General features: G+C 74.2%; 43 protein-coding genes and 1 other RNA gene (1 of these 44 only partly in view). 21 read left to right on the top strand and 23 right to left on the bottom strand.

Annotated elements, in window-relative coordinates; translation table 11 throughout:
• From ACLJT4_RS31605 to ACLJT4_RS31615, 3 genes are all read right to left on the bottom strand, one after another.
• Positions 1–201, bottom strand: partial view of a carbohydrate ABC transporter permease gene (locus ACLJT4_RS31605; protein WP_411127515.1) — the start only. Its footprint begins 735 nt before the window's first position; the window shows 201 of its 936 coding nt (coding positions 1–201); its start codon is at positions 199–201; its stop codon lies off the left edge, out of view.
• Positions 198–1,532: an ABC transporter substrate-binding protein gene (locus tag ACLJT4_RS31610; RefSeq protein WP_411127517.1), complete on the bottom strand. Its 1,335-nt coding sequence runs from the start codon at positions 1,530–1,532 to the stop codon at positions 198–200. The genes ACLJT4_RS31605 and ACLJT4_RS31610 overlap by 4 nt, the downstream gene beginning before the upstream one ends.
• 282 nt (positions 1,533–1,814) lie before the next feature.
• Entirely contained in the window at positions 1,815–2,483 is a 669-nt protein-coding gene (locus ACLJT4_RS31615; protein WP_411127597.1) for a FadR/GntR family transcriptional regulator, read from the bottom strand.
• 186 nt (positions 2,484–2,669) lie between these two features.
• Here ACLJT4_RS31615 and ACLJT4_RS31620 point away from each other — a divergent pair, with 186 nt between their 5' ends.
• The gene (locus tag ACLJT4_RS31620; protein ID WP_411127519.1) at positions 2,670–3,629 is read left to right on the top strand and encodes a dihydrodipicolinate synthase family protein; all 960 of its coding nucleotides are present in this window, start codon (positions 2,670–2,672) and stop codon (positions 3,627–3,629) included.
• Positions 3,630–3,735: 106 nt separating this feature from the next.
• Entirely contained in the window at positions 3,736–4,380 is a 645-nt protein-coding gene (locus ACLJT4_RS31625) for a hypothetical protein (RefSeq protein WP_411127521.1), read from the top strand.
• An 18-nt stretch (positions 4,381–4,398) separates the two neighbouring features.
• Here the strand turns inward: ACLJT4_RS31625 and ACLJT4_RS31630 are convergent, their stop codons facing one another.
• Complete coding sequence (locus ACLJT4_RS31630) at positions 4,399–4,647, bottom strand: hypothetical protein (protein WP_411127523.1); 249 nt, start codon at positions 4,645–4,647, stop codon at positions 4,399–4,401.
• Positions 4,648–4,715: 68 nt separating this feature from the next.
• Here ACLJT4_RS31630 and map point away from each other — a divergent pair, with 68 nt between their 5' ends.
• From map to ACLJT4_RS31645, 3 genes are all read left to right on the top strand, one after another.
• Positions 4,716–5,573 (top strand): type I methionyl aminopeptidase, encoded by an 858-nt coding sequence (gene map, locus ACLJT4_RS31635; protein WP_411127525.1) that lies wholly within the window; start codon positions 4,716–4,718, stop codon positions 5,571–5,573.
• Positions 5,574–5,732: 159 nt separating this feature from the next.
• Positions 5,733–6,398 carry a heme oxygenase (biliverdin-producing) gene (locus ACLJT4_RS31640; protein ID WP_411127527.1) on the top strand — a complete coding sequence of 222 codons (666 nt, stop codon included), beginning with the start codon at positions 5,733–5,735 and terminating at the stop codon, positions 6,396–6,398.
• Positions 6,399–6,663: 265 nt separating this feature from the next.
• Entirely contained in the window at positions 6,664–7,653 is a 990-nt protein-coding gene (locus ACLJT4_RS31645) for a hypothetical protein (RefSeq protein WP_411127529.1), read from the top strand.
• A 39-nt stretch (positions 7,654–7,692) separates the two neighbouring features.
• On the opposite strand, the gene ACLJT4_RS31650 is transcribed toward ACLJT4_RS31645, so the two are convergent.
• Together ACLJT4_RS31650 and ACLJT4_RS31655 are read right to left on the bottom strand one after the other, a co-directional pair.
• Positions 7,693–8,433 carry a bifunctional DNA primase/polymerase gene (locus tag ACLJT4_RS31650; RefSeq protein ID WP_411127531.1) on the bottom strand — a complete coding sequence of 247 codons (741 nt, stop codon included), beginning with the start codon at positions 8,431–8,433 and terminating at the stop codon, positions 7,693–7,695.
• A 143-nt stretch (positions 8,434–8,576) separates the two neighbouring features.
• Positions 8,577–9,176, bottom strand: a complete 600-nt coding sequence (locus ACLJT4_RS31655; protein WP_411127533.1) for a TetR/AcrR family transcriptional regulator — start codon at positions 9,174–9,176, stop codon at positions 8,577–8,579.
• Between the two features lie 169 nt (positions 9,177–9,345).
• Between ACLJT4_RS31655 and ACLJT4_RS31660 the strand changes: the two genes are divergently transcribed.
• Complete coding sequence (locus ACLJT4_RS31660) at positions 9,346–9,528, top strand: DUF6243 family protein (RefSeq protein ID WP_411127535.1); 183 nt, start codon at positions 9,346–9,348, stop codon at positions 9,526–9,528.
• Positions 9,529–9,608: 80 nt separating this feature from the next.
• On the opposite strand, the gene ACLJT4_RS31665 is transcribed toward ACLJT4_RS31660, so the two are convergent.
• The 3 genes from ACLJT4_RS31665 to ACLJT4_RS31675 form a co-directional block, all read right to left on the bottom strand.
• The gene (locus ACLJT4_RS31665; protein ID WP_411127537.1) at positions 9,609–10,562 is read right to left on the bottom strand and encodes a small ribosomal subunit Rsm22 family protein; all 954 of its coding nucleotides are present in this window, start codon (positions 10,560–10,562) and stop codon (positions 9,609–9,611) included.
• A gap of 52 nt (positions 10,563–10,614) precedes the next feature.
• Entirely contained in the window at positions 10,615–11,685 is a 1,071-nt protein-coding gene (locus ACLJT4_RS31670) for a serine hydrolase domain-containing protein (protein WP_411127539.1), read from the bottom strand.
• Positions 11,686–11,771: 86 nt separating this feature from the next.
• The gene (locus ACLJT4_RS31675) at positions 11,772–13,124 is read right to left on the bottom strand and encodes a Bcr/CflA family multidrug efflux MFS transporter (RefSeq protein WP_411127541.1); all 1,353 of its coding nucleotides are present in this window, start codon (positions 13,122–13,124) and stop codon (positions 11,772–11,774) included.
• Positions 13,125–13,426: 302 nt separating this feature from the next.
• Here ACLJT4_RS31675 and ACLJT4_RS31680 point away from each other — a divergent pair, with 302 nt between their 5' ends.
• A complete protein-coding gene (locus tag ACLJT4_RS31680) occupies positions 13,427–14,314 on the top strand; it encodes an SDR family oxidoreductase (RefSeq protein WP_232817306.1) in 888 nt (295 codons plus the stop codon).
• A gap of 55 nt (positions 14,315–14,369) precedes the next feature.
• Positions 14,370–15,287: a PhzF family phenazine biosynthesis protein gene (locus ACLJT4_RS31685; protein WP_411127543.1), complete on the top strand. Its 918-nt coding sequence runs from the start codon at positions 14,370–14,372 to the stop codon at positions 15,285–15,287.
• Between the two features lie 28 nt (positions 15,288–15,315).
• Here the strand turns inward: ACLJT4_RS31685 and ACLJT4_RS31690 are convergent, their stop codons facing one another.
• The 3 genes from ACLJT4_RS31690 to rnpB form a co-directional block, all read right to left on the bottom strand.
• Positions 15,316–15,696 (bottom strand): hypothetical protein, encoded by a 381-nt coding sequence (locus tag ACLJT4_RS31690; protein WP_411127545.1) that lies wholly within the window; start codon positions 15,694–15,696, stop codon positions 15,316–15,318.
• 332 nt (positions 15,697–16,028) lie between these two features.
• Positions 16,029–16,553, bottom strand: a complete 525-nt coding sequence (locus ACLJT4_RS31695) for a hypothetical protein (protein WP_233659818.1) — start codon at positions 16,551–16,553, stop codon at positions 16,029–16,031.
• A 446-nt stretch (positions 16,554–16,999) separates the two neighbouring features.
• An RNA gene (rnpB, locus tag ACLJT4_RS31700) (RNase P RNA component class A) lies at positions 17,000–17,401 on the bottom strand.
• 77 nt (positions 17,402–17,478) lie between these two features.
• On the opposite strand from rnpB, the gene ACLJT4_RS31705 reads away from it, so the two are divergent.
• Both ACLJT4_RS31705 and ACLJT4_RS31710 read left to right on the top strand, forming a co-directional pair.
• Positions 17,479–18,285 (top strand): MerR family transcriptional regulator, encoded by an 807-nt coding sequence (locus ACLJT4_RS31705; protein ID WP_411127547.1) that lies wholly within the window; start codon positions 17,479–17,481, stop codon positions 18,283–18,285.
• Positions 18,282–18,965, top strand: a complete 684-nt coding sequence (locus ACLJT4_RS31710; protein WP_411127549.1) for a hypothetical protein — start codon at positions 18,282–18,284, stop codon at positions 18,963–18,965. Before ACLJT4_RS31705 ends, ACLJT4_RS31710 begins: the two co-directional genes overlap by 4 nt.
• Here the strand turns inward: ACLJT4_RS31710 and ACLJT4_RS31715 are convergent.
• Positions 18,952–20,436: an RNB domain-containing ribonuclease gene (locus tag ACLJT4_RS31715; RefSeq protein WP_411127551.1), complete on the bottom strand. Its 1,485-nt coding sequence runs from the start codon at positions 20,434–20,436 to the stop codon at positions 18,952–18,954. The two genes, ACLJT4_RS31710 and ACLJT4_RS31715, sit on opposite strands and share 14 nt — an antisense overlap.
• 136 nt (positions 20,437–20,572) lie before the next feature.
• Between ACLJT4_RS31715 and yaaA the strand changes: the two genes are divergently transcribed.
• Together yaaA and eda are read left to right on the top strand one after the other, a co-directional pair.
• A complete protein-coding gene (gene yaaA, locus ACLJT4_RS31720; RefSeq protein WP_411127553.1) occupies positions 20,573–21,370 on the top strand; it encodes a peroxide stress protein YaaA in 798 nt (265 codons plus the stop codon).
• A 91-nt stretch (positions 21,371–21,461) separates the two neighbouring features.
• Complete coding sequence (gene eda, locus ACLJT4_RS31725; protein WP_411127555.1) at positions 21,462–22,127, top strand: bifunctional 4-hydroxy-2-oxoglutarate aldolase/2-dehydro-3-deoxy-phosphogluconate aldolase; 666 nt, start codon at positions 21,462–21,464, stop codon at positions 22,125–22,127.
• A gap of 56 nt (positions 22,128–22,183) precedes the next feature.
• Here eda and ACLJT4_RS31730 read toward each other — a convergent pair whose 3' ends face one another.
• The 4 genes from ACLJT4_RS31730 to ACLJT4_RS31745 all read right to left on the bottom strand — a co-directional run bounded on the left by ACLJT4_RS31730 (position 22,184) and on the right by ACLJT4_RS31745 (position 26,158).
• Positions 22,184–23,377 carry a bifunctional RNase H/acid phosphatase gene (locus ACLJT4_RS31730; RefSeq protein WP_411127557.1) on the bottom strand — a complete coding sequence of 398 codons (1,194 nt, stop codon included), beginning with the start codon at positions 23,375–23,377 and terminating at the stop codon, positions 22,184–22,186.
• 3 nt (positions 23,378–23,380) lie between these two features.
• Complete coding sequence (locus ACLJT4_RS31735) at positions 23,381–24,124, bottom strand: zinc ribbon domain-containing protein (protein WP_198602956.1); 744 nt, start codon at positions 24,122–24,124, stop codon at positions 23,381–23,383.
• The gene (locus ACLJT4_RS31740; RefSeq protein ID WP_411127559.1) at positions 24,121–25,008 is read right to left on the bottom strand and encodes a Nif3-like dinuclear metal center hexameric protein; all 888 of its coding nucleotides are present in this window, start codon (positions 25,006–25,008) and stop codon (positions 24,121–24,123) included. The genes ACLJT4_RS31735 and ACLJT4_RS31740 overlap by 4 nt, the downstream gene beginning before the upstream one ends.
• Before the next feature lie 121 nt (positions 25,009–25,129).
• Positions 25,130–26,158, bottom strand: a complete 1,029-nt coding sequence (locus tag ACLJT4_RS31745) for an ABC transporter substrate-binding protein (protein ID WP_411127561.1) — start codon at positions 26,156–26,158, stop codon at positions 25,130–25,132.
• Positions 26,159–26,387: 229 nt separating this feature from the next.
• On the opposite strand from ACLJT4_RS31745, the gene ACLJT4_RS31750 reads away from it, so the two are divergent.
• Positions 26,388–27,974: a hypothetical protein gene (locus ACLJT4_RS31750; protein ID WP_411127563.1), complete on the top strand. Its 1,587-nt coding sequence runs from the start codon at positions 26,388–26,390 to the stop codon at positions 27,972–27,974.
• An 8-nt stretch (positions 27,975–27,982) separates the two neighbouring features.
• A complete protein-coding gene (locus ACLJT4_RS31755) occupies positions 27,983–28,153 on the top strand; it encodes a hypothetical protein (protein ID WP_411127565.1) in 171 nt (56 codons plus the stop codon).
• 100 nt (positions 28,154–28,253) lie between these two features.
• Here the strand turns inward: ACLJT4_RS31755 and ACLJT4_RS31760 are convergent, their stop codons facing one another.
• The 3 genes from ACLJT4_RS31760 to ACLJT4_RS31770 form a co-directional block, all read right to left on the bottom strand.
• The gene (locus tag ACLJT4_RS31760) at positions 28,254–29,195 is read right to left on the bottom strand and encodes a 3-oxoacyl-ACP reductase (protein WP_411127567.1); all 942 of its coding nucleotides are present in this window, start codon (positions 29,193–29,195) and stop codon (positions 28,254–28,256) included.
• Between the two features lie 62 nt (positions 29,196–29,257).
• Positions 29,258–30,343, bottom strand: a complete 1,086-nt coding sequence (locus ACLJT4_RS31765) for a Zn-dependent alcohol dehydrogenase (RefSeq protein WP_411127569.1) — start codon at positions 30,341–30,343, stop codon at positions 29,258–29,260.
• Between the two features lie 66 nt (positions 30,344–30,409).
• Positions 30,410–31,303 (bottom strand): MaoC/PaaZ C-terminal domain-containing protein, encoded by an 894-nt coding sequence (locus ACLJT4_RS31770; RefSeq protein WP_275464911.1) that lies wholly within the window; start codon positions 31,301–31,303, stop codon positions 30,410–30,412.
• Between the two features lie 393 nt (positions 31,304–31,696).
• On the opposite strand from ACLJT4_RS31770, the gene ACLJT4_RS31775 reads away from it, so the two are divergent.
• Complete coding sequence (locus ACLJT4_RS31775; RefSeq protein ID WP_411127571.1) at positions 31,697–32,953, top strand: histidine kinase; 1,257 nt, start codon at positions 31,697–31,699, stop codon at positions 32,951–32,953.
• Positions 32,950–33,555, top strand: coding sequence for a response regulator transcription factor (locus tag ACLJT4_RS31780; RefSeq protein WP_037634595.1), 606 nt, complete (start codon positions 32,950–32,952; stop codon positions 33,553–33,555). Before ACLJT4_RS31775 ends, ACLJT4_RS31780 begins: the two co-directional genes overlap by 4 nt.
• 39 nt (positions 33,556–33,594) lie before the next feature.
• Here ACLJT4_RS31780 and ACLJT4_RS31785 read toward each other — a convergent pair whose 3' ends face one another.
• From ACLJT4_RS31785 to ACLJT4_RS31795, 3 genes are all read right to left on the bottom strand, one after another.
• Entirely contained in the window at positions 33,595–35,040 is a 1,446-nt protein-coding gene (locus tag ACLJT4_RS31785; protein ID WP_411127573.1) for an MFS transporter, read from the bottom strand.
• A gap of 201 nt (positions 35,041–35,241) precedes the next feature.
• Positions 35,242–36,435: a thiolase C-terminal domain-containing protein gene (locus ACLJT4_RS31790; protein WP_411127575.1), complete on the bottom strand. Its 1,194-nt coding sequence runs from the start codon at positions 36,433–36,435 to the stop codon at positions 35,242–35,244.
• 75 nt (positions 36,436–36,510) lie between these two features.
• Positions 36,511–38,697, bottom strand: a complete 2,187-nt coding sequence (locus ACLJT4_RS31795) for an acyl-CoA dehydrogenase (protein WP_411127577.1) — start codon at positions 38,695–38,697, stop codon at positions 36,511–36,513.
• A gap of 522 nt (positions 38,698–39,219) precedes the next feature.
• Between ACLJT4_RS31795 and ACLJT4_RS31800 the strand changes: the two genes are divergently transcribed.
• From ACLJT4_RS31800 to ACLJT4_RS31820, 5 genes are all read left to right on the top strand, one after another.
• A complete protein-coding gene (locus ACLJT4_RS31800; protein WP_411127579.1) occupies positions 39,220–39,879 on the top strand; it encodes a class I SAM-dependent methyltransferase in 660 nt (219 codons plus the stop codon).
• 19 nt (positions 39,880–39,898) lie between these two features.
• Positions 39,899–40,792 carry an N-acetylmuramoyl-L-alanine amidase gene (locus ACLJT4_RS31805; protein ID WP_411127581.1) on the top strand — a complete coding sequence of 298 codons (894 nt, stop codon included), beginning with the start codon at positions 39,899–39,901 and terminating at the stop codon, positions 40,790–40,792.
• Between the two features lie 191 nt (positions 40,793–40,983).
• The gene (locus ACLJT4_RS31810) at positions 40,984–41,811 is read left to right on the top strand and encodes a hypothetical protein (protein ID WP_411127583.1); all 828 of its coding nucleotides are present in this window, start codon (positions 40,984–40,986) and stop codon (positions 41,809–41,811) included.
• Positions 41,812–41,983: 172 nt separating this feature from the next.
• Entirely contained in the window at positions 41,984–42,994 is a 1,011-nt protein-coding gene (locus ACLJT4_RS31815; RefSeq protein ID WP_411127585.1) for an LLM class F420-dependent oxidoreductase, read from the top strand.
• A gap of 490 nt (positions 42,995–43,484) precedes the next feature.
• A complete protein-coding gene (locus ACLJT4_RS31820; protein ID WP_411127587.1) occupies positions 43,485–44,321 on the top strand; it encodes a maleylpyruvate isomerase family mycothiol-dependent enzyme in 837 nt (278 codons plus the stop codon).
• Positions 44,322–44,420: the final 99 nt, after the last annotated feature.

Raw genomic sequence — 44,420 nt, forward strand, 5'->3', positions numbered from 1 at the left:
GACGTCGTGCTCGGTGCCGAGGCCGAGCGGCCCGGTGCGTGCGGTGCGCCGCAGGCTGGTCCACACCGCGTAGCAGACCGGGGCGAGGTAGCAGAGGACGAAGAGGGCGAGGAACGGCAGGACGAATCCGGCCGCGGCCCGGGCGTTGCGGGCGCCGGGCCGCCCGGTCCGGCGCGGGCGTCGCGCGGCGGTCGCGCTCATGTGCCGCTCTCCGCCTTGAGCCCCTTGTCCCGCAGGTCGGCGACGGTCTGGCGCTGCACCTGCGTCAGCACCGAACGGAACGAGGTGTCGCCGGCGAGCGCGTCGGTGAAGGCGTCGCCGAGCCGCTGGAAGAGGGTGTCCACGCCCGGCCCCCACTGCCAGTCGGTGTCCACGTGCGCGCCGGCGTCGGCGAAGACCCGGCTGTAGGGCTGGCCGCCGAAGAAGTCCTTGTCCGCGTCGAGGGCGCTGGTGGCGTAGCCCGCCTTGGCGCTGGGGAAGCCGTAGCCGCCCTGGAGGAGCAGGGCGATGGACCGCGGGTCGGTGTTGAGCCAGAGCGCGAAGTCCAGGGCGTCCCTGGGGTAGCTCGCCTTGGCGAAGACGGCGGTGGTGGAGCCGCCCCAGTTCGCGTACGCCCGGCCGCCGGGCTGCCACTGGGGCAGCGGGGCGGCCCGCCACTTGCCCTTGGTGCCGGGCGCGTTGCCGGCCAGCAGGGCGTCGCCCCAACTGGCGCCCACCCAGGCCGGGATGGCGCCGGTCTGGATGTCCTTGTACCAGGCGTCCCGGCGGTCCGGGACGGTCTTGACGAGCTTGCGCCGCACCAGCCCCTCCCAGTAGTCGGCGACCCGGCGGGTGGGGGCGTCGTCGAGGTGCACGACCCAGGTGTCGCCGCGGGTGGTGTACCACTTGGCGCCGGCCTGCCAGGCCAGTCCGGCGAAGCGGTTGCCGTTGGTCGGGGCGAAGGTCTCGATCCAGGCGCCGTGCCGACGGACCTCCTTGGCGGCGGCCTCGTACGCGTCCCAGGTGCGCGGCACCGGGATGCCCCACCGGTCGAAGAGGTCCTGCCGGACGAACAGCCCCATCGGGCCGCTGGCCTGCGGGATGGCGTAGATCCCGGAGCCGAAGACGGACTGCCGCCACTGCCAGGCGAAGAACGCGTCGCGGTGCCGGGCGGCGCCGAGCGGGGCGAGGTCGCGCAGCCCGCCGTCCAGCAGGAAGCTGGGGATCACCGGGAACTCGATCTGGCCCAGGTCCGGCGGGTTGCCGGCCTTGATGGCGGCGTGCATCTTCGCGTACTGCTCGCCGTTGACCGCCGACACCTTCTCGACCCTGACCTGGACCTCGGGGTGGTCGCGGTTCCACAGGTCCACGGGCCGGTCGATGCCGGGCACCCAGGACCAGAAGGTGAGGGTGATCCTCTGGCCCTTCTTCCGTTCCCTGGGGGCGCCGTCGTCGGCGCTGCCGCAGCCGGCGAGCGCGAGGCCGGCGGCGGCCGCCCCGCCGAGGACCGTTCTCCGGCGGACGCCGCCGCGGGGGGTGTCTGCAGGGGTCATGCCGGCTCCTTGAGGGGGATGCGGGGCCGCCGACGGCGGGGGTGCCGGGCGGGGCACAGGTGACGAGTGGGTGATGCTCGCTCTCCCTCCCCCACAGCCGAGCCAGGACGTAGGACGTCCCTTGTCCTGCGGACGATAAGAAGGCTCCAACTGGCCGTCAAGGCACGGCACATGACCGTTTTTCGTGTCGGCAACGGCACCACCGACACGGCATGAAATCCCGGTGAACGCGACGATCACGACAAAACCGGCGAGGCGTGCGACCACCTCCGGGCGCCGGGGCTACGCGGTCAACCGCCGCCGGATCCCGTCGAAGTGCCGGTGCATCGCCGCCACCGCACGCTCCCCGTCGCCCGCCTCCAACGCGTCGACGATCTCCGCGTGCTGACGGTACGTCACCTCCGGGTCCGGTCGGACGTCGGCGAGGTCCTCACGGACCCGGCGCAGCGCCGCCCAGAACGCGTCCAGCACCTCGCTCAGCAGGTGGTTGCCGAGCGACCGGTACAGCGCGAGATGGAAGGCCCGGTCGGTGGCGCTGAGCACCTCCCCGGCGCGCGCCTCCTCCGCCATCCGCTGGACCAGCGCCCTGAGCACCGCGAGGTCCTCGGCCGGCAGGCCGCGCGCCACGGTGCCGATCAGCCCCGCCTCCAGGGCCTCCCGGACCTCCATCAGCTCGTACAGGCTGGGCTCGCCCCGCTGGTGGCGGACCGCGGCCCGGAAGGCGACGCCCTCGACGAACGGCTCCAGGGTGAGCGCGCCGACGTAGGTGCCGAAGCCGTGCCGGATCTCGACGATCCGCATGGCCTGGAGCGCCTTGAGCGCCTCCCGCACCGAATTGCGGCTGACGTCGAGCATGGCCACCAGTTCGGTCTCCGTGGGCAACGGATCACCCGACGTCAGCCCGCGGTCCAGGATCAACTGCTTGATCCGCGCCTGGACGTCCTCGGACATCGTGCCTCGCGCCAACCTCATCGCCCTCTTCCCTCTCCCGCACCCCATGCGCCGCACGCCACGGCCCCGTTCGGACCCCACCGGGGCGGAATCCTTGACCGGGCACCCGCGCGCATGCCTATTGTGACCGCGATATCGGACATCCCATGTCTGATGTGCCAGCTCAGCGCCGCCCTTGGAGCCCCCATGGCCCTCACCGTCCCGCTGCACGGCGTCATCCCCCCGGTCTGCACCCCCCTCGACCCGCACGGCGAGGTCGACACCGCCTCCCTCACCCGCCTGGTCTGCCACCTCCTCGACGCCGGCGTCCACGGCCTGTTCGCCCTGGGGTCCTCGGGCGAGGCCGCCTACCTGACCAATCATCAGCGTGCCACCGTCCTGGAGACGGTGGTCACCGCCGCCGCCGGCCGGGTGCCGGTCCTGGCCGGGGTGATCGACACCACCACCGCGCGCGTCCTGGAGCACGCCCGGACCGCCACCGCGCTCGGCGCCGACGCCCTGGTCGCCACCGCCCCCTTCTACACCCGCACCCACCCCCGCGAGATCGCCGCCCACTTCCGGCATCTGCGCACCGCCACCCGCCGCCCGCTGATCGCCTACGACATCCCGGTGTCGGTGCCCAGCAAGCTCTCCCCCGCACTGGTCCGCGAACTGGCCGAAGAGGGCACCCTGGTCGGACTCAAGGACTCCAGCGGCGACGACGGCGCGCTGCGGCGCCTGCTGGTCGCCCTCGGCGGCCGGTCCGCCCGGCGCACCGGCCCGGCGCCCGACTTCGCCGTCCTCACCGGCTCCGAACTGACCGCCGACGCCGCACTGTTGGCGGGCGCGGACGGCATCGTCCCGGGCCTGGGCAACGTCGACCCGGCGGGCTACGTCCGGCTCTACGACGCCGCCCGCGCCGGCGACTGGCCCCGCGCGGCCGCCGAACAGGAGCGGCTGGTCGCCCTCTTCGACCTCACCGACACCGGCCCGGAGAGCGAGATGGGCCGCAGCTCCTCCGCCCTCGGCGGTTTCAAGGCCGCCCTCGCGCTGCTGGGCGTGATCGACCACCGGGCCACCGCCCTTCCCCAGCTCCCGTTGGGCGAGAAGTCGCTCGCGGAGGTGGGACGCCGGCTGGCCGAGGCCGGCCTGCGCCCCACCGACTGAGCCACCGACCGGGCCGCCCCGTCACCCCGCCGACGACCGCCCCGTACGGGTGACACGCCCCGCACCCGCCCCCACCGGGCCGGCCGGTGCGGCACGATGCCGCGCCATGGATGCCGTACGCGTCGCGCTGCTGCGCGAGGTCCTCGCCGGGACCGAGTGGATCGAGGCCACCCGTCGCTTCGCCGGTTCACTGCGGACCGCCGTCGCCCCGCACGGCGGCGGGCTGCTGCTGGTCGGCAGCGCCGGCTACGAGCCCTGGCACCTGGCCGCCCACCTGGACGACGAGGCCGCCTGGTCCGGTCTGCCGGAGCTGTCGCCGACGCTGGTCCGCCACCGGGTACCCGCCGGGGCCCCGGCGCACCTCGCGGTCGGGCCGGGGCGGCTGGCGGCGGCCGGGCGCGGCGCGACGCTGCTGGTGGTGACGCCGGAACGGCCGGACGCCGGGCTGCTGGAGCGGGTGCACGACGCGCGACGCAACGGCGCCACGGTCCTCGCCCTGGACTCCGGCGACCGCGACCTGCACGCCCTGGCCCACGACGCGCTGACCACCGTCCCGCCGCTCCCGGAGGGCGCCGCGCCGCCCCCGGGCCTCCCGGACACCGCCGACCTCGACCTCGACACCGTCCAGCACCTGGTCAGCGCGGCCGCCGGCGAGAACGGCCGACCCGCACCGCGCCGGCACCGCCGGTTCCGCGACCGCCTGGCCCGCATCGCCGAGGGACTGGCGACCCCGCCGCCCCCGCGCTGGTGACCCGGCCGGCGCCGCCGGCTACGCGCCGTCGCCGTCCCCCGGGCCGCCCTTGCCGCCCTTGCCCATGTCGTGCCACTTGGGGTCGGTCTCCCACTCCAGGTTGCGCTCGCGGGCGGTGTCCATCGCGTGCGCGGCCTCCTCACGGGTGGCGTACGGGCCGAACCGGTCGGCGGCCCGGCACTCGGGCCCTTCCTCGACCGTCCCGTGCTTGAGGCAGTAGAACCACTCGCCCGGCTTGCCGACCGTCCGCCGTTTGAACAGTGCCATTGCCGCCTCCTGTGCTTGGCTCCCGTTGCCACCATCCTGCCCGACGGCCCGCGGATACACTCGCTGGCATGTCTGGCCAGTCGCTTCTTGTCCCCGGGGAGATCTCTCCCACCCGCCCCGTTCCCACCTCGATCCCGCGCCCCGAGTACGTCGGCAAGGACAGCCCGACCCCGTACACCGGGCCCGAGGTGCAGGACGCCGAAACCATCGAGCGGATGCGGATCGCCGGCCGGATCGCCGCCCAGGCGATGGCGGAGGCCGCCAAGCACATCGCGCCCGGCGTGACCACCGACGAACTCGACCGGGTCGCCCACGAGTTCATGTGCGACCACGGCGCCTACCCCTCCACGCTCGGCTACCGCGGCTTCCCCAAGTCCCTGTGCTCCTCGCTCAACGAGGTCATCTGCCACGGCATCCCCGACTCGACCGTCCTCAAGGACGGCGACATCGTGAACCTCGACGTGACCGCGTACATCCACGGCGTGCACGGCGACAACAACGCCACGTACCTGTGCGGTGACGTCGACGAGGAGTCGCGGCTGCTGGTGGAGCGCACCCGGGAGGCGCTCAACCGCGCGATCAAGGCCGTCAAGCCGGGCCGCCAGATCAACATCATCGGCCGGGTCATCGAGTCCTACGCCAAGCGCTTCGGCTACGGCGTGGTCCGCGACTTCACCGGCCACGGGATCAACTCGTCGTTCCACTCCGGCCTGATCGTCCCGCACTACGACAGCCCGCACCACACCACCGAGATCAAGCCCGGCATGACGTTCACGATCGAGCCGATGCTGACGCTGGGCTCGTACGCGTACGACATGTGGGAGGACGGCTGGACCGTGGTCACCAAGGACCGCAAGCGGACCGCGCAGTTCGAGCACACGCTGGTGGTCACGGAGACCGGGACCGAGATCCTTACGCTGCCCTGATCGGAACCGGCGTAGCGTTTTTACCGACAGGTTGTCGGGAACAGGTTGACCAGGGCGCGCCCTGCGTAGTTAGGTAACCCTAACCTGACGGTTGCGTGCATCCGTCGGCCTGTTCCCGCCACCCCCCTGTCCGCGCTCGCCGGCCCCCGGAGGTCCGCCTTGGAAGCGTCCAGCCCGACCCCGTCCTTCTCGACGGCCATCCGCACCGCCTCCCACGAGCAGCACACCGAGGCGGAGAACTCCGCGTTCATGAGCCACCTGCTGGGCGGCAAGCTCGGCGTCGCCGCCTACCGGCGCTACACCGAACAGCTGTGGTTCGTCTACCGCGCCCTGGAGGACGTCCCCCAGGACCTCGCCACGGACCCGGTCACGGGCCCCTTCCTCCGCCCGGAGCTGGCCCGCACCGAGGAGTTGGAGCGCGACCTCGCCCACCTCGGCGGCCCCGACTGGCGCACCGATCTGGCACCCCTGCCGGCCACCGCCGCGTACGCCGAGCGGATAGCCGCCTGCGCCCGCGACTGGCCGGCCGGCTACCTCGCCCACCACTACACCCGCTACCTCGGCGACCTCTCCGGCGGCCAGATCATCCGCGGCACCGCCGAGAAGACCTGGGGCTTCGCGCGCAAGGGCGACGGCGTCCGCTTCTACGTCTTCGAGGCCATCGGCAACCCCGCCGCCTTCAAGCGCGAGTACCGCGAACTCCTCGACGCCCTGCCCGTCGACGACCTGGAGAAGCAGCGCGTCATCGACGAGTGCAAGCGCGCCTTCGCCCTCAACAGCGCCGTCTTCCGGGAGTTGGGCGACGAGTTCCCGCTCAGCGCCTGAGCCACCGCGCCCGCCCGCATCTGACGAGGGGCCGCCCACCGCCGAGGGGCGGCCCCTGCGCACGCCCAGGACCGGTCCGCGGCCGCACACACCACACCGCACACCGCACAAGCCCACAACTCGGGCCGGCCCAGGGCCGCGGCGGAAAACAATCGTCACCCCGACCCGACCGCCCGCCCTCGGCCACCGGGTATGGTTGCCGCCGAATCGTGCCACCCCGGCGGCCTCCCGTCCGCCCCGGTCGCCCCGAAGGAGCCCGAGCCCCATGACACGCAGGTCGCCGTTCCGGGTGCCCGCCACACTGACGTCGGCCGCGGCGGCGCTGGTGGTGTTGAGCGGATGCATGACGGTGCACGGCGAGCGCGAGGTGCTGCCCGCGGTGTCGCAGGCCGACGCCGCCAGGGCGCTCACGCACTTCACCGACGGCTTCAACAAGGCCAACCGCACGCTGGACGCGGCGAAGAACACCGCGTTCGAGTCCGGTGCGCTGCTCGCCATCGACCAGGCGGGGATAAAGGCCGCGCACGGCGTCCGCCCCGACGGCAACCCGAACTTCACCCCGCTCGCGTTCACCGACGCCCACTTCACGGTGCCCCAGCAGAAGGGTTGGCCGAAGTTCTTCGTCGCGGACGCCCTCAGCAACCGCCGGGACCGGAGCGGCGAGAACACCCGCTGGTTCCTGGCGTTCAGCCGGAACGGCGTCCACGAGAAGTGGCGGGCCTCCTACCTCGCGACGTTCCCCGGCAACAACGCCCCGGAGTTGAAGGTCACCGACGGCTACGCGGAAGCGGTGCCGTCGGACGGTTCGTCAGGGCTCGCCCTCGCCCCGGGGCAGCTGAGCACGGCGTACGCGGACTACCTCAACACCGGCAAGGGCGACGCGTTCGCGCCCGGCCAGGAGACCGACCGGCTGCGGGCCTGGCGGGCCAGCCAGACCAACCAGCCGGGGGCCCGGATCCAGTGGCAGGACCAGGCGTCGGAGCTGCCGCCGATCGCGCTGCGCACGACGGACGGCGGGGCACTGGTCTTCTTCTCGACCGTCTACCACCAGCAGAAGACGGTCTCCAAGGGCCTGATGATCACCGTGCCGCCGGAGCTGCGCGGGATCATGGAGGGGCCGACGACGAAGAACACCACGCGGATGGCGTTCACGACGGTGTCGGGCCAGACGGTGCTGGTCCCCGCGAAGAGCGCCGGCGGCAAGATCAAGGTGCTGGACCGCATCGAGGCGAAGACGTCCGCCAAGGCGTTGTGACCGGCGCCGGCGGCCCGGCCGATCGGCCGGGCGGCGGCGTCAGCGCCCGATCGGCCAGGCCGCCGTCTCGTGGTCCGGCTCGCGGCCGATGAACTCGGCGCAGGCGTCGGTGAGCGTCTCCAGCAGCGTCAGCGGGTCCGGCAGCGGGAGCTCGGGGCCGCGCAGCCAGGTCACCGCGGGCTGGTCACCCAGGAGGGCGGACGGCGGCAGCAGGACGTAGCTGCCGCGGCAGTGCCAGCGCAGACCGGGGTGCTCGTCGAGGGTCTCGGGGTGGCAGTCCAGCTCGCACGGCCACCACTCGTCCTCGTCGTCGGGGGTGCCGCGGGTGGCCGTGAAGAAGAGCATCCGGCCGTCGCCGATGCCGGCGCCGCTGAGGCTGACCGGGCCGACGTCGATGCCGGCCGCGTCCAGCCGGCCGAGGGCGCTGCGGCCGGCCTCGACGGGGACGTCGAGGACGTCGTGCGCCATGCCGGTGGCGGTGATGAAGTTGGCCTGCGGGAGGGTGCGGACCCAGGCGGCGACCTTGTCGCGGTCGGTGGTGGCGACGGTCTGCCAGCCGAAGGAGATGGGGTGGCGGCCCGGGGTGGGACAGCCGATGCGCTCGCAGGAACAGCCGTAGCCGGCCGGGTGGGCGGCGGGGGCGACCGGGAAGCCCGCGTCGACCGCCGCCATCAGCAGGTCCTCGCGGCCGCCCGCGGCCGCCGATCCCGTGTCCGTATCGCTGCCCGATCCGTTCCTCGGCCGGCGCAGCCACTGGGAGAACCTGCTCTTGCGTTCCATCAATCCCCTCACTTCGAGCGGTGGTCTGGGGTCAATGCTGCCACCATCCTGGGCCCCAGGTGACCGGTGTGCGGATCCGGGGTGAACGCGGTACGGGCGAACAGGGGCATTTCACGCCATCACCGGCCGACCCTCCCCGACGGTCAGGCGCGCGGGCGCAGACCTCGCAGCACCTGGTCGACGAGGGTGTCGACGAAGGCGTGGCTGAGCTCTCCGGTGCGCATGAGCCAGCGCTGTGAGAAGGGACTCAGGAGCATCTCGGCGCCGATGCGGACGTCGATGTCCGGATCCAGCTCCCCCGTCTCCTGGGCGGCGCGGAGCCGGTCGACGTAGACACGGATGCCGGGCTCCATGAGGCGGCCGACGAAGGTGCGGGAGAGCTCCTCGTCGTTGGCGCCGGCCGCCGCGAGGGCCCGGTAGGGGGCCTGCCAGGCGGCGTCGTTGAACTCGTCGGCGGTGGCGCGCAGGACGGTCTTGAGGTCGGCGGCGAGGTCGCCGGTGTCGGGGAGCCCCTCCTGGTCGTACTCCTCGACGACGGAGCCGAAGGCGTCCAGGAGGACGGCGGCCTTGGAGGGCCACCAACGGTAGATGGTCTGCTTGCCGACGCCGGCGCGGGCGGCGATGCCTTCGATGGTGAGCTTGTCGTAGCCGACCTCGCCGACGAGGGCGAGGGCCGCGTCGAAGATCGCCCGGCGGGAGCGTTCGCTGCGGCGGGAGGTGTCGGGGGCTGGTTTGTTGGCCATGGTCGGGAGTCTAACGAGCAAGAGGCGAGACGTATCGTCTTGACAAGACGGATCGTCTCGCTTGAGGATGGGGCCGTCATTGAGCGAGACGAGTCGTCTCGCCGAGGGGTGGGGCGCGACGCGCTCGGGCCCGCGCCGCTCACCGGTCACGCAGGAAGGAACCCACCTCATGAGCAAGGGAAGTGCCGGCGGAATGCTCGGTGTCGGGGGCACCCGCAGCAACCTCTCGCGGAGTGCGCTGCGCGGCGCCGCCGCGAACGGACGCGGGAAGGGCGCGGCGGACGCACAGGATCCGCAGGAACGGCGCCGCGCGCTCCTGGAGAAAATGCGCCAACGGAGCCGGAGCGCCTGACCCCGCTCCCCGGGGCGGCGGGCGGCGGCCCGTCGCCCCGGGGGCCTGGCTCAGTACGGCCTGGCTCAGTACGGCCTGGCTCAGTGCGGCCAGGCGTCGCCCCAGGCCGCGTCGCGGGCCTCGCGGTAGGCGGCGCCGTGCCGCTTGGTGACGGTCTCCCGTCGCAGGGCGTCGTCCGCGGTGCACAGGTCCAACAGCACCTGGCCCTTGCGGATCTGCGGCTTGCGGACGACCCGGGCCGCGGCCGGGCCGGCCGGCAGGCGGGTGGCGGCGACGTAGCTGAACTTCTCGTCCTCGTAGGCCAGGGACCCGCCCTTGACCTGGCGGTGCAGGGAGGACCGGCTGACCCGGGCCGAGAAGTGGCACCAGTCCTCACCCGGGACGATCGGGCAGGCGGCGCTGTGCGGGCACGGCGCGACGATCCGCAGCCCGGCGGCGACCAGTTGCTCGCGGGCCTCGCGGATCCGCAGGTAGCCCTCCGGGGTGCCCGGTTCGATCAGGACGACGGCCCGGGCGCCGGCCGCCGCGGACACCACCGCGCGACGGTCCTCCGGGCGCAACTCGCCCAGCACGTAGGAGACGGTGACCAGGTCGGTGTCGTCGGGGAGCACGAGGCCGTCGCCCAGGGCCTGGCGGCGCCAGGTGACGTCCGGCAGGATCCCGGCGGCCAGTTCGCGGCCGAGGTCCAGCGCCGGCTGCGCCCAGTCCAGGACCGTGCTGCGCGGGCCGTCCCAGGTCGCGGCGGTGGCCCAGGTGGCGGCGCCGGTGCCGCCGCCGACGTCGACGTGGGTGGCCGGGGACCAGTCGGGGACGCGGGCGGCGAAGGCGGCGAGCGCGGCCCGCACCGCCTCGAAGGTGGCCGGCATCCGGTACGCGGCGTACGCGGCGACGTCGCCGCGGTCCCGGAGCACCGGGGCGTCGGTGGGGGTGCGGCCCCGGTAGTTGGCGATCAGCCGCTCGACGGCCTGCGCGGCCTGCTTGGGCGGCAGGCCGTCGAGCAGGCCCGCCAGGGCGGTGCGCAGTTCATCGTGCATTCAAGAGAGTTTACGGGGGTCCCGACCCGGTCCGGTCAGGGCCGGAACGGGGTCAGGGCCGGCCCGGCGGATCCGCGTGGGCCACCGCGCGCGCCAGGTGGGTGGCCGCCGCGGCCCGCGGTGCGCTGCCGCCCGCCCGGCGCCGGGGGTGGACGGTGTTGGCGAGCAGCACCAGGAAGGTGTCGGTGGCCCGGTCCAGGACCAGGCTGGTGCCGGTGAACCCGGTGTGGCCGGCGGCGCCCCGGCCGGCCAGCTCGCCCATGAAGTACGGCTGGTCGACGGCGAAGCCGAGGCCGGGCGGGTCCAACAGGGCGGCGACCGAGGCCGGGTCGAGGATCCGGGCGGTGCCGTACGCGCCGCCGTTGAGCAGCGTGCGGCACAGCACGGCCAGGTCCTGGGCGGTGGAGAAGAGCCCCGCGTGGCCGGCGACGCCCCCCAGAGCCCAGGCGTTCTCGTCGTGCACCTCGCCGCGCAGCAGCCCCCGGTCGGCCTTGGCCCACGGGCGCCGCTGGTCCTCGGTGGCGGCCACGCCCTGCGGCGCCAGCGGCCCGTAGCAGGTGCTGCCCAGCCCCAGCGGCCCGGTGATGCCGGCGCGGACCAGGGCGTCCAGGGGACGTCCGGTGAGCCGTTCCAGCAGGAGCTGGAGGGCGACGGGGTTGAGGTCGGAGTAGCAGTGCGCGCCGTGCGGGCCGCCGGTGGGGGCGGCGGCCTCGGCCCACAGCAGCGCCAGTTGGTCGGCCCGGTCGGCATGCGCGTGGAAGGGCAGCTCGGGGGCGAGGCCGGAGGTGTGCCGGAGCAGGTCGCGGACGGTGACGCCGGGGGCGAACGCCGGCAGGTGGGCGGCCACCGGGGCGTCCAGGGCGAGCCGCCCGCGCTCGACCTGCTGGACGGTGACGACGGCGGTGAAGAGTTTGGTGAGGGAGGCGAGGTCGAAGACGGTGCCGACCCGCATCGGCTCCCACCGGTCGCGGGGCAGGTCCAGGCCCCGGTCGCGTTCGGGGTCGTGGGCGCGGTAGCGCACCGCCCAGCCGGCGGCCGCCTCGACGGCGACCACCGGGCCCCGGCCGGCCAGCACCACCGCGCCGGGGCACCACGGGGCCCGGCCCTCCGTCAGCGCGCGCACGCCGCTGACCAGCCGTTCCGTCCAGGCGGGGTGCAGTCCCGCCGCGGCCGGCGTGCCGGGCTTCAGTCTCGGGGCGTTCGGTGCGTTCAGAGCCCAGTCCTCTCGCCTGCGGTGCGTTCCTCCTTACGCTGCCACGGACGACACATTCCCAGGAAGCTCACGAGCGCGAGAACGGCGCACGACAGTTGGACGACGGCCATCGGTACAGCCGTCCGCTCCCCCGCGATGCCCACCAGCGGCGAGGCCACCGCGCCGAGCAGGAACGTCGAGGTGCCCAGCAGCGCGGAGGCGGAACCCGCCGCGTGCGGGGTGCGCAGCAGCGCCAGGGTGTTGGTGCTCGGCATGACCAGGCCCATCGCGGACATCAGCACGAACAGCCCGGCGGCCACCGGCACCAGCCCGACCGTGCCGAAGATCCCGGACGACAGCAGCAACAGGGCCGCACCGGCCAGCGCGACCAGCACCAGGCCGACGCCGAGCACCTTGTCCAGGCCGACCCGGCCGACCAGCACCTTGCCGTTGATCTGGCCGACGGCGACCAGCCCGACGGAGTTGAGGCCGAAGAGCAGGCTGAAGGTCTGCGGGGACGCGCCGTAGATCTCCTGGATGACGAACGGCGAGGCGGAGATGTAGGCGAAGAGCGCGGCGAAGGCGAACGCGCCGACCAGGAGGTAGCCGGAGAAGACCCGGTCGGCGACGAGGTCGCGCATGGTGCGCAGGGCCGTGCCGAGGCCGCCGGGCTGCCGGCGCTCCGGCGCCAGGGTCTCGTCCAGCCGCCACCAGACCAGCAGGGTGAGCAGCAGGCCGACCACGGTGAGCACCACGAAGACCCCGCGCCAGTCCGTGACCCGCAGGATCTGGCCGCCGATGAGCGGCGCCACCACCGGCGCCACCCCGGAGATCAGCATCAGCGTGGCGAAGAAGCGGGCCATCGCCACCCCGTCGTACAGGTCGCGCACCACCGCCCGCGCGATGACGATGCCGGCCGCGCCCGCCAGCCCCTGGAGCAGGCGGAAGGCGATGAGGACCTCGGCGTTAGTGGCGAACGCGCACAGGGCGGTGGCCAGCACGTAGACGACCATGCCGACGAGCAGCGGGCGGCGGCGGCCCCACTTGTCGCTCATCGGGCCGACGATCATCTGGCCCAGGGCCATGCCCGCGAGGCAGGTGGTGAGGGTGAGTTGGACGGTGGCGGCCGGGCTGTTCAGCGCGGCGGTGACCTGCGGCAGGGCCGGCAGGTACATGTCCATGGACAGCGGCGGGACGGCGGTCAGGCCACCGAGGACGAGGGTGACGAGCAGGCTGGTGCGGCGGGACTTCGGCGGTACGGCCGGCGCCACCGGGGCGGTGGGCGCGTCCCGCCCGGGTATCGCGGGTGTCACGGACTGTCCGGGGGTGTCGTCCCGGGTCTCGGCGGCGGGGGCCCCGGACTCTGTCATGAGCGTCTCCATGGATCAGTGATGGCGGCACCATGGTGGCACGCGGCGGTCGCCCGTCGGGGCGCGCGGACCCGGTCCTTTGGTCCTACGTCCGGCGCCGGGCCCGGACGCCCGCCGACCACGCCCAGCCCGGCGGGCCGGCCGCCAACTGCCGTCCGGCCCGGGGCTCCTGGCGGCACCGCCCAGGTGACGACCGGTTCGCGCCCGGTTCCCGCCCGGTCCGCCGCTACCCTGCCGGCATGGCATATGACGCAGAGCGGGTAGGGGCGACACCGGAGGCACCGGTGGCGCGGGCGACGCCGGTGGCACGGGCCGGGCAGGTGGGCGGCACCGCGACCGCGGCCCGGCCGACGCTGCCCGCGCCCTCCTCGCGGGGCCGGTCCCCGCGGACCGCGCCGACGCCGCAGGAGGCGCGGGAGGACGGCGCGGCCGGCCGGAGGGTGGCCCTGGTCACCGGCGCGGGTTCGGGCATCGGCCGGGCGGTCGCCCTGGCCCTGGTCGCCGACCACTGGACGGTGGTCCTGGCCGGACGGCGCCCCGACGCACTGGAGGAGACCGCCCGGCAGGTGGGGTACGCGGGCATCGAGGGCCCCGCGGTGCTGCCCGTACCGACCGACGTCACCCGCCCCGACGAGGTCGACGCCCTCTTCACCACGATCCGCGACCGGTTCGGCCGGCTGGACCTGCTCTTCAACAACGCGGGGGCCTTCGGGCCGCCGGTCCCGCTGGAGGAACTCAGCTACGCCGACTGGCGGGCGGTGGTCGACGTCAACCTCAACGGCGCCTTCCTGTGCGCGCAGGCCGCGTTCCGGACGATGCGGGCCCAGGAACCGCAGGGCGGCCGCATCATCAACAACGGCTCCATCTCCGCCCACGTGCCGCGGCCGCACTCGATCGCCTACACGGCCACCAAGCACGCCATGACGGGGCTGACCAAGTCGCTGTCCCTGGACGGTCGTCCGTACCGCATCGCGTGCGGTCAGATCGACATCGGCAACGCGGCCACCGAGATGACCGGCCGGATGCAGACCGGGATCCTCCAGGCCAACGGCCGCACCGAGGTCGAACCGGTGATGGACGCGGCGGACGTCGCCCGTACGGTCGTGCACATGGCGGCGCTCCCGCTGGAGGCCAACGTGCAGTTCGCGACGGTGATGGCGACCGCCATGCCGTACATCGGGCGGGGTTGACGCACCGCTGCGCCGCCCGGGAATAGCCGGGCGGCCGCCGGAAGTTCCCCGGTGCATGACACTCGACACCACCGCCGGGGACACCGCCCGCACGTCGGAGATCCGCACGCCGGAGATCCTCCGCTACACCGCGTTCTCCGCCGACCCCGCGGGCGGCAACCCGGCCGGCGTCGTCCTGGACGCCACCGGCCTGGACGACGCCGCGCAGCTCGCCGTCGCCGCCGAACTCGGCTACTCCGAGACCGCGTTCCTCACCGCGCCGCCCGAGGGACTGGGCGAGCCGGGCCGGGCGTTCACCATCCGCTTCTTCAGCCCGCTCGCCGAGGTCGCCTTCTGCGGCCACGCCACGGTCGCCACCGCGGTCGCCCTGGCCGAGCGACAGGGCCCCGGCGACCTGGTCTTCGCCACCCAGGCCGGCCCGGTCCCGGTCACCGTCACCCAGCAGGACGGCGCGCTGCGAGCCACCCTCACCAGCGTCGAGCCGCGCGTCGAGCCGATCTCCCCGGCCGACCTCGACGAGGCGCTGGCCGCACTGGACTGGCCGGCCGCCGACCTCGACCCGGCGCTGCCGCCGCGGATCGCCTACGCCGGCGCCCGCCACCTGGTCCTCGGCGCCGCCACCCGCGCCCGACTGGCCAAGCTCGACTACGACTTCGACCGGCTGGCCGCCCTGATGCACCGCCTGGACCTGACGACGCTCCAGCTGGTCTGGCGGGAGGGCGACAGCGTCTTCCACGTCCGCGACCCGTTCCCGGTCGGCGGCGTCGTGGAGGACCCGGCGACCGGCGCCGCGGCCGCAGCCTTCGGCGCGTACACCCGCGCCCTGGGCCTGGTCACCGCCCCGGCGACGCTCACCCTGCACCAGGGACACGACCTGGGGCGCCCCGGCCTGCTGACGGTCGACCTGCGCTCCGGCGACCCGCGCTCGCACGTCAGCGGGACCGCCACCCGGATCGCGGCGAGCGACGCCTGAAGCGGCGTGGGAGGGCGCCGGGCGCGCGTCAGCCGGCGCCCGGCGCCTCCCGGCCCGGCGCACAGACGGCACCGTGCGGCGCGCAGGACACCATGACCACACCCTGACCGGCGCCCCCGGTCGACCGGACGGTCGCACCGCCCTCCCGGTGGTCCGCCCCGAAGGTGTCGTCCCGCCACCCGAGCAGCGCCGACGCCACCACCACGATCAGCACCAGCACCGCGAAGAGCAGCAACGGCCGGGCCCGGGCCAGCCGGCGACGGATCCGCCGGGTGCGCACCCCGGCCCCGCGGTCCGCCCCACGGGTCCCCGCGGCCGTCCCGCGGCCCGCCGTCGCAGGGCGGTGCCACCCCAGCGCCCGCGCGATCCGTCTCTTCCAATACACCAGCCGGTAGTAGTGCTTCAGCACCTCGCCGCCCCCTCGTGTGACTGCCCGGCAAAGTCCCGAGGGTACTGCCCGACGACGACAGCGGCCCCGCGCCGGTCGCGCGACGGGCGTCCGGACATTCCTGACTCCTCCCGATCCTCCGGGAGCGGCGCAACGGTAGCCCGCGCCGCATCCGCCACCGTATTCCCCGAAGTGACGAGTTTGCGACGGTGGCCCGGGCGGCATCCCGCCCGCCGCACGTCCGCCCGCCCCCCGGACACCGCAAGGGCCCCGCTCCGACCCCCTGAGCAGGCGGGGGTGGAGCGGGGCCCTTGCGGCACCCGTACGACGCGGACGCCGACGGGTGACCGCCGTCAGCCCAGACCGGGCAGGCCCTGCACCGGCAGCTGGCCCGCGGCCGGCGCACCCTTCGTCGGCAGCGCGCCGGTCACCGCCTTCCCGGACAGCGCGTCCGTCAGCGCCGCGGTCGGCGCCGCGTCGGTCAGGCCCTTCCCGGCCCGCCCGTCGGCCGGCAGGCCACCGAGCAGCCCGCCGTCGGCGGTGGCCGCCTGCGCCGTCTCGCCCAGCAGCTCCCCGGCCGCACCGGAGGTCGCCCCGGCCGCCTGCGCCGCCGGCGGCGTCACCTTCGCCGCGGCCCGGCCGAGCGCCTGGGTCTCCGCGGGCACCACCTTGTTGACGACCTTGTCCTGGGCCCCGCCGGCGACCTGTGTCGCCTGCTGCGCGGCGCCGCCCACCGTGGTCCCCAGGCTGCCGGGGTCCACGTTGCTCAGCCCGCCCAGGTCGGGGGTCTTCGGTCCGTCGGCGGCGTGGGCGCCGGCGGCCGACCCCAGCGTCATCGCGGCCGCGGCCATGCCCACTGCCGTCAGAACTCGTCGCATCAAGGCTCCTCGATGAATGGAGATGTGCTTGTGTGATGAGAACGATGAGCTACGCGGCCGGACACGCCCGACCGCCGCCCACACGGCGCGGAGACCGCCCAAGGGGCGGACGCACCGCACCGCACGCCGGTCCCGACCCAACACACCAGACCGGGCGCCCGGTGGCCAGCCTTGTTCGCCGCAGCCGGGAACTCTGCGACCGAGCTTTGGCGGAGATGATCAGGTAGCCCGCTGCCTTCATCGGCGTGGTGTGGCTACGTGTCGGACCAGCTCTGTGTCGGACCAGCTCTCGGGTGCTGATGGCCGCCACAGGATCGCCACAGGACACCCTGAAACACCCGAGAGCACCTACAAACAGTAAACGGACGATTACCGCTTCAGTGTGCGGCAAAAGACCCTCTGGCCAGGCAATTCGCCTGCCCAGAGGGTCAGTGCTAGCTAGTTGACGGACGAGTCGGCCTGTACGCCGGGTTCTGTCTCCGGGCGACCTTGCGGTCGGCCGGGAGGCGGCCATCCATCTAGGGCTGCCGTTGCCGGCAGCCTCGTGCGGTCTACCCGCGGACTCGGGCGGGCAGCCCTCGATCGTCCGCGCAGGGCCATCAGCCGATGGCCCCTCTTGACCTTGCTCCGGGTGGGGTTTACCTAGCTGCCCAGGTCACCCTGGGCACTGGTGGTCTCTTACACCACCGTTTCACCCTTACCCGGGCCGTGCGGCCCGGGCGGTTTGCTTTCTGTGGCACTGTCCCGCGGGTCACCCCGGGTGGGCGTTACCCACCACCCTGCCCTGTGGAGCCCGGACGTTCCTCGGGAGGATCTTGCGATCCCCACGCGACCGCCCGGCCGGCTCGTCCGCCGTGCCGACCATGCTACCTGGCGGATTCCGGCGGCTTGACCTTGACGTTGCGACAACGTTTCTACTGGGGCCATGCGCATCGGGGAACTCGCCGGGATCGCCGGCGTCAGCACGCGGACCGTTCGCCACTACCACCACCTGGGACTCCTGCCCGAGCCGGAACGCCGGGCCAACGGGTACCGGGAGTACGGGCTGCGGGACGCGGTGGCGCTGGCCCGGGTGCGGCGGCTGACGGAGCTGGGGCTCGGGCTGGAGGAGGTTCGGGACGTGCTGGCCGACGACGCCGGCCGGGAGCTGCGGGAGGTGCTGGCGGAGCTGGACGAGGATCTGGCGCGGCAGGAGGCGGCGATCCGGGCCCGGCGGGCGCGGTTGGCGGAGGTGCTGCGGCGCAGCGAGGAGCCGGGTGGGCTGCCGCAGGAGGGCCCGGTGTCGGAGCAACTGGCCGGACTGTTCGCGGAGATGGCGCGGACGTCGGCGACGCTGCCGGGGCCGGAGCCGGCGATGGCGGTGCGGGAGCGGGAGGTGCTGGCCCTGTTGGACGCGTCGGGCGACGGTCGGGCGCAGGGGGCGATGGCGGCGGCGCTGCGGGAGATGTTCGTGGAGCCGGGGTCGATGGAGCGGGCGTACGCGGCGTACGGGCTGCTGGACGAGTTGGCGGGGGCGGCGGTGGACGATCCGCGGGTGGAAGCGGCCGCGCGGGCGCTGGTGGGGTGCATTCCGGAGGAGGTCGTGGCGGCCATCGCCGCCGGCGCCGGGCCTGTGACGGGGGCGGCGCCGGGGGCGGAGGTCTGGGCGGACCTGATGTTGGCGGAGTTGGCTCCGGCGCAGGCGGCGGCGATGCGGCTGGCGATGCGGATGATCGGGGAGGGGAAGCGGTGAACTCGGTGGGCGGGCCCCGGTTCGGGGAGCGGGTGGGGCGGCTGCTGCGGCACGAGGGGCGATGGCTGGCGAGCCTGGTGTGGTGGGTGGCGCGGCGCCGGGTGGGGGTGCCGGAGGGGGCGCGGGCCCTGCCGTACGCGGGGGCGCAGGCGGCGCTGATGTACGGGCTGACGTTCGTGTTCGTGGTGGAGACGGTCGGGGTGAGCCTGTTGCTGCGGGACCAACCGGGCCTGCACGCGGTGGCGCTGGTGGCCGACGTCTACACCGTGCTGATGGTGCTGGGGAGCCAGGCCGCGGCGGTGACCCGGCCGCATGTGCTGGGCGCGGAGGACCTGCTGGTGCGCGGCGGTGCGCGGATGGAGGTGCGGATTCCGCTGGCGTCGATCGCCTCGGTCCGCTACGACCTGCGGTCCCGGCAGGACGCCAGGAGCGGTGCGGACGGCGAACAGGGGGACGGCGGGCCGCTGGAGTTGGCGATCGCCGGGCAGACCTCGGTGACGGTGGAGCTGGCCGAGCCGGTGGTTGTGGTGTGGCTGCTGGGGCGCCGGGAGACGGTGCGCACGGTCCGCTTCCATGCGGATGACGCGCGGGGCGCGGTGGGTGCGGTGCGGGGCGCGGTGGATGCCGTGCGGGCGGCGCGGTCCGCGGCGGAGCGCGGGGAGCCGGTCACGCCGGGGTGAAGAGGACCGGTTCGCGGCCCGGTTCGGCGCCGGCCAGGCGGACCCGGATGCGGTGGCCGAGGGGCAGTGCGGGGCCGCCGGAGGTGGCTTCGACGGGGCCGATGACGGCCGGTTCGCAGAGGTGGACGGTGCCCCGGGTGGGGTCGTCGTCGTGCCGGTCGACGACCAGGGCGTCGAAGGTCTCGCCGACCCGGTCGCGCAGCAGGGCCGCCTCGACGAGGTCGACGCAGGCCCGTTCGACCTGGTTGGCGCGCTGGGTGCCGGTCTCCATCTCGTGCGGGAGGGCGGGGAGGGCGGCGCGGACCCAGCCGGGCGGGGCGTGGCCGGCCGCCGCGGCCAGGCACAGCTCGGAGGTGTAGCGGTCGACGAGCCGGCGCAGCGGCGCGGTGGCGTGCGCGTACGGGGCGGCGACCGCACCGTGCACGACGCTGCTGGTCGGCGGGGAGGTGCCGTCGAACACCGTGTAGCCGGCGCCGCGGAGCAGCGAGGTGCACTCCTGGAGGAACGCGGCGTGGCCGGCCCGGCGCGGGTCCAGGGTGCGGATCAGCGCCGCGTACGACGTGTGGTGGGGCCAGTCGACGCCGAGGGCCTGGGCGGTGAGGCGGAGCCGGGCGACCGAGCCGTCCGGGGCGGAGGGCAGGGTGCGCAGGATGCCGGTGCCGGCGGCCAGCATCAGTTCGGCCGCGGCCATGCCGGTGAGCAGGGAGATCTGGGCGTTCCAGGCGGCGGCCGGGAGTGCGGCGCGGTAGGCGAGGGTGTAGGAGCCGTCGCGTTCGACGATCTCCTGCTCGGGGACGTTGAGGGAGATCGCGCCGCGGGCCGTCTCCCGTTCCTCGCGGAGCAGCCCGATCTCGCGGAGCAGGGCGAGCGGCTCCTCGGCGGTGCCGTCGTCGAGGACCCGTTGGACGCCGGCGTAGTCGAGGCGGGCGCGGGAGCGGACCAGGGCGCGGCGGACGGTGGTGCGGGCCGGTGCGCCGTCGGCGTCGAGGTCGAAGCGCCACAGGACGGCCGGGCGGTCCTGGTCGGGCAGCAGGCTGGCGGCGCCCTCGCTGAGCACGGTGGGGTGCAGCGGGACCCGCTCGTCGGGGAAGTAGAGGGTGGCCACCCGGTGGTGCGCCTCGGCGTCGAGGGCGCCGCCCGGGGTGACGAAGGAGGCGACGTCGGCGATGGCGTAGTGGACGCGGTAGCCGCCCTGGGGGCCGCGGGCGAGGAACATCGCCTGGTCCAGGTCCTGGGCGCCGGGCGGGTCGAGGGTGAACAGGGGCAGGTCGGTGGCGTCGTCCAGGGTGTGCTCGGTGACCACCTCGCCGTCGCCGGCCGGGATGCGCGGGGCCCGGGCGGCGCTCTCCGCCTCGGCCTGCGCGGTGGGCGGGAAGTGGTCGGGGACCTCCAGCCGCACCCGCAGTTCGTGCAGGGCGGCCCGGAGGGGGGCCTCCGCTGCGTCGGTCACACGGATATGGCGACGGGGCATGAAATCGAGCGTATGTCCGCCGGGAGCGGTTGGCGCGGCGTACGGGAGTCGGGCGGGCGCCGGCCCGGGGCGGCGGGGCTTCTAAGCTTTCGACGGGGCCGCACCCCCGCCCGTACCGCCGTGAAGGAGATACACCGTGCTCGTGCTGTTGCCGCCGTCCGAGGGGAAGGCCGCGGGAGGGAGCGGGAAGCCGCTGGATCTGGAGACGCTGTCGCTGCCGGGGCTGACCGCGGCGCGGGCGGAGGTCCTGGCGGAGCTCGTCGAGCTGTGCGCGGCCGACGCGGCCAAGGCCCAGGAGGTGCTGGGCCTGAGCGAGGGCCTGAAGGGCGAGGTCGCCAAGAACGCGGGGCTGCGCACCGCGGGCGCCCGGCCGGCCGGGGAGATCTACACCGGGGTGCTCTACGACGCCCTCGGGCTGGCCTCCCTGGACGCGGCGGCGCGCGAGCGGGCCGAGCGGTCGCTGCTGGTCTTCTCGGGGCTCTGGGGCGCCGTACGGATCGGCGACCGGATCCCTTCGTACCGCTGCTCGATGGGGGTGAAGCTGCCGGGGCTGGGCGCGCTGGGGGCCTACTGGCGCGGGCCGATGGCGGAGGTGCTGCCGGCGGCCGCGGGGGACGGGCTGGTGCTGGACCTGCGGTCGGCGGCGTACGCCACGGCGTGGAAGCCCAAGGGCGAGGTGGCGGGGCGGACCGCGACGGTGCGGGTGCTCCAGTCGAAGATCGTGAACGGGGTCGAGAAGCGGTCGGTGGTCAGCCACTTCAACAAGGCGACCAAGGGGCGGCTGGTGCGGGACCTGCTGGTGGCGGGGCACGCGCCGGCGGATCCGGCGGAGCTGGTGACGGCGCTCGGCGAGCTGGGGTACGTCGTGGAGGCCGAGGCCCCGACGAAGGGCGGCAAGCCGTGGGGGTTGGACGTGATCGTCACGGAGCTGTGAGGAGGGCGGCGGGCCGTCTTCGGTACCCCTCGCACGGCGGCCGTTGCAGCATGCGCAACGGTCATTGCAGAGAATGACGGCCCGGCGCAATATGGGCGGCGTGACTGACGCTGCCCCCGCTTCCGTGCCCTCCGCCGCCCCGCCCTCCGTCCTCGACCTCGCCCCGGTCCTCCCGGTCGTGGTCCTCGACGACGCCGCGGACGCCGTACCGCTCGCCCGGGCGCTGGTGGCCGGCGGGCTGCCGGCGATCGAGGTGACCCTGCGCACGCCCGCCGCACTGGACGCGCTCCGGGCCGTCGCCGACGAGGTGCCCCAGGCGGTGGTCGGCGCCGGGACCGTGCTGGACCCGGGGCACGTCGCGGCGGCCCGGGGGGCCGGTGCGCGCTTCCTGGTGAGCCCCGGATGGTCGCCGCGGCTGCTGGGGGCGCTGCGGGACTCCGGGCTGCCGTTCCTGCCGGGCGTCTCGACGGCCTCGGAGGTGGTGACGCTGCTGGACGAGGGCGTCACCGAGATGAAGTTCTTCCCGGCGGAGGCGGCGGGCGGCACCCGTTACCTGAAGTCGCTGGCCGCCCCGCTGCCGCGGGCCCGCTTCTGCCCGACCGGCGGGATCGGCCTGGCGTCCGCCCCCTCGTACCTGGCACTGCCCAACGTCGGCTGCGTCGGCGGCACATGGATGCTGCCGGCCGACGCACTGGCCGCCAAGGACTGGGCGCGGATCGAGGCACTGGCCCGGCAGGCGGCGGCGCTGGGCCGCTGACGCCCCGCGGACCGCGACGCGACGGCGCCGGGGGCGTCGTCGCGTCGTCGCGTCGGCTAGCGCAGGTGGGACGTGTCGTTCAGCAGGCGCACGGAGGCGTTGCCGTCGGAGTAGTACGCGACCGCGGAGAGCGAGGCGGCGGAGAGCTCCATGCGGAAGAGCGACTCCGGCGGGGCGCCCAGGGCCAGGCGGACCAGGGTCTTGATCGGGGTGACGTGGGTGACCAGCAGGACGGTCTTGCCGACGTACCGGGCGATCAACTTGTCGCGGGTGACCGCGGTTCGGCGGGCGACCGCCGCGAAGGACTCGCCGCCGCCGGTGGGCGCCGCCTTGGCGGAACGGAGCCAGGCGTCCAGGTCCTCGGGGTGGCGCTCGCGGACCTCGGCGAAGGTCAGCCCCTCCCAGGCGCCGAAGTCGGTCTCGCGCAGTCCGTCCTCGATACGGACGTCGAGGCCGAGCCGGGCGGCGACGGTGCCGGCGGTCTCCTGGCAGCGGCGCAGCGGGGAGCTGACCACGGCCTGGATGGTGCCGCGGGCGGCCAGCGCGGCGGCGGCCGCCTCGGCCTGCCGGCGGCCGGCAGCGGAGAGTTCGGGGTCGGTGCCGCCGCTGCCGGAGAAGCGCTTCTGGGGCGTGAGGGCGGTCTCGCCGTGCCGGAGCAGGACGAAGGTCGCCGGGGCGCCGAGGTCCGGCGCGCCCCAGCCGACCGGCGGGGCGGCGGGTGCGGCGTCCGCCGCTTCGGCGGCCGAGTCGGCGGCCCGGGCCGCGGCGCTGCGGGCGGGAGCCGCGTCGGCCGGGGCGGCGAGCGCCGCCCGGGAGTCGCGCGGCTCCCACTGCTTGCCGTTCTTGCCGGCGTCCATCGCCTCGTTGGCGAGCCGGTCGGCGTGCTTGTTGCGGGCGCGCGGGATCCACTCGTAGGTGACGCGGCCGGGCGGGAAGACCGCGGCGGCCTCGGCGGCCAACGGCTTCATGTCCGGGTGCTTGATCTTCCAGCGGCCGGACATCTGCTCGACGACGAGCTTGGAGTCCATCCGGACGTGGACGGTGGCCTCCGGGTCGAGGTCCCGTGCGGCGCGCAGCCCGGCCAACAGGCCCTTGTACTCGGCGACGTTGTTGGTCGCCGTCCCGATGAACTCCGCGGCCTCGGCCAGTGCCTCGCCGCTCACCGGGTCGAGGACCACCGCGCCGTAGCCGGCCGGCCCCGGGTTGCCCCGGGACCCGCCGTCCGCCTCGACGAGCAGCTCGCGCGCCACGGCCTACAGCCCCGAGTCGGGCGTGCGGACCAGGATGCGGCTGCAGTTCTCGCACCGGACGACGGTGTCGGCGGCGGCGGTCCGGACGTCGTTCAGCTCGGTGATGTCCAGCTCCAGGCGGCAGCCCTCGCAGCGGCGCTGGTAGAGGCGGGCGGCGCCGATGCCGCCCTGCTTCGTGCGGATCCGGTCGTAGAGCGTGACCAGCGCCTCGGGGATGTCGGCGACGGTGAGTTCGCGCTCCTTGTTGACCGTGGCGACCTCGGCGTCGATCTCGGCGTGGGCGGCGTCCCGGCGGGCGGTGACGTCATCGACCTTGGTCTGGATGGCGTCGACCCGTTCGGTCAGCTCGCGGACCCGCTCCTGGGTGGCCTCGCGGCGCTCCATGACCTCCAGGACGACGTCCTCCAGGTCGCCCTGGCGCTTGGCCAGCGAGGTCAGTTCGCGCTGGAGGCTCTCCAGGTCCTTGGGCGAGGTCACGGCGCCGGAGTCGAGGCGCTTCTGGTCGCGGGCGGCGCGCTGGCGGACCTGGTCGACGTCCTGCTCCGCCTTGGTCTGCTCGCGGCTGGTGTCGCTCTCCTCGGTCTGCGCGGCGACGAGCAGATCGCGCTGCTGGGTGAGGTCGGCCTCCAGGGTGGCCAGTTCGGCCAGTTCGGGGAGGTTCTTGCGCCGGTGCGCGAGCTGGGTGAGCCGGACGTCGAGGTTCTGGACGTCGAGGAGGCGGATCTGGTCGGCGGGCGCGGCGTTCAGCGGGGGGCTCCTGTGGTGTGGGAATTTTCCGGGGGGCGGGTGGACTGGGTGGACGCCGCGTGGGCGGTCCAGGGGTCGGTGACCGTGCGGGAGACGTGCGTGCGCAGTCCCCAGCCGTGCCGGTCGGAGACCGCGTCGAGCTGGGCCGCGGCCTGCTCGCACCAGGGCCATTCGGTGGCCCAGTGGGCGGCGTCCAGCAGGGCCAGCGGACGGTTCCGGCCGGTGGTCTGGGTGGCCTCGGAGGCGGGGTGGTGGCGCAGGTCGGCGGTGAGGAACGCGTCCACGCCGGCCGCCCGCACGTCGTCGAAGAGGCTGTCGCCGGAGCCGCCGGAGACCGCCAGGGTGCGGATCTCGCGGTCCGGGTCGCCGGCCGCCCGGATGCCCTGCGCGGTGGCGGGCAGGTGGGCGGCGGCGTACGCGGTGAGCTCGGCCAGCGTCATCGGGTGCGGGAGTTCGCAGATCCGGCCCAGGCCGCGGCGGCCGGCCGGATCGCTCGGGTCCGGCACCAGGGGGCGCAGGATCCGCAGGTCCAGTGCGCCGGCCAGGGCGTCGGAGACGCCGGGGTCGGCGGTGTCGGCGTTGGTGTGCGCGACGTGCAGGGCGACGTCGTGCTTGATGAGGCTGTGCACCACCTTGCCCTTGAAGGTGTCGGCCGCGACCGTGGTCGTGCCGCGCAGGTAGAGCGGGTGGTGGGTGACGAGGAGGTCCGCACCGAGCCGCACGGCCTCGTCGGCGACCTCCTGGACCGGGTCGACGGCGAACAGCACCCGGTCGACCTCGGCGTCGGGGTCTCCGCAGACGGTGCCGACGGCGTCCCACCCTTCGGCCCGCTCGGGGGGCCACAGGGCGTCGAGCGCGGCGAGGACTTCAGACAGTGCGGGCACGGGGGAAGGTTACCCCTCCCCCGTGCCCGCGCGCCGGGCCGCGGTCCGCGCGGGCGCCGCGGGCCCGTGCGGGCGGCAGGGTTCCGGCCATCCGCCCGCGCCGGGCCGCGGTCCGGGCCGGCTACTTCACGAGGAAGCCGCGCAGGTCGTCCAGGACGCTGTTGGCGGCGGTGACGCCGAGGCCGAGGTACCAGGTCTCGTCGTTGACGTTCTTGGCGTGGCCGTCCTTGACCGCCGTGAGGTTCTTCCACAGCGGGTTCTGCTCAGCGGTGTCGCGCTTGGTGGACTTGGGGTCGCCGTAGACGCCGGTGAAGATCCAGTCGGCGTCGGCCTGGTTGATGTTCTCCGGGCTGACCTCGGTGGCGAGGTCGTCGACCTGCTGGTTCTTGGGACGGGGCAGGCCGACGTCCTTCAGGACGGTGCCGATGAAGGAGCGCTGGGCGTAGAGGCGGGTGAACTGCGGCATGTAGCGCAGCATCGTCACGGTCGGCTTCTTCGGGCCGATGTCCTCGCCGAGCTTCTCGGCCTTCGCCTCGTAGGCGGCCAGTTCGGTCTTGGCCTGCGCGGTCTTGTCCAGGGCGGCGGCGTTGAGCAGGTAGTTCTGCTTCCAGGTGAAGCCCGGGCGGATCGAGAAGACGGTCGGCGCGATCTTGCTGAGCTGCTGGTACTGCTTCTCGGCGCGCAGCTTGCTGCCCAGGATGAGGTCGGGCTTGAGGGCGTTGACGGCCTCCAGGTTGAGGCCGTTGATGGTGCCGACGCTCTTGGGGTGGCCGGCGTTCTTGGCGAGGTAGTCCGGGAGGGCGGCGTCGCCCTCGGTGGGCGCGTAGCCGACCGGCTTGATGCCGAGCGAGACGACGTTGTCGAGTTCGCCGACGTCGAGGACGACCACGCGCTTGGGTGCGGCCGGGATCGTGGTGGTGCCCATGGCGTGCTTGACGGTGCGCGGGAACTGGCCCGGCTTGGCGTCGGTGCCCATCTTCGCGGTCTCGTCGGCGGCCTTGCCGAAGTCCTTGCCGCCCTGGGCCACGGACTTCGAGCCGGCGCCGCGGTCGTTGCCGCCGTCCGCGCCGGACGAACCGCAGCCGGCGAGCGCGAGGGCGCCGGCGGCGGCGAGGGCTATGGCGGCGGCGCCGCGGCGGCGAAGGGGCATCAGGTCACTCCAGGTCGAATGCGGGCACGGGCGGGCGGGCACGGCGTGCCCGGCCGCCCGTCGGCAACTTAGGTCTGCCTTACTTTAAGCATCCTTGAATCTCGAAGCACAGCCGCCCCTCCCGGCGCCGGCGAATCGGACAACCGCCACCCTTATGCGTGAAGACCGGCAACTGCCGTTGATCGGCCGGAAGTGCGAAAACTAACGTCCCTCCACTGGAGGTGGCCCGATGACGATCTGTGCCGGTGCAGACGCCGCGACGGCGGACGGTCCGCCCCGCGCGGCGCTGACCCTCGCCGCCGACGGCTCGTACGCCGCCCGTCTCACGCGGCACGACGACGCCGCCGGGAGCTGGTACCCGGAGCGCTGGACGATCGGCGGCCCGGAGCCGTACGCGGTCCCCCTGCCGGGCAGTCAGCCGGAGGAGCCGGACAGCGCCCTGCTGCCGCTCGCGGACGGCCGGGTGGTGATCGTCCGCCGGGTCGCCGACCGGTTCACCGTCTCCCTGCTCTCCCCGACCGGGCCGGGGACCCAGGAAGTGCTGGTCGGCGCGGTGGCGGCCCGGGCGCTGACGCTGCTGCCGCCCGCGCCCGGCGGACTGGACGGCTACGCGCTGGTGTCGGCCGCCGACGGCACCGACGTGTGGCGGGTGCACGGCGGGGCGGGCGGGCCCGAGCGGGTCGCCGTGGTGCCGGGCGCGTGCACCGGCGGGGTGTGGCTGGATCACGAGGGACGGCTGCTGGCGGTGGACCGGGAGCTGGCGGGTCGCACCAAGTCGGTGGTGGTCGACCTGGCGCGCGGCGGGGAGGTCAGTCCGCTGCTCCAGATCACCGCGGAGAGCGACGACCGGCTGGTGCTCGCCGATCCGGACAGCGGGCTGCTGCTGGTCCGGTCGGACGCCCCCGGCCACGACCGGCTGGGCTGGGGCGTGCTGGGCAGCGACCTGCCGGTGCGCTTCCCGGAGTGCCTGCGGGTGCCGGACGCGACGGTGACGCCGTTCGCGGTCCAGCCGGGTCGGACGTTACCGCCGGAGGGGTGTGCGGTGGCGTTCCGGCTCGACGGTCCGGCCGGGCCCCGACTGGGCGTGTGGCGGCCCTCGGAGCGGCAGTTGCGGCAGTTCCCGGCCCCGGAGGGCTGGTTGGCGGGCAGCGGTCGGTGGGCGCCGGGCGGCGAGCTGCTGTTGCCGTACGCCACGGCGGCGGTGCCGTGCGGGGTGGCGCGGATGGCCATACCGCTGGGGCCGGTCGCCGGGGTCGGCGCGCGGGCGGACGCGCGGGGCGGGCCGGCGGCCGCGGCCGGGAAGGCCGTGGCGGCTGCCGAGGACGCGGGGAACGCGGCGGCGGGGCGGGGCGCGGAAGGTACGGAAAGCACGGAGAGCTCGGAGGGCTCGGAGGGCTCGGAGGGCTCAGAGGGCTCGGGGGACGCGGAGGGCGCCGTTCCGTCGGGCGGCAGCGCGGAGGCAAAAGTTCCGGATGAGGCGGTTCCGCACGATCGGGGACCGACGGACGGCGAGGGGATTGTCCTGGATGCGGGTGAAAAAGACGCCGACTCCACGGCATCTCCACATCCGGAGTTCGCCGGCACGGAACCTCTCGACGGCCCTCCTCATCCCCGGATGTGCAGACCAGTACCTCTGCAACAGGCACCTCTCGCGACCCAGGAGTCCCGGTGGAGCGCCGTTTCGGGCCCCGTTAGTATTCCGCCGGGGGCTGTGCAGCCGGTTGACCCGGCCACCGACGGCACCGCACGGGTCGCGTCCCGGCGGGAGCCGGGGGAGGTCCCGACGCGTACAGCTGTAAGCGATCTGACGGAGTGACTCTTCTCATGTCCGAAGCCCGAACCGACACGACCCAGGCGCGCCCGCAGGAGGCAGCCGCCCAGGCCGCCGAGGCCACCGGCTCCGGTAGGCACCGCGGTCCGGCCGCCAGCGCGGAGGAGATGCAGGGCGCCGCGCACGGGCGGCACCGCCGCGACCACCAGGTTCGGACCGCCTGAGCGGACCGGACAGCGCACGTCGGCCGTGGCCGCCACCCGATGCACGGGGTGGCGGCCACGGCCGTCTGCGTGTCCGCGCAGACCTGTGGCGCGGACGCGCTCAGTCGTGCTTCAGGCCCAGCACCTCCGCGGCCGCGAAGGTCTCGTGCGCCGGCCGCTCCGCGTAGTACGGCGTGAGCAGGCCGTCCAGTTCCTCGTAGCTGAAGACGTCCTTCGCGGTGTCGAACTTCGCGGCGATCCGGGGGCGTTCGGCGATCGCGACCATGCCGCCGTGCACGACCAGCAGTTGGCCGTTGATCCCGGCGGCGGCCGGCGAGGCGAGGTACCCGACGAGCGGTGCCACGTGTTCGGGCGCGAGCGGGTCGGGCCGGCCGTCGTCGGGGACCTCGAACCCGGCGAAGACGTCCTCGGTCATCCGGGTGCGGGCGCGCGGGCAGATGGCGTTGGTGGTCACCCCGTACTTGGCCAGCGCCAACGCGGTGGACGTGGTCAGGCCGACGATGCCGCCCTTGGCCGCGGCGTAGTTGGGCTGGCCCGCCGAGCCGGCCAGGAATGCCTCGGAGGAGGTGTTGACGATCCGTCCGAAGACCGGGCCGCCGGTCTCCTTGGAGCGGGCGCGCCAGTGGGCGGCGGCGAAATGGGTGGTGTTGAAGTGGCCTTTGAGGTGGACCCGGATGACCGAGTCCCACTCGTCCTCGGTCATCGAGAACACCATCCGGTCGCGCAGGATGCCCGCGTTGTTGACGAGGACGTCCAGCCGGCCGTAGGTGTCGAGCGCCAGTTGGACGAGTGCGCCGGCCTGTTGGTGGTCGGCGACGTCGCCGGTGTGGGCGACGGCCTGGCCGCCGGCCGCACGGATCTCCTCGGCGACCCGCTCGGCAGGGGCGGCTGAAGCCGTGCCCGATCCGTCCCGGCCAGGCTGGCCGAAGTCGTTGACGACCACCCGGGCGCCGAGCCGGGCGAGTTCCAGGGCCTCGGCCCGACCGAGGCCGCGGCCGGCGCCGGTGACGATCGCGGTCCGGCCCTCCAGTGGCTGTGCCATGCGTGTCCTCTCCTGTGCAGTCCGGGTGCGGTCCGCCTGCGGCCCGTCCCGGAGGTCTCCGCTCAGATCTCTATGCAGGTGCGCAGCGCGGCGCCCGAACGCATCTGGTCCAGGGCGTCGTTGATGCCGTCCAGCCGGACGCGGTGGGTGATCAGTCCTTCGAGGTCGATGCGGCCGGCCCGCCACAGGGCGATGGCCCGCTCGTAGGAGCGCAGCACGTCCGCGCCCCCGTAGAGCGACGGCAGGATGCGCTTCTCGTCGAAGAACAGCTCGAACATGTTGACCTGGAAGGTGTCGTCCATCGCGCCGGCGCCGACCACGCAGAGGGTGCCGCCGCGCCGGGTCGCCTCGTAGGCGGTGCGGGCGGTGGCGGACTTGCCGACGACCTCGAAGACGTAGTCGAAGCCCTCCCCCGCGGTGATCCGGGCCTTCGCGTCGGCGAGTTCCTCGGGGGCGACGGCTTCGGTGGCGCCGAACCGGAGGGCGGCCTCGCGGCGGGCCGCCACCGGGTCGACGGCGACGATCTGGGCCGCGCCGCAGGCCCGCGCCCCCTGGATGACGGAGATGCCCACGCCGCCGCAGCCGATCACCGCGACCGAGGAACCGGCCTCCACCTTGGCGGTGTTGAAGGCCGCGCCCAGCCCGGTGGTGACCCCGCAGCCGATCAGGGCGGCGATCTCGTACGGGACGTCGTCCGGGATCGGGACGGCGCAGTTGGCGGCGACCACCACCTCCTCGGCGAAGGTGCCGGTCCCGGCGAAGCCGAATACGTCGGAAGGGCTGGCGCCGGGGCGTTTGAAGTTGGGGGTGCCGGCGTTCATGAATCCGGCCAGGCACAGGTGCGTCTGGCCGCGCCTGCAGGACGGACAGCTGCCGCAGGCCGGCAGCCAGCACATCAGGACCCGGTCGCCCGCCTTCAGGCTGGTGACCCCGTCGCCGACGTCCAGGACCTCGCCGGCCCCCTCGTGCCCGGGGACGAAGGGTGCGGGCTGCGGCAGCACCCCGTTCATCGCGGAGAGGTCGGAGTGGCACAGTCCGGTGGCCCGGATCCTGATCCTGACCCGGCCGGGGCCGAACCCCACCGCCTCGACGTCGTCGAGCACCTCCAGCTTGTCCCGTCCGGTCTCGTGCTGTACGGCTGCGCGCATCCGAGCGGCTCCTCTCGTACGTACGACATTGCGGTGGGTCCGGCCGTGCTCCGCCGCGACCCGGTCCTAGCTGTGCTCGACCACCGTGTCCGCCAGCACCGGTGCGTCGTCCCGCTCGGGCGCGGTGACCGAGACCCGGATGCGGCCGCCGGTGCCGGACTCCGCCGGCTCCCGCCACAGGCGGATCCGCAGCGTCTCGCCCGGGAACACCACCCCGGCGAACCGCGTCGCGTACGACCGCACACGCGCGACGTCGCCGTCCAGTGCGGTGTCCACGACGGCCTTGAGGGTCACGCCGTAGGTGCACAGGCCGTGCAGGATCGGCCGGTCGAACCCGGCGAGCGCGGCGAACTCCGGGTCGGCGTGCAGCGGGTTCCAGTCGCCGGAGAGGCGGTAGAGCAGCGCCTGGTCGGCGCGGACCAGGCGCTCGGTGGTCAGGTCGGGCGCCCGGTCGGGCAGTTCGCTGCGGACCGAGGGGCCGCGTTCGCCGCCGAAGCCGCCCTCGCCGCGGACGAAGATCTGGGTGTCGCAGGTCCACAACGGCCCGTCGTCGTCGGCCACTTCGGAGCGCAGCACGATGACCGCGGCCTTGCCCTTGTCGTAGACGGCCGGGACGGTGGAGGTCTGGGTGGCGCGGCCGCGCACGGGCAGGGCGCGGTGCACGGTGACGGTCTGGCCGCCGTGCAGGACGGCCGCCAGGTCGACCTCGATGCCGGGGGCGGAGAGCCCGCCGGCCAGCGCCATTCCGCCGCCGGCGACGGTGGCGAAGCTGGGGAGCACGTGCAGCGCGCTCTCCAGGGTGTAGCGGAGTTCGTCGGGGTCCGTGGCGGCGTGCGGTTTCTCCGCGGTGGCGGCGCCGGCGCCGATGCCGAGGTGGTAGAGCTGGACGTCCTTGTGGTCCCAGGCGAGTCCGGTGGTCCGCGGCTCGGCGGAGGTGGCCTTGGCGGCGTCGATGGGCATGGGGGTGCTGCTCTCCTTCACCACGGTGTGAGACCCCGGCCCGACCGTCCGCACCGTCGGCCGCGCCGGGGTCGTTTCGGATCGGCGGGCCCGCGCTCCTGCGGCCGGTGCGCCGGGGTCCGACGCACCCACACTTCTAGAACGCGTTCTAGCCGATGGCAGTCATGTATAGCCGATGCGGGCCGCACCCGGAAGACCCCTGACGGTATGTCAGATGTCGGTGTCGCCGCGGCCCCGGCCACACCGCCCGGCCGCCCGGCCCGTGACATTTGTCAGCGCGCTTCCCGCACATTCGCACCTGCCGCGCGACCGGCCCCCTCCGTAATCTCAAGGACACGACCGGCGGCCCGGGGAACGGCACGGCGGAGCGCACGGCACGAGGCGAGGAACGACATGCGACTGAGACGACGACGGCAGGACGCCGGGGGCGAGGACCCTGACGGCGGAGCGCAGCGGCCCTCCTGCGGGCCGGCGCAACCCGCCGAACGGGAGGAGAAGGGCCCCGGCCGGTACGCCTTCCTGCCCTGGCTGCTGATGGGACTGGGCGCGTTCTCCAACACCATCCAGGGCAAGTCCGGCGACCCCTGGCTGGCCGGCGTCGGCCTCCTCGCCTTCAACTCCCTCTACGTCACCGTCGTCTTCTCCGCCTTCAACCCCCGCCGGCGCGACACCCGCTTCCCGCTCGGCGCCCTGGCCGCGCTGACCGCCGTCACCTTCGCCATCGCGCTGGGCTTCGGCGGCGAGTGGTTCCTGTTCTTCCCGCTGCTGTCGCTGGCCTCAGGCACGGTGCGCGCGCTGCGCGGCAAGGCGCTCGGGATCTGGCTGATCGTGCTCAGCGGCACGGCCGGGGTCCTCTCCGGCTGGTGGGACGACGACCCCTGGAACTCGGTCAGCATCGGCTACGGCACGTTCCTGTCCGGGATGGTGACGGCCACCGTCCTCAGCCTCTTCGACACCATCCACGAGCTGCGCGCCACCCGCCAGGAACTGGCCCGCAGCGCCGTGGAGAAGGAGCGGCTGCGGTTCTCCCGCGACCTGCACGACCTGCTGGGCCACACGCTGTCCGTCGTGGTGGTGAAGGCCGAGGCGGTCCGCCGGCTCGCGCCCCGCAACCTCGACGCGGCACTGGCCCAGGCCGCCGACATCGAAGCGGTGGGCCGGCAGGCGCTGACCGAGATCCGGGAGGCGGTCAGCGGCTACCGCGAGGGCAGCCTGGCGACCGAGCTGGACCGGGCCCGTTCGGCGATGGACGGCGCCGGCATCGAGCCGGTGGTGCGACACGCCGGGCCGCCGCTGCCGCCGCAGGCCGAGGCGCTGCTGGGCTGGGTGGTCCGCGAGGGCGTCACCAACGCCGTCCGGCACAGCGGCGCCACCCGCTGCGAGATCGAGGTGCACGTGGACGCCGACCGGGCACGGCTGACGATCACGGACGACGGCCACGGTCCCGTAAGCTCCGGTGCGTCCGACGCACCGCCCGGCACCGTGCCCGGACCGGTGGGCGGCACGGGCTTGAAGGGGCTGACCGAACGACTGGCCGCGGCGGGCGGCACACTGCGCAGCGGCCCCGACGGCCGGCGTGGATTCCGCGTCACCGCCGAACTTCCGGTGGGCGCGGCCGATCTGGCGGAGACGGAGGAGTGGGCCCGGTGATCAGGCTCCTGCTGGCCGAGGACCAGCGGATGATGATGGGCGCACTGGCGCTGCTGCTCGGTCTGGAGGACGACATGGAGGTGGTGGCCCAGGTCCCGGCCGGCGACGAGATCGTCGCGGCGGCCCTGGAGACCCGTCCGGACGTCGCGCTCCTGGACATCGAACTTCCCGGCCGCAGCGGCCTGGACGCCGCCGCCGACCTGCGTGACCAACTGCCGTCGTGCAAGGTGCTGATCGTGACGACGTTCGGGCGGCCGGGCTACCTGCGCCGCGCCATGGAGGCCGGGGCGTCCGGCTTCCTGGTGAAGGACGGGCCGGTGGAGGACCTGGCGGCGGCGATCCGCCGGGTGCTGGCCGGTGAACGGGTGATCGACCCCGGATTGGCCGCCGCGGCGCTGAGCGCCGGCCCCAACCCGCTGACCCCGCGCGAACGCGACGTGCTGACCGCCGCGGTGGACGGCGCGACGGTCGCCGACATCGCCGCCAAGCTGCACCTGTCGCAGGCCACCGTCCGCAACTACCTCTCGGCCGCCATCGGCAAGACCGGCACCCGCAACCGCATCGAGGCGGTGCGGGCGGCCCGCCGCAACGGCTGGCTGTAGCGGCGGGCCGCCGTGAACGGGGGCCCGCCGTGGACGAGGTCAGCCGTGGACGAGGTCCGTCCGGCGGCGCGGCAGGGCCAGCACCATCAGCGCGATGCTGACGGCCAGCACCACCGCGCCCACCAGGAAGGCCGTGCCGTAGCCGTCGGCCAGCGCCGCCCGGCCGTGCCCGGCGGCGACCTGGGAGGCCGCGACGGTGGAGAGCACCGACAGGCCCAGCGCGCCGCCCATCTGCCGCGAGGTGTTGATCAGGCCGGACACCAGGCCCTGGTCGGCCGGGTCGGCACCGGAGGTGGCGATGGCGGCGACCGGCGTCGCGGTCAGTCCGGCGCCCAGCGCCATCAGGACGCCGGGGCCGAGGATCGTCCCCAGGTAGGTGCCGTCCACCGTCAGCAGGCTCTGCCAGCCCATCCCGGCCAGCGAGACCACCGCGCCGCTGATCGCCAGCGTCTTGGCGCCGAGCCGGTTCATCAGCCGGGGCGCGAGCTTCGAGCCCAGCACGATGGACAGCGAGTGCGGGAGGAAGGACAGGCCGGCCTGGAGCGGCGTGTAGGACAGGACGTTCTGCATGTAGAGCGACAGGAAGTACCACATGGAGAACATCGCGGCGCCGGCCAGCACCATCGCGGCGTTGGCCGAGGAGACCGACCGCAGGCGGAACAGCGTCAGCGGCATCAGCGGGGCCTTGGTGCGCGCCTCCACGGCGACGAAGACCGCGAGCACCACCAGTCCGACGGCCAGCGGCAGCAGCGCGGACGGCGACCCCCAGCCGTGCGTCTCGGTCTGCACGATGCCGTACGCCACCAGCCCGAGCCCGCCGGTGACCAGCAGCGCGCCGGGCACGTCCAGCCGCCGGGCGGCGCCCTGCCGGCTCTCGGCGAGCCACAGGGCGGCTCCGGTCAGCACCAGCGCACCCACCGGCACGTTGATCAGCAACACCCAGCGCCACGACAGGTATTCGGTGAGCACCCCGCCGACCAGGCCGCCCACCGCGCCGCCGCCCGCGCCCACCGCCGTCCAGGTCGCGATGGCCCGGGTGCGGGCCGGCCCGGCCGGGAACGACGTGGTCAAGATGGTGAGGGTGGCCGGGGAGAGCACCGCGGCGCCCACACCCTGGATGGTGCGGGCGGCGATCAGTTGCCAGGGCTGCTGGGCGAGCCCGCCGGCGGCGCTCGCGACGGTGAACAGCGCCAGCCCGATGACGAAGATCCGCTTGCGGCCGAAGATGTCCGCGGCGCGGCCGCCGAGCAGCATGAAGCCGGCGAAGGTGATCACGTAGGCGTTGACGATCCACTGCAGGCCCAGTTCGGACAGGCCCAGTCCGGAGCGCATGGCGGGCAGCGCCACGTTCACGACGGAGACGTCCAGCACGACCAGGAACTGTCCGGCGCAGACCAGCAGCATCACCAGCCAGGCCGGCGCGGCCGTCCGGCGCGCGGACGCGGACAGCGTGGAGGGGGTGGCTATCGGGGGCATGCGGACCATGCTCGCATCGGACGCGCGCCCCCCGCATCGGGATATCGGTGCATCCAGCAACCGCTCGGGTCCTAGGACGAAGGACGTAGGACGGGGCGGGGCGCGGGGGTGGACCGTAAGGGGTGGGGGCGGGGGTCCCCTAGGGGTCACGCGGGCCCCCGGGGAACCAACTACCCGCGGGGTGCGGAGAGTTAACGCGGGCCCCGCCCCTCACTTCCGCAGCAGCGTCACCACCGCCGCGCCGCCCAGGCCGATGTTGTGGGCGAGGCCGACGCGGGCACCGGGGACCTGGCGCTCACCGGCCGTGCCGCGGAGCTGCCAGACCAGCTCGGCCGCCTGGGCCAGGCCGGTGGCCCCGAGCGGGTGCCCCTTGGAGATCAGGCCGCCCGACGGGTTGACCACCCAGCGCCCGCGGTACGTCGTGGCGCCCTCGGCGATCAGCTTGCCCGACTCCCCCACCGGGCACATGCCCAGCGCCTCGTAGGTCAACAACTCGTTGATCGAGAAGCAGTCGTGCAGTTCGATCACGTCGACGTCCTCGATGCCCAGGCCGCTCGCCTCGTAGACCTGGTGGGCCGCGGCCCGGCTCATCGGTGCGCCGACGACGTCGATGCAGGAGCCGGCGGCGAAGCTCTCCTCGGTGTCCGTGGTCATGGCCTGTCCGGCGATCTCCACGGCGCGGTCCGCCAGGCCGTGCTCGCGCACGAAGCGTGCGGAGACCACCACCGCCGCGGCGGCCCCGTCGGACGTCGGCGAGCACTGGAGCTTGGTCAGCGGACGGTGCACGGTGCGGGCGGCGAGGACCTCCTCGACCGTGTACACGTCCCGGAACTGGGCGTACGGATTGTGCGCGGAGTGCCGGTGGTTCTTGGCGCCGACCAGGGCGAGCTGCTCGGCGGTGGTGCCGTACCGCGCCATGTGCTCGCGGGCCGCGTTGCCGAAGATCTGGGCGGTGGGCGGGGTCATCTCGAAGCCGTGCGCCGCGGCCATCACCCCGTAGTGGCGGGCGACCGGCGAGGACGCGAAGTCGCCGCCGTCCGCGCCGGCGCCCAGTGCGCCGCGCTTCATCTTCTCGAAGCCCAGCGCCAGGACGCAGTCGTTGAGGCCCGACGCGACGAACTGGCGGGCCATCATCAGCGCGGTGGAGCCGGTGGCGCAGTTGTTGTTGACGTTGTAGACGGGGGCGCCGGTGAGGCCCAGTTCGTAGACGGCGCGCTGGCCGGCCGTGGACGCCTGGTAGCAGTAGCCGACCGGCACCTGCTCGACGGCGTCGTAGCCGATGCCGGCGTCGGCGAGGGCCGCGGCGCCCGCCTCCTTCGCCATGTCCCAGTACTGCCAGTCGCGGGTCTCCGGCTTTTCGAACCGGGTCATCCCGACGCCGATGATGTACGCCGTGCCGGCCATGCGGATCCTCCTGGGGCCAGGTGACGGGCGGATGCGGAGCGGGGTGGGAACGGGGGGACTGCGGGGGAACGGGGGTCAGACGAGGGGGCGGGGTTCCGGGTCGCGGGGCAGGCCGAGGAGCCGCTCCGCGACGACGTTCAACTGCACCTGGGTGGTGCCGCCGGCGATGGTCAGGCAGCGCGACATCAAAAAGCCGTGCAGGGCCCGCTCCCCGGGGCCCTCGCGGACCGCGCCGGCCGGGCCCAGCAGTTCCAGGGCCAGGTCGGCGAGCTTCTGTTGGTGCGCGGTCTGCACCAGCTTGCGGATGCTGGCGCCGGCGCCGGGTTCCTGGCCCGACACCTGCTGGAGCGTGGTGCGCAGGCCGATGCAGCCGAGCGCGTGCGCCTCGGCGAGCAGCGTGCCGACCCGGGCGCGGACCGCGCCGTCCAGTTCGGCGGAACGGCCCAGCAGGGCTTCCAGGCCGGTGTCGAAGGTCATCTGGTCGGCCATGTGGACGCGTTCGTTGCCGAGGGTGGTGCGGGCCACCCGCCAGCCGTCGTCGACCGTGCCGACCACCGCGTCCGCCGGGAGCAGCACGTCGTCGAGGTAGACCTCGTTGAAGAGCGCGTCGCCGGTGATCTCCTTCAGCGGGCGGACGTCGACACCCGGAGTCGACATGTCGATGACGAAGAAGGTCAGGCCGCGGTGCTTGGGCGCGTCCGGGTCGGTGCGGGCCAGCAGGATGCCGCGGTCGGCCGTGCGGGCCGCGGACGTCCACACCTTCTGGCCGTTGATCCGCCAGCCGCCGTCCGCGGTCCGCTCGGCGCGGGTGCGCAGCGACGCCAGGTCCGAACCGGCCTCCGGTTCGGAGAACAGTTGGCACCAGGACAGGTCGCCGCGGAGGGTCGGCGGCAGGTACTGCTCCTGTTGGGCGGTCGTGCCGTGGGTGAGGAGCGCCGGTACCACCCAGGTGGCGATGCCCAGTTCGGCGGTCCGGACGCCGGCGGCGGCCATCTCCTGCTGGATGGCGAGCTGTTCGACGGGGCCAGCACCCAGCCCGTAGGGGGCGGGCAGGTGGGGCGCGGCGTAGCCGGTGGGGGCCAGTGCGCGGCGGGCGGCGGCCGGGTCCAGGCCGCGTGCGGCGTCGACGACGGTGCGCGCCCGGTCCCGGAACTCGGCTGCTTCGGCGGGGAGTTCCAGTCGGAGTTCGCGGCGGGCGCCGGCCGCGGCGTGCCGGGCGGCGCGCAGCCGGTGGGCGTCGCCGCCGCCGAGCAGTTGGCGGGCGGTGAGGGCGCGGCGCAGGTGGAGGTGGGCGTCGTGCTCCCAGGTGAACCCGATGCCGCCGAGGATCTGGATGCAGTCCTTGGCGCAGTCGGCGGCGGCGTCCAGGGCGGTGGCGGTGGCCAGCGCGGCGACCAGCCCGCGCACCTCGGGCGGTGCGTCGACGGCCCGGGCCGCGTCCCAGACCAGGGCGCGGGCCTGTTCGCAGCGCACGAGCATCGCGGCGCAGAGGTGCTTGACGCCCTGGAACTGGCCGATCGGGCGGCCGAACTGTTCGCGGACCGCGGCGTGCGCGGCGGCGGTGTGCAGCGCCCAGGCGGCGGTGCCGCAGCCCTCCGCGGCGAGGAGCACCCCGGCGAGGTCGCGGACCAGGGCGCCGTCGACGGCCAGGCGCCGGTCGGCGGGGACGGTCGCGCCGTCCGCGCGGACCTCGGCGGTCGGCCGGGTCGGATCGGCGCTCTCCTGGACGCGGACGGTGAGCGCGGCGGCGTCCACCGCCAGCCACACCGTCCCGGTGGCCGCTTCCGCGGCGAGCACGATCAGGTCGGCGTCGCCGCCGGCCAGGACGGGCGGGGCGGTGCCGTCGAGGAGGTAGCCGTCGGCGCCCTCCACGGCGCTGAGCGAACCGCTGCCGAGGGCGACGGCGGCGATCCGTTCGCCCGCGGCCAGCGCCCGGACCAGCGCGCGGGGGGCGCCGCCGCGGTGCAGCAGGGCGGCGGCGAGGGCGGTGGGCAGATAGGGGCCGGGGAGGGCGGCCCGGCCGAACTCCTCCAGTACGACGGCGAGGTCGAGCAGGTCGCCGTCGCCCCCGCCGGCGGTCTCCGGCAGGTGGAGGCCGAGCAGTCCCTGCTCGGCGAGCCCGTCCCAGTGGGCGGGGCGACCGGTCCGGGTGGCCGGGGCGTCGAGCAGTTTGCGCACGTCTTCGGGCGGTACGGCGCGCGCGGCCCAGCCACCCGCCGCCTCCGCGAGGTCACGATGGTCCTGCGTGATTCCGATGCCCATGGCGGGCAGAGTAGAACACGTTCCAATCTGACGGAAGGTCAGGAGCGGTGGGAAACGGTCACCCGCCGGCGGGAAACGATCGGCCCCGCGCCGGAAACGGCCCGGTGAATTCCACCTGGGCGGGCGTTCGCCATTCCGGCCGCCGATCCGCCGGCCGTTTATCGACCGGCCTTTCCGCGCGCATTCCGGACGGTTCGCCGCCGCGGCACGGGGCAGCGGGCGCCCCGCCCCGGGTTCCACGGGAACGGAATCGACGAATTCCCGGATGTCGGGAACGGCCGTCCGGTAACCGGAAGGCGCACGGCGCGGGGGGAGAGAGAAACCGAAGAAGTGGACGACGGACGACGGCGGGGCCGGGGCGAACGGCGGGGAGGAGAGGGGCGACCCCCGTTCCGCTCCCGCACGCCCCGTACGGCACGATCCATAGCGCACGCCCCGTACACCCCGCGGGCCCGTCCGGCCCGCGCCCCGCCCGGACCCGACCGCCGCCGCAGCCCGGCCGCACCCACCAGGAGGAAGCCCATGACCGCCCCCACGGCCCCGACCCCGCTCCGGCCGGAGATCCTCGCCGCGTTCGAGGCGGCGAAGGGCTTCATGCCGGTGGACGAGGGGCTCGCCCTGTACGCGGCGGCCGGCGAGGCGGCCGCGCTCGGGCTGCCACTGGTGGAGATCGGCACGTACTGCGGCCGCTCCACGCTGCTGCTCGCCGAGGCGGCCCGCGCCGCCGGGGTGATGGCCGTCACCGTGGACCACCACCGGGGCAGCGAGGAGCAGCAGCCCGGCTGGGAGTACCACGACCCGGAGGTCGTCGATCCGGTCGTCGGCCGGATGGACACCCTGCCGACCTTCCGCCGCACCCTGCACGCCGCGGGCCTGGAGGACCGGGTGATCGCCCTGGTGGGCCGCTCGCCGCAGGCCGCGGCGGTCTGGCAGGCACCGGCCGGCCTGGTCTTCATCGACGGCGGACACACCGACGAGCACGCCACCGCCGACTACGAGGGCTGGGCCCCGCACGTCGCGGACGGCGGACTGCTGGTGGTCCACGACGTCTTCCCGGACCCGGCGGACGGCGGCCAGGCCCCGTACCGGATCTACTGCCGGGCCCTCGCGTCCGGCGCGTTCACCGAGGTCGACGCGCACCGATCGCTGCGCGTCCTGCGGCGCACCGGGACCGGAATCTGAGCAGGCTACGATCGCGCAGGTGTCGAACGGCAGTACTTTCCCCCCGCCCCGCCGCTCGCGCGGCATCCTCCTGCTCCTGGTGGCCGTGGTGATGGCCGTCGGTGTCGGCGGCTGGCTGGTGTGGCGGTCGCCGGGCGGCGGCCCCTCCCCCGCCGGCACCACCGCGTCCGGTTCGCCGTCCGACCGCGACGACGCCCCCAGGCACGGCACGGGCAGCCCGGCACCCACCGACGGCGCGCACCGCCTCCAGGGCAGGACCGTGCTCCTCGACCCCGGTCACAACCCGCACAACCGCGACCACACGGCACAGATCGCCCGGCTCGTGAACATCGGCAACGAGCGCAAGGAGTGCGACACCACCGGCACCGCCACCAACGGGGGCTACGCCGAGGCGGAGTTCACCCTGGACGTCGTCCGGCGGGCCCGGGCGCTGCTCCAGGCGGAGGGCGCCAAGGTCGTGCTCACCCAGGACGGCGACCGACCGTACGGACCGTGCGTGGACGAGCGGGCCGCGGCGGGGAACACGGTGCACGCCGATGCCGCGCTCTCGGTCCACGCCGACGGGTCGGACCCCGGCAACCGCGGCTTCCACGTGATCCTGCCGGCGCCGGTCAGCGCCGGGGCGGCCGACACGTCGGCCATCGTCGGGCCGTCGCGGCAGCTGGGCGAGCGCCTGGCCGACCGTTTCGCGGCAGCGACCGGAAGCGCCCGCTCCAATTACCTCGGCCACGGCACCGGGCTGGACGTCCGCTCCGATCTCGGCGGACTGAACCTCTCCACGGTGCCGAAGGTGTTCATCGAGTGCGGCAATATGCGCGACCCGAAGGACGCCGCGCAATTGACCGACGCACAGTGGCGGGAAAAGGCGGCGCGCGGGATCACGGAGGGCATTACGGACTTCTTGGCACGGTGAACGGACTTTCGGACCCGCCGAACGGACTTCCGATCACGGGCCGCACCGTTACCTGGAGCGGCCCACAGGATTCGACGATAGGTTCCCTTTACGATGGGGGCCCATCGCCGTGCCTCGCACCGCGCGCCAGCGACACCGTCGACGCCCGCACGAAGTCGACCAGGAACACGAAACCGACAAAGGACCTTTACGTGAACATCCGCTCCCTCAGTCGAGGCGACGGCGTGGTGATCGGAGCAGCGGTGCTGCTGTTGATCGCCTCGTTCCTCAACCTCTCCTCGTACGGCAGCGCAAACGCCTGGCAATCGCTGGCGCTGCTGATGAGCGTCTACCTGGCCGGCGTCATCGCGGCCGCGCTGATCGTCACGGCGCGGGCGCTGCCGCAGCCGCGCAAGGTCGCCGGACTGGAGCTCGGGCAGTTCGGCGTGGCGCTGTCCGTGTTCGCCGCCTGGACCGCGTTCTGGGCGATCCTCGGCAGCGGCGGTGCGGGCGTGGGCCTGATCATCGGTCTGATCGCCGCGCTGGCACAGGCCGGCGCCGCGGTGGCCACCCCGCTCGTCCCGGCGCTGAAGGTCGCCCTGGTCGGCGAGCCGCGCCCGCAGGTCGCCCACCCGTACGGCACCGCCGGCGGCGGCACCCAGGGCTACGGCTACCCGGGCGCGCAGCAGCAGGGCGGCTACGGCTACCCCGGCGGCCAGCAGCAGCCCGGCGGTGCGCAGCAGCCCGGCCAGGGCTACGGCGGCCAGCCTGCGCCGGCGGCGGACTCCGGTACCACGGCCGGCGGGGCGGCGGGGGCCACCGCCGCGGCCGGCGGCCCGGCGGACTTCTCGCCGTTCTGGTTCGCGGTGCCGGTGGCCCGCCCGCTGTACGGCGAGGAGGGTTCGCCGGCGCCGATCGCCGAACTCGCGCCCGGCACCTGGTACCTCGCGGTGGAGCAGCGCGGCGCCGCGCTGATCGCGCAGACCCAGGACGGTCGGCGCGGCATCCTCCAGGACACCACCGGCATCCAGCGCGGCTGACACCGCCGCCTGACGCGGTCCCGTCGCGGCCTGCCCGGCCGGTCCGGCCCCTCGCCCTCCCGGGCGGGGGGCCGTTGCCATGTCCGCGACGGCGCCGTACAGTGCGCGGACCAGCGACCTGACGATCAATCAACACCGGACGGCAACCGGTCGTCGACGGAGGGGCGGAGCCATGCGACTCGGTCTGGCACTCGGCTACTGGGGCCGCGGCCCCGACCCCCGGCACCTCGAACTCGCCCGCGAGGCCGAGCGGCTGGGCTACGACTCGGTATGGACCGCGGAAGCCTGGGGCTCCGACGCGTTCACCGCACTCACCTGGATCGCGGCACACACCTCCCGGATCAAACTGGGCACCGGCATCGCCCAGATGGCCGCCCGCACCCCCACCGCCACCGCGATGCACGCCCTCACCCTCGACCACCTCTCCGGCGGCCGGATGCTGCTCGGCCTGGGACTGTCCGGCCCGCAGGTCGTCGAGGGCTGGTACGGCCGGCCGTTCCCCAAGAGCCCCCTGACAGCCACCCGGGAGTACGTGGCCACCATCCGCCAAGTCCTGGCCCGCGAAGGCCCGGTGACCGTCGACGGCCGCTTCCACCCACTGCCCTACCAGGGGCCGGACGGCACCGGCCTCGGCAAGCCGCTGAAGCCCATCACCCACCCCCTACGGGCCGACCTGCCCGTCCTGTTGGGCGCGGAAGGCCCCCGCAACGTCGCCCAGACCACCCGCATCGCGGACGGCTGGCTCCCGCTGTACTGGTCGCCCACCCGCCCCGAGGTCTACCGCGAACCGCTCGCCGACGCCCCCGACGGCTTCCTGATCGCCCCCATGACACGCGCCGTGGTCTGCGACGACGTGGCCGAAGGACTGCTGCCGGTCAAAGCGATGCTCGGCTTCTACATCGGGGGGATGGGCCACGCCGCGAAGAACTTCCACGCCGACCTGATGGCACGGATGGGATTCGAGGAAGAGGCCCGACGAGTACAGCGCCTCTTCCTCGAAGGCCGAAAAGAAGAGGCCGTACTGGCCGTCCCGGACGCCTTCGCCGACGAGATCTCCCTGGTCGGCCCCCGCGAACGGATCGCCGAACGCCTGGAGTTGTGGCGCGCCGGACCAGTCACCGACCTGCTGGTGACAGCCCCCGACCCGGCAACGCTACGCGTCTTGGCCGACCTCAACACCTAGGCGCTGCGCTGGGCTTGGGCGTACGTTGTCGGCTTTCCCGCCGCGCGGGATGCCGTTTTGCGCCTGCCGGCGTCCGCTGCGCGGGGCTTCTTCCCACCTGGTCGGCCGTCCCGCCGTGGGGGTTTTCGCCGTTGCGCCTGCGGCGCGTTGCCGCTGCGCGGGGCTTTGACGTACGTGGTCGGCTGTCCCGCCGTGGGGGTTGCTGTTTGCGCCTGCGGCGCGGGCGTTGTCCGCTGCGCGGGGCTGTTGGGTGCGGTGACGGGCCTGCGGGGGTGGTGTGCAGGACTGCTGCGCTTTACGTCCTGCACACCACCCCCTCCGGCCCGCCACCTCCCGTTGAGGGTGGGTGGAAAGACGGGTGGGTGCGGGGCTCGGTGCGGGGCGGGTGCGGGCGATTGGAGCAGGGGCCAGGGCGTGCATTGTTGGACCAGGTGAGCGGCGGGGGGAAATCCCCGAGCCTTGTGGCGGTCCCGGGCAGTAGCGTGCGGCCATGAGCCGCAACGAACCGCACGCGCGTCCGGGCGTCGTTCTCCGGGGCGCCTTCGACCACGCCCAGTACTGCGCGGAACTCCTCGCCGAGGGCGAGCGGTTCCGCGCCGTGCTGCGCGGCGCGGACCTGACCGCGAAGGTGCCGAGCTGTCCCGACTGGACGCTGGCCGACCTCGCCCGCCACCTCGGGGAGGCACACCGCTGGGCCGGGGCGTTGGTCACCAGCCGAGCCACCGGCCCGATCGACGAGGCCGCCATCCCCGGGGTCGCCGGGCCCGACGACGACACCCCCCAGGCGCTCGACGCCTGGCTGGCCGAGGGCACCGAACGCACCGCGGCAGCGCTGCGCGAGGCCGGCCCGGACACCGCCGTCTGGTCCTGGTCGACCGATCACCGGGCCGGATTCTGGGCCCGCCGGATGGTCTACGAGACGGTGGTCCACCGCGCCGACGCCGCCCTCGCCACGGGCGCCGACTACGAGGTCCGGCCGGAGTTCGCCGCCGACGCCGTCGAGGAGTGGCTCCAACTGTGCGCGCTGCCGGTGATGGCCGAACGGTGGGCGGCGCGCGCCGACGGGCTGTTCGGCCCCGGTCGCACCCTCCACCTGCACGCCACCGACGCCCCGCCCGCCCTGCACGCCGAGTGGATCCTGGACCTGACCGGCGACCGCCTCACGCACCGCCGCGCCCACGAGAAGGCCACGACCGCCCTCCGGGCCCCGCTCACCGACCTCCTGCTGGCCCTCTACGGCCGCCGCTCCCCCACCGAGGCCCGCATCGAACTACTGGGCGACCGCGCCCTCTTCGACCACTGGCTGACCTACGCCTCATTCGTCTGAAACGCTGCCCCTTTTTTCTTTTTCCACCCCCATACGGGAGGGGTCGGGGGTGCGGGTGGTGGGGTGTCCGGACGTAAAGCGCAGCAGTCCGGACACCCC

The sequence above is a fragment of the Streptomyces sp. x-19 genome, assembly GCF_046549115.1.
In the GTDB taxonomy this organism is placed as follows: Bacteria; Actinomycetota; Actinomycetes; order Streptomycetales; family Streptomycetaceae; genus Streptomyces; species Streptomyces albulus_C.

Bases quoted from the DNA above. Each gene is read 5' to 3' on its own strand.
- ACLJT4_RS31695 (WP_233659818.1), bottom strand. From the start codon at position 16,553: ATGCGACGAGTTCTGACGGCAGTGGGCATGGCCGCGGCCGCGATGACG.
- ACLJT4_RS31715 (WP_411127551.1), bottom strand. From the start codon at position 20,436: ATGCCCCGTCGCCATATCCGTGTGACCGACGCAGCGGAGGCCCCCCTC.
- ACLJT4_RS31630 (WP_411127523.1), bottom strand. From the start codon at position 4,647: ATGGCACTGTTCAAACGGCGGACGGTCGGCAAGCCGGGCGAGTGGTTC.
- ACLJT4_RS31755 (WP_411127565.1), top strand. From the start codon at position 27,983: ATGTCCGAAGCCCGAACCGACACGACCCAGGCGCGCCCGCAGGAGGCA.
- map (WP_411127525.1), top strand. From the start codon at position 4,716: ATGTCTGGCCAGTCGCTTCTTGTCCCCGGGGAGATCTCTCCCACCCGC.
- ACLJT4_RS31800 (WP_411127579.1), top strand. From the start codon at position 39,220: ATGACCGCCCCCACGGCCCCGACCCCGCTCCGGCCGGAGATCCTCGCC.
- ACLJT4_RS31750 (WP_411127563.1), top strand. From the start codon at position 26,388: ATGACGATCTGTGCCGGTGCAGACGCCGCGACGGCGGACGGTCCGCCC.
- ACLJT4_RS31675 (WP_411127541.1), bottom strand. From the start codon at position 13,124: ATGACAGAGTCCGGGGCCCCCGCCGCCGAGACCCGGGACGACACCCCC.
- ACLJT4_RS31760 (WP_411127567.1), bottom strand. From the start codon at position 29,195: ATGGCACAGCCACTGGAGGGCCGGACCGCGATCGTCACCGGCGCCGGC.
- ACLJT4_RS31820 (WP_411127587.1), top strand. From the start codon at position 43,485: ATGAGCCGCAACGAACCGCACGCGCGTCCGGGCGTCGTTCTCCGGGGC.
- ACLJT4_RS31660 (WP_411127535.1), top strand. From the start codon at position 9,346: ATGAGCAAGGGAAGTGCCGGCGGAATGCTCGGTGTCGGGGGCACCCGC.
- ACLJT4_RS31620 (WP_411127519.1), top strand. From the start codon at position 2,670: ATGGCCCTCACCGTCCCGCTGCACGGCGTCATCCCCCCGGTCTGCACC.
- ACLJT4_RS31645 (WP_411127529.1), top strand. From the start codon at position 6,664: ATGACACGCAGGTCGCCGTTCCGGGTGCCCGCCACACTGACGTCGGCC.
- ACLJT4_RS31615 (WP_411127597.1), bottom strand. From the start codon at position 2,483: ATGTCCGAGGACGTCCAGGCGCGGATCAAGCAGTTGATCCTGGACCGC.
- ACLJT4_RS31650 (WP_411127531.1), bottom strand. From the start codon at position 8,433: ATGGAACGCAAGAGCAGGTTCTCCCAGTGGCTGCGCCGGCCGAGGAAC.
- ACLJT4_RS31665 (WP_411127537.1), bottom strand. From the start codon at position 10,562: ATGCACGATGAACTGCGCACCGCCCTGGCGGGCCTGCTCGACGGCCTG.
- eda (WP_411127555.1), top strand. From the start codon at position 21,462: ATGGGCGGCGTGACTGACGCTGCCCCCGCTTCCGTGCCCTCCGCCGCC.
- ACLJT4_RS31685 (WP_411127543.1), top strand. From the start codon at position 14,370: ATGACACTCGACACCACCGCCGGGGACACCGCCCGCACGTCGGAGATC.
- ACLJT4_RS31625 (WP_411127521.1), top strand. From the start codon at position 3,736: ATGGATGCCGTACGCGTCGCGCTGCTGCGCGAGGTCCTCGCCGGGACC.
- ACLJT4_RS31785 (WP_411127573.1), bottom strand. From the start codon at position 35,040: ATGGTCCGCATGCCCCCGATAGCCACCCCCTCCACGCTGTCCGCGTCC.
- ACLJT4_RS31745 (WP_411127561.1), bottom strand. From the start codon at position 26,158: ATGCCCCTTCGCCGCCGCGGCGCCGCCGCCATAGCCCTCGCCGCCGCC.
- ACLJT4_RS31770 (WP_275464911.1), bottom strand. From the start codon at position 31,303: ATGCCCATCGACGCCGCCAAGGCCACCTCCGCCGAGCCGCGGACCACC.
- ACLJT4_RS31775 (WP_411127571.1), top strand. From the start codon at position 31,697: ATGCGACTGAGACGACGACGGCAGGACGCCGGGGGCGAGGACCCTGAC.
- ACLJT4_RS31815 (WP_411127585.1), top strand. From the start codon at position 41,984: ATGCGACTCGGTCTGGCACTCGGCTACTGGGGCCGCGGCCCCGACCCC.
- ACLJT4_RS31610 (WP_411127517.1), bottom strand. From the start codon at position 1,532: ATGACCCCTGCAGACACCCCCCGCGGCGGCGTCCGCCGGAGAACGGTC.
- ACLJT4_RS31765 (WP_411127569.1), bottom strand. From the start codon at position 30,343: ATGCGCGCAGCCGTACAGCACGAGACCGGACGGGACAAGCTGGAGGTG.
- ACLJT4_RS31790 (WP_411127575.1), bottom strand. From the start codon at position 36,435: ATGGCCGGCACGGCGTACATCATCGGCGTCGGGATGACCCGGTTCGAA.
- ACLJT4_RS31655 (WP_411127533.1), bottom strand. From the start codon at position 9,176: ATGGCCAACAAACCAGCCCCCGACACCTCCCGCCGCAGCGAACGCTCC.
- ACLJT4_RS31705 (WP_411127547.1), top strand. From the start codon at position 17,479: ATGCGCATCGGGGAACTCGCCGGGATCGCCGGCGTCAGCACGCGGACC.
- ACLJT4_RS31795 (WP_411127577.1), bottom strand. From the start codon at position 38,697: ATGGGCATCGGAATCACGCAGGACCATCGTGACCTCGCGGAGGCGGCG.